The 44543-nt window shown below is 64.4% G+C and carries 37 protein-coding genes (1 of these 37 only partly in view); 22 read left to right on the top strand and 15 right to left on the bottom strand.

Features of this window, described 5'->3' with window-relative positions; genetic code table 11:
- Window positions 1–450, top strand: a 450-nt coding sequence (locus K8I61_20655) for a PDZ domain-containing protein (GenBank protein ID MBZ0274455.1), incomplete at its 5' end; no start/stop codon positions are given.
- On the opposite strand, the gene K8I61_20650 is transcribed toward K8I61_20655, so the two are convergent.
- The gene (locus K8I61_20650; protein MBZ0274454.1) at window positions 447–1994 is read right to left on the bottom strand and encodes a hypothetical protein; all 1548 of its coding nucleotides are present in this window, start codon (window positions 1992–1994) and stop codon (window positions 447–449) included. The genes K8I61_20655 and K8I61_20650 overlap by 4 nt on opposite strands.
- 236 nt (window positions 1995–2230) lie before the next feature.
- On the bottom strand, window positions 2231–2812 hold the full coding sequence (locus K8I61_20645) for a YceI family protein (protein MBZ0274453.1): 582 nt from the start codon (window positions 2810–2812) through the stop codon (window positions 2231–2233).
- A 196-nt stretch (window positions 2813–3008) separates the two neighbouring features.
- Between K8I61_20645 and K8I61_20640 the strand changes: the two genes are divergently transcribed.
- Complete coding sequence (locus K8I61_20640) at window positions 3009–4385, top strand: ATP-grasp domain-containing protein (GenBank protein MBZ0274452.1); 1377 nt, start codon at window positions 3009–3011, stop codon at window positions 4383–4385.
- Window positions 4386–4478: 93 nt separating this feature from the next.
- On the top strand, window positions 4479–5417 hold the full coding sequence (locus tag K8I61_20635; GenBank protein MBZ0274451.1) for a ferredoxin--NADP reductase: 939 nt from the start codon (window positions 4479–4481) through the stop codon (window positions 5415–5417).
- A 102-nt stretch (window positions 5418–5519) separates the two neighbouring features.
- Here the strand turns inward: K8I61_20635 and K8I61_20630 are convergent, their stop codons facing one another.
- Window positions 5520–5918 carry an OsmC family protein gene (locus K8I61_20630; protein MBZ0274450.1) on the bottom strand — a complete coding sequence of 133 codons (399 nt, stop codon included), beginning with the start codon at window positions 5916–5918 and terminating at the stop codon, window positions 5520–5522.
- A gap of 345 nt (window positions 5919–6263) precedes the next feature.
- Here K8I61_20630 and K8I61_20625 point away from each other — a divergent pair, with 345 nt between their 5' ends.
- The 3 genes from K8I61_20625 to K8I61_20615 all read left to right on the top strand — a co-directional run bounded on the left by K8I61_20625 (window position 6264) and on the right by K8I61_20615 (window position 10829).
- Window positions 6264–7727 carry a hypothetical protein gene (locus tag K8I61_20625; protein MBZ0274449.1) on the top strand — a complete coding sequence of 488 codons (1464 nt, stop codon included), beginning with the start codon at window positions 6264–6266 and terminating at the stop codon, window positions 7725–7727.
- A complete protein-coding gene (locus tag K8I61_20620) occupies window positions 7724–9115 on the top strand; it encodes a hypothetical protein (GenBank protein MBZ0274448.1) in 1392 nt (463 codons plus the stop codon). The genes K8I61_20625 and K8I61_20620 overlap by 4 nt, the downstream gene beginning before the upstream one ends.
- Before the next feature lie 217 nt (window positions 9116–9332).
- Window positions 9333–10829 (top strand): C45 family peptidase, encoded by a 1497-nt coding sequence (locus K8I61_20615; protein ID MBZ0274447.1) that lies wholly within the window; start codon window positions 9333–9335, stop codon window positions 10827–10829.
- 185 nt (window positions 10830–11014) lie between these two features.
- On the opposite strand, the gene aroF is transcribed toward K8I61_20615, so the two are convergent.
- The 9 genes from aroF to K8I61_20570 form a co-directional block, all read right to left on the bottom strand.
- Window positions 11015–13069, bottom strand: coding sequence for a 3-deoxy-7-phosphoheptulonate synthase (aroF, locus tag K8I61_20610; protein MBZ0274446.1), 2055 nt, complete (start codon window positions 13067–13069; stop codon window positions 11015–11017).
- A complete protein-coding gene (gene cimA / locus K8I61_20605; protein MBZ0274445.1) occupies window positions 13066–14646 on the bottom strand; it encodes a citramalate synthase in 1581 nt (526 codons plus the stop codon). Before cimA ends, aroF begins: the two co-directional genes overlap by 4 nt.
- Window positions 14643–15701, bottom strand: coding sequence for a 3-isopropylmalate dehydrogenase (locus K8I61_20600; GenBank protein ID MBZ0274444.1), 1059 nt, complete (start codon window positions 15699–15701; stop codon window positions 14643–14645). The genes cimA and K8I61_20600 overlap by 4 nt, the downstream gene beginning before the upstream one ends.
- Before the next feature lie 10 nt (window positions 15702–15711).
- A complete protein-coding gene (locus tag K8I61_20595; GenBank protein MBZ0274443.1) occupies window positions 15712–17280 on the bottom strand; it encodes a 2-isopropylmalate synthase in 1569 nt (522 codons plus the stop codon).
- A 187-nt stretch (window positions 17281–17467) separates the two neighbouring features.
- Entirely contained in the window at window positions 17468–18460 is a 993-nt protein-coding gene (gene ilvC, locus K8I61_20590) for a ketol-acid reductoisomerase (protein MBZ0274442.1), read from the bottom strand.
- Between the two features lie 18 nt (window positions 18461–18478).
- Window positions 18479–18955, bottom strand: a complete 477-nt coding sequence (gene ilvN, locus K8I61_20585) for an acetolactate synthase small subunit (protein ID MBZ0274441.1) — start codon at window positions 18953–18955, stop codon at window positions 18479–18481.
- The gene (gene ilvB / locus K8I61_20580; GenBank protein ID MBZ0274440.1) at window positions 18952–20673 is read right to left on the bottom strand and encodes a biosynthetic-type acetolactate synthase large subunit; all 1722 of its coding nucleotides are present in this window, start codon (window positions 20671–20673) and stop codon (window positions 18952–18954) included. The genes ilvN and ilvB overlap by 4 nt, the downstream gene beginning before the upstream one ends.
- Window positions 20674–21016: 343 nt before the next feature.
- The gene (locus K8I61_20575; protein ID MBZ0274439.1) at window positions 21017–21352 is read right to left on the bottom strand and encodes a type II toxin-antitoxin system PemK/MazF family toxin; all 336 of its coding nucleotides are present in this window, start codon (window positions 21350–21352) and stop codon (window positions 21017–21019) included.
- On the bottom strand, window positions 21337–21573 hold the full coding sequence (locus tag K8I61_20570) for a ribbon-helix-helix domain-containing protein (GenBank protein MBZ0274438.1): 237 nt from the start codon (window positions 21571–21573) through the stop codon (window positions 21337–21339). The genes K8I61_20575 and K8I61_20570 overlap by 16 nt, the downstream gene beginning before the upstream one ends.
- A 557-nt stretch (window positions 21574–22130) precedes the next feature.
- On the opposite strand from K8I61_20570, the gene K8I61_20565 reads away from it, so the two are divergent.
- The 10 genes from K8I61_20565 to K8I61_20520 all read left to right on the top strand — a co-directional run bounded on the left by K8I61_20565 (window position 22131) and on the right by K8I61_20520 (window position 35170).
- On the top strand, window positions 22131–24659 hold the full coding sequence (locus K8I61_20565) for an oligosaccharide flippase family protein (protein ID MBZ0274437.1): 2529 nt from the start codon (window positions 22131–22133) through the stop codon (window positions 24657–24659).
- 140 nt (window positions 24660–24799) lie between these two features.
- Window positions 24800–25387, top strand: a complete 588-nt coding sequence (locus K8I61_20560) for an aminodeoxychorismate/anthranilate synthase component II (protein MBZ0274436.1) — start codon at window positions 24800–24802, stop codon at window positions 25385–25387.
- Window positions 25384–26778, top strand: coding sequence for an aminodeoxychorismate synthase component I (gene pabB / locus K8I61_20555; protein ID MBZ0274435.1), 1395 nt, complete (start codon window positions 25384–25386; stop codon window positions 26776–26778). Before K8I61_20560 ends, pabB begins: the two co-directional genes overlap by 4 nt.
- Before the next feature lie 102 nt (window positions 26779–26880).
- Window positions 26881–27729, top strand: a complete 849-nt coding sequence (locus K8I61_20550; GenBank protein MBZ0274434.1) for an aminotransferase class IV — start codon at window positions 26881–26883, stop codon at window positions 27727–27729.
- Window positions 27730–27772: 43 nt separating this feature from the next.
- Entirely contained in the window at window positions 27773–28012 is a 240-nt protein-coding gene (locus K8I61_20545; protein MBZ0274433.1) for a type II toxin-antitoxin system HicB family antitoxin, read from the top strand.
- Window positions 28009–28239 carry a type II toxin-antitoxin system HicA family toxin gene (locus K8I61_20540; protein MBZ0274432.1) on the top strand — a complete coding sequence of 77 codons (231 nt, stop codon included), beginning with the start codon at window positions 28009–28011 and terminating at the stop codon, window positions 28237–28239. The genes K8I61_20545 and K8I61_20540 overlap by 4 nt, the downstream gene beginning before the upstream one ends.
- A 7-nt stretch (window positions 28240–28246) precedes the next feature.
- Window positions 28247–29137 carry a bifunctional 5,10-methylene-tetrahydrofolate dehydrogenase/5,10-methylene-tetrahydrofolate cyclohydrolase gene (locus tag K8I61_20535; protein MBZ0274431.1) on the top strand — a complete coding sequence of 297 codons (891 nt, stop codon included), beginning with the start codon at window positions 28247–28249 and terminating at the stop codon, window positions 29135–29137.
- Window positions 29138–29251: 114 nt separating this feature from the next.
- On the top strand, window positions 29252–29629 hold the full coding sequence (locus K8I61_20530) for a DUF423 domain-containing protein (protein ID MBZ0274430.1): 378 nt from the start codon (window positions 29252–29254) through the stop codon (window positions 29627–29629).
- Between the two features lie 168 nt (window positions 29630–29797).
- Complete coding sequence (locus K8I61_20525) at window positions 29798–31927, top strand: hypothetical protein (GenBank protein ID MBZ0274429.1); 2130 nt, start codon at window positions 29798–29800, stop codon at window positions 31925–31927.
- A 1863-nt stretch (window positions 31928–33790) separates the two neighbouring features.
- On the top strand, window positions 33791–35170 hold the full coding sequence (locus K8I61_20520) for an NAD(P)-dependent glycerol-3-phosphate dehydrogenase (GenBank protein MBZ0274428.1): 1380 nt from the start codon (window positions 33791–33793) through the stop codon (window positions 35168–35170).
- 4 nt (window positions 35171–35174) lie between these two features.
- Here the strand turns inward: K8I61_20520 and K8I61_20515 are convergent, their stop codons facing one another.
- The gene (locus K8I61_20515; protein MBZ0274427.1) at window positions 35175–37103 is read right to left on the bottom strand and encodes a hypothetical protein; all 1929 of its coding nucleotides are present in this window, start codon (window positions 37101–37103) and stop codon (window positions 35175–35177) included.
- Between the two features lie 286 nt (window positions 37104–37389).
- On the opposite strand from K8I61_20515, the gene K8I61_20510 reads away from it, so the two are divergent.
- Together K8I61_20510 and K8I61_20505 are read left to right on the top strand one after the other, a co-directional pair.
- Window positions 37390–39183 carry a hypothetical protein gene (locus K8I61_20510; protein MBZ0274426.1) on the top strand — a complete coding sequence of 598 codons (1794 nt, stop codon included), beginning with the start codon at window positions 37390–37392 and terminating at the stop codon, window positions 39181–39183.
- On the top strand, window positions 39180–39509 hold the full coding sequence (locus tag K8I61_20505) for a hypothetical protein (protein ID MBZ0274425.1): 330 nt from the start codon (window positions 39180–39182) through the stop codon (window positions 39507–39509). The genes K8I61_20510 and K8I61_20505 overlap by 4 nt, the downstream gene beginning before the upstream one ends.
- A 194-nt stretch (window positions 39510–39703) precedes the next feature.
- Here K8I61_20505 and K8I61_20500 read toward each other — a convergent pair whose 3' ends face one another.
- Window positions 39704–40378, bottom strand: coding sequence for a hypothetical protein (locus tag K8I61_20500; protein ID MBZ0274424.1), 675 nt, complete (start codon window positions 40376–40378; stop codon window positions 39704–39706).
- A 338-nt stretch (window positions 40379–40716) separates the two neighbouring features.
- Here K8I61_20500 and K8I61_20495 point away from each other — a divergent pair, with 338 nt between their 5' ends.
- The 4 genes from K8I61_20495 to K8I61_20480 all read left to right on the top strand — a co-directional run bounded on the left by K8I61_20495 (window position 40717) and on the right by K8I61_20480 (window position 44522).
- Window positions 40717–41046, top strand: a complete 330-nt coding sequence (locus K8I61_20495; GenBank protein ID MBZ0274423.1) for a hypothetical protein — start codon at window positions 40717–40719, stop codon at window positions 41044–41046.
- Between the two features lie 100 nt (window positions 41047–41146).
- Window positions 41147–42067: a hypothetical protein gene (locus tag K8I61_20490; GenBank protein MBZ0274422.1), complete on the top strand. Its 921-nt coding sequence runs from the start codon at window positions 41147–41149 to the stop codon at window positions 42065–42067.
- 338 nt (window positions 42068–42405) lie between these two features.
- On the top strand, window positions 42406–43767 hold the full coding sequence (locus tag K8I61_20485) for a hypothetical protein (protein MBZ0274421.1): 1362 nt from the start codon (window positions 42406–42408) through the stop codon (window positions 43765–43767).
- A complete protein-coding gene (locus tag K8I61_20480) occupies window positions 43767–44522 on the top strand; it encodes an RluA family pseudouridine synthase (GenBank protein MBZ0274420.1) in 756 nt (251 codons plus the stop codon). The genes K8I61_20485 and K8I61_20480 overlap by 1 nt, the downstream gene beginning before the upstream one ends.
- Here K8I61_20480 and K8I61_20475 read toward each other — a convergent pair.
- Window positions 44466–44543, bottom strand: partial view of a PHP domain-containing protein gene (locus K8I61_20475; protein MBZ0274419.1) — the final stretch only. The gene runs 675 nt beyond the window's last position; only the last 78 of its 753 coding nucleotides appear in the window; its start codon lies off the right edge, out of view; it ends in the stop codon at window positions 44466–44468. The genes K8I61_20480 and K8I61_20475 overlap by 57 nt on opposite strands.

Below are 44543 nucleotides of genomic sequence, written 5' to 3'. Positions count from 1 at the left end.
AACCCCGGCAACTCCGGCGGGCCGCTTCTGAATCTCGCCGGCGAGGTGGTCGGCGTGAACACCGCCATCGTCAAGCACGCGCAGGGGATCGGATTCGCGCTGCCGTCGAACATGGCCAAGAGCCTTTTGCCGGGGCTTGCGCGCGAAGGGCGTATCCGCCGCGGCTACGCGGGCATCGGCCTTGCCGACGTGAACCCCGCCATCGCCCGCCGCGTGAAGGCCGATTCCGGCGCGGTCGTCGTGCGCGTGGACGAGCGCGGCCCGGCCGGCGTCGCGGGCCTTCGCGCGGGCGACGTGATCGTCGCGATCGACGGCGAGAAGATCGATTCCGCCATGGACGCCTCGCGCAAGATCGCCGTCGCCAAGCCCGGCGACCGCATCACGCTCGACGTGACGCGCAAGGGCGAGCCGGTGCGCGTGGCGTTCACGCTCGCCAGCCCGCGCGACTAGGTCTCCGGCACGCCGCTCGCGTCGAACCGCCGCGCGTCGATGTCGCCCCGGTCATAGAGGATCGCGAGGCAATCGTTTTTCGCGGCGCGGCAGCGCGCGTTGAGCGTTTCGGGCTCCACGATGTTGTAGTGGTTGATGCGCGTCTCGTAGATCATCTCGAGCGCGTGTTTGCCGCCGAGCACGTTCACGCCTTCCATGTAGAAGATCGAATACAACGGCGCGGGGCCCGGGCGCGCGTTGGCGAGCACGGCGTCGGCGCCGTCGGCGAGCTCGGGCACGTCCTGTTTGATCTGACGCAGGATGTGCCAGGCCATCTCGCCATTCGAGCGCATCAGGAATTCCTTGTGCTTGATCGACAGCACGTGGCATGCAAGCACGAGGGCGACCATCGCCGCGGTCAGCACGGTGAACGCGCGGCGCCCGCGCGCGAGGCCCCAGTCGTGGATGTCGAGCACGCCAAGCCCCAGGAAGATCGCGAAAAACGCGGCCGACTTGTAGGTGTATAGCTCGGAAACGCGCGTCGCGAGCGCGTCGGGGAAAAACGACAGCGCCATCAGCGCGAACAGGATCGCGAGCGACGTGCGATGCCGCGGATCGCGCCGCGCGAAACGCACCACGCCGACGGCGAGCCACGACGCCACGACGGCGATGACGACGGCCGTCGCGATCGCAAACGGCAGGCTCGCCTTGCGAAGGACGATGATCGTCGAACCGACGGGCGACAGCAGCGAAAGCAGCATCAGGCCGATATTTTTCGGCACGTTCGCGCCTAGCCACAGTTCGTAGCGCGAGCGGTAGCCGTAAACCATCGGCACGACGCCCGCCTGGTGCCGCATGAACAGGTAGAGGGCAAGCGCGGCGGCAACGGCGAGGCCGCAGGCGATCGCCGCGCGCCGGTCGATCCGCCACAAGTGCAGCGCCACGAGCGTGAGCGCGAGCATCGCAAATGTGACGCCGGAATCCTTCCAGAAAAGCGCGAGCAGCAAAAAGAAAAACGCCGCGGCGGCATGGCGGTATCCCGCCGCATCGCGCGGAAGCAGAACGCAAAGCGCGAGCAGGCCGAAGGTCGTCGACCACACCTGGCTTGCCGCATCCGCGGACAGGACCGCCATCGCATTGGTTTGATGCAGGCCGAAAAACACGGCGGACGCCGTGCCGGCGACGCGGCCGAAACCCAGGCGCAGGCAGAGCATCAGCACCGCGAGGCTCCCCAGCAGATGCCCGAGGATGGCGGCGGCATGGTAGAAGGCCGGATTCCGCCCGATGAGCTGATAGTTCAGACGGATGAGCAGGAACTCGAACGGGCGGTAGAACTCCGGGTTGTACGTCTCGAGAAACAGCTCCGCGACGGACTCGTGCGCGGTCTGCGCCACCGTGTTCCAGGAGTGGAAATCGTCTGCGTAAAGGCGAAGGTTCAGCGCCGGAGCGAACACCGCGGTGATGCCGACAAGGCACAAAGCGAGGATCGGCATCCACCGCCGGCCGAGCCACGCGGAAAGCTCCGCGAGCCGGCGGTCGTCCGGAAGGTCGGCGGACAGGGGCATCGCGCGCACGTTAAACGAGGATTGAGGATTGAGGATAGAGGATCGAGGATCGAGAGGAACCGCATTTTCACTGCAAAGGCGCAAATTCACGCGCGACGAACGCAAGGATGAATCAAACACGTTGCGTTCTTTGCGGTTTCTTTGCGTCTTCGCGGTAACGCGCGATTCGTCCACGCAAAAACGCCCCGCGCGCTTTCGCGCCGCGGGGCGTTTTGGGCAGGCGGCCGAGGCCGTCGCTACTTTTTGGTCGTCTCGGTATCGATGTCGAATTTGATTTCGTCGCCGACGGCCGCATCGGACATCGCATTGCCCGACTTCACGCCGAAATCCTTGCGGCTGATCGACCCTTCGACGTGAAACGCCGCGCGCGTCATGCCCCACGGATCCTTTTCGACGTAGCCGAGCTTCGTGACATCGAGCGTCACCGGCTTCGTGACACCCCGGATCGTCAGGTTGCCCGTCACCTTGGCCGTATCGTCGCTGACCTTCTGGACTTTCGTGCTCTCGAACGTGATCTTCGGGTACTTGGCCACATCAAAGAAATTCTCGCGCAGATCCTGATCGCGCTTCTCGTTGCGCGTGTTGATGCTGGCGGCGTCGATGGTCAGCGTCACCTTGCCCGCGTCCATCTTGCCATCCCAGTCCAGGGTGCCGGTGAAGTCCTCGAACACGCCGGACACCGACGCCAGCGCCAGGTGCTTCACCTTGAAGCCCAGGGACGTGTGCGTTGCGTCGAACTGCCACTCGGCCGCCACCGCCGCGGACGCGGACAGCGCAAACGCCACCACCGCAAACAAAACCAGAATTCGCCGTTTCATGGAGCCTCCTACGAATGTGTCATCGGGAAATTGGAAGGCGACGCCTGATTGCGTCGCCGACATCCGTAATGAAAGTACGATGCGGCCGATTGGCAAGTCGCGATCTCGCATAAATTGGTAAGATAACTAACAATATCGACCGATTTCGATATGTCCCGCGCGTTGACGCTCGCCCGGCCGAGGCTATCGTGACGCGATGGGCGATAGAAAACGCGTTCTTCTGTTGATGCGGACCTCGACTTACCGGGCGGGGGCATTCGTTTCGGCGACGCGCACGCTCGGACTGGAACTGACGGTCGGGCTGCCGGAGGAAAACTACCTCGCGAAACTCGACCCGGCCGGCAACATCACGGTGCCGTTTGACGACCTGGACGAGGCGGCGCGCGTCGTTTCGGAATACGCGCGGGAGCATCCGATCCACGGGATCGTCTCGCTCGACGCGCACGGCGTCGTGGCCGCGGCCGCCATCGGCAAGGCGCTTGGCCTTCCCGCGAACCCGCCGGACGCCGCCGCCGCGACGCAGGACAAGCTCGAACAGCGCAAACGATTCGCACACGACGCGGCCCTGGGATCGCCGCGGTTCGTGCTCGTGACCGGCCCGGAGGAGGCCGACCGCGCGGCGGACGCGATCGGCTTTCCGTGCGTCGTCAAGCCGCGATTTCTCGCGGCGAGCCAGGGCGTGATCCGCGCCGACGATCGCGCGTCGCTCGAGGCGGCGCTTTCGCGGTCGTCGGCCATCGTCCGCGATCCGTTCCCGCTGCTCGATCCCGGATGCGGCGCGGGCGCGGGCGATCTGGGGCCGTCGGAGAACGCCGTCGTACCGTTGCCCGCGCGGACCGGCGGCAAGAGCGAGGATGGCGGAAAGGGCGGGGAGAGCGACAACGCCCGCGACGATGCGATCGCGTCGCTGCTTGTCGAGGAGTATATCGTGGGCGACGAGTTCGCCGTCGAAGGCGTGCTGTCCGGCGGCGATCTGCGCGTGCTCGCGATTTTCGACAAGCCCGATCCGCTCGTCGGCCCGTTTTTCGAGGAGACGATCTACGTCACCCCCTCGCGGCGCACGCTCGACGAGCAGGCGGCGATTGTTGCGTGCGCCGAACGCGCGGCGCGCGCGCTTGGCCTTGCCGAAGGCCCGGTGCATGCGGAGGTCCGCCTTTCGCCGCGCGGCGCATTCATCGTGGAGATCGCCGCGCGCACCATGGGCGGCTCGTGCTCGAACGTCTTCCGGTTCGCGGGCGGCGCGTCGCTCGAGGAAATCATCCTCACGCACGCGATCGGCCGCGCGATCCCCGAACCGGGCCATGCGCACGCCTCCGGCGTCATGATGTTGCCCATTCCCGCGGACGGCGTGCTGGCCGGCGTGGACGGCCAGGAAGACGCGGCGGCCGTGCCGGGTATCGTCGATGTCTCGATCGCAGTCCCGGCCGGCAAGCACGTTCGCCGCCTGCCGGAGGGCTCGCACTATCTGGGCTTTCTCTTCGCGGCGGGCCAAACGCCGGACGAGGTGGAGGCGGCGCTGCGCGACGCCTTCGCGAGGCTTGCCGTCCGAATCGAAAAGGCGCCGGCGCGATGATTGCGAAGCGGCGGCGGATTTGGCACAACCGACGCGCGGCGGTTACGGTAGCGACCGCACCCCGGATATCGCGAATCCCGCGGGAGGAATTCCTTGCCTGATACGGACCATCTCATCGAAGCGCGCGCGGCGTACAACGCGACAATAACGTCGTTCAAATTTTGCAATCCCGACCTCGCGATCATTCGCGTGCGTCCGGATGACGGCGTCCCGGAATACAAGCCGGGCCAATACACGACGCTCGGTCTTCTGCGCGGCGAGGCGCGTGCGCCCGAATGCCAGGACGATCCGTACGAACCCGGCGAGGCGGGCAAAATGGTCAAGCGCGCGTATTCGATCTGCCATCCGGTGTTTTCGGACGCCGATCCGGCAGCGCTCGCGCCGCATCCGCTCGGCTATCTGGAATTTTTCATCGTACTCATCCGGGAAGCCGCGCCCGACAAGCCGCCGCTTCTCACCCCGCGCCTTTTCGCGCTTTCGGAAGGTTCGCGGATTTTCTGCGCGCCGCGCGTGGTCGGCAAATACACGCTCGACACCTGCGCCGAGGACATGGCGAGGCACGGCGACGACCTGAATCTCGTGTTCGTCTCCACGGGAACGGGCGAGGCGCCGCACCACGTGATGATCTGGGATCTTCTGCGCCGGGGCTTCAAGGGTCGGCTCTTTTCGATCATGTGCTCGCGCTACCGCGCCGACATGGGCTACGCGAACATGCACCGGCGGCTCGCGGAACTTTATCCAAACTACGACTTCGTCGAGATCACCACGCGCGACACGCCGGGCCGGAAGATGTACATCCAGTCCTTTGTCGAGGAGGGGCATCTGTTCGAGCGGCACGCGGGTTTTGCCGATCCCGCACGAACGCACTACTACCTGTGCGGCAATCCCGCGATGATCGGCCTGCCGACACGAAGCGACGGCACAAAGACGTATCCGGCGACCAAGGGCCTCGTCGAAGTGCTCGAAAATCTCGGATTCGCGGCCGACCACAAACGCGAGACCGGCAACATCCACTTCGAGGAATATTGGTAGGAGTCGGATTCGCGACTTCGGCATGATACGTCGTCGCCCGCCAATCGCCGACACTCCTCGCGATGGCCTCTTTCCTCTTTCCTTTTTCCTATATCCTCGTTCCTACTCCGTCGTGACGACGGCCACCTCGATATTCGGCGGATCGGCCAGCGCCTTTTTCACCGAGCACTGCGACACGGCGCGGATCATCGGCTCGCGGTACTTCTCCGGAAACTCGTGCGGCGTTTCCACGCGGATGCGGATGTCGGAAAAGCGCTTGGCGTCCTTGTCCCAAACGTTTTCCTGAACGACGCGAATGCCCTCGACGGAAAGCTCGCGCCCGCGGCAAAACGCCTGCACGTAGTAGCCCGCGCACGCGCCGAGCGACGCGAGAAACAAGGACATCGGGCTTGGCGCGCTCTCCTCGCCGCCGAACGCGACGGGCTGATCGGTGTGCACGACGTAGCCGTCCCACGCCGCGTCGACCTTCGCGCCGCCGGGGAATGTGATCGTCATTTTCATGGAGGACTCCTTGATGCTGCTTCGGCGCGCCGGGGCAAGCGCGCGGTGCGTTGCGTCAAAGGTAAGCACGGGCAACGCCGGCCGCAAGTCGTGTTGCGAGACGCGCGATCAAGCACTGAGCAAATAATCCGGAAGTCTGAAAGTCTGAATGTCTGGAAGTCTGAAAGATCGTCGCAAAGGGGCGCTTGTCCGTGCCCGAATGAGCCCCCGCCTCCACGCCGCTCGCCTCTCGCCTGGGAACGCCGTGCCCCAGTTCGGCACAAACCCGCTCGTGCGGCCGCGCGCGTCTCGCGCTATTTGCCGCCCCGAAACATTTGGCGCTTTTTCGTCTTCCGGGTAAACTACTTGGCTTCGATATCGGAGGGTGCGACGATCTTTCGCGTTCATCACGAGGTAGGCCGCCCGGCGCCAGGCGCGTCGAGTGGCAAGGCGCTCGCTTTCCTTCTGGCGATCGGCGCCGCGTTCATGTTCGCCGGTGTGGTTTCGTGCGGCGACATGCGCGTATCCGAGGGCCGCGAGGCGGTCGATTGGACACCGCCCTCCGGTAGCGACGACGACGCGGCGGACGACGACGCCGTCATCGACGATGACGACACCGCCGGCGTCGATGATGACGACATGGATGACGACGATGACTCCGCCGGCCCGCTGTTCTGGGAAGACGTCGCGCCGATCGTGTACAAGAATTGCCTGTCCTGTCACACGGAAGGCGGCATCGCGCCGATGGAGTTGAAGGACTACGACGACGCCGTGCGTTTCGCGCCGCTCATCGCGAACGAAGTGGAAGAGCGAAACATGCCGCCGTGGAACGTCGACAACAGCGGCGACTGCAATACCTACAAGGACGCGCGCTGGCTGACCGAAGACGAGATCGAAACGATCGTCGCGTGGGCGCGCGGGGACCGGCTCGAGGGCGACGCGGCGATGGCGCCCGCGATTCCCGATCCGCCACCCGGCCTTGACGAGGTGACGGCAAGCGTGAACATGGGCGTCGATTACGAGCCCGACGACGAGGATCTCGACGACAACCGTTGCTTCGTCATGAACCCCGATCTGTCGGCGGACGCGTATCTCGTCGCCTTCGACATCCGCCCCGGCGCAAAAACGATGGTGCATCACGTTGTCGTGTTCGCGCTGCCGGACGCGGCCGCCGAGGCGCAGGTGGCCGCGCTCGACGCCGGGGACGAACGCCCCGGATACACCTGCTACGGCGGCCCGGGCGCGACGGGCGCAAGTTACATCATGGGCTGGGGACCCGGCAGCGGGCCGACGTATTTCCCCGAAGGCACGGGCATCAAGATGCTCGCGGGGCGCAAGCTTGTGATGCAGGTGCATTACAACCTCATCAACGGCGTCACGACGGATAACACGGCGATCGACATGAAACTTCGGCCGGGCGTCGATAACCCCGCGTTTTTCTACCGATTCGTGGACTGGAGCATCTTTTTGCCGGCGGGAGAACCGCTCATCGTCGAAACCTCCGAGTTCGTCATCCCGCCCGAACTGTCCGACGCCACCTTGTGGGGCGTCGCGCCGCACATGCACGAGGCTGGCAAGATCATGCACGTCGAGTTCGATCGCGAGGGCGAGGAAACGCAGTGCGTTCTGGATGTATTCGACTGGGACTTCCACTGGCAGAATTTCAATCTCTACGAAACGCCGCTGCATGTGGTGGGCGGCGACATCTTCCGCGTGAGTTGCGGATACGACACCACGGATCGCGAGGTGGTCACGACATTCGGCGAGGGGACCGCGGACGAGATGTGCAACAACCTTTTCTACATCGCGCCGGGATGGGTTGCGCCATGACGCGCGCAATTTTTCTGATGGCGATTTTCGCCGCGCTCGCGGGCGCGATGCTCGTTGCGGCGTGCGGCGATCTGGGCGACGGCGCCGATCCGGACACAGGCGCGGCGGATGACGACACCGCGGCGGCCGACGACGACCCCGCCGACGGCGGGGACGACGATACGAACGCCGGCGATGACGACGCCCGCGATGACGATGACGACGACGTTTCGGACGACGCGCCGCGTTTTTGGGAAGACGTCGCGCCGATCATTTACAACAATTGCCTGGACTGCCATCAGACCGGCGGCCTTGCGCCGATGGCGCTCGAGACGTACGACGACGCGGTGCGTTTCGCGCCGCTCATCAAATCCCAAACCGCGTCGCGCGCCATGCCGCCGTGGAACCCGGACAACAGCGGCGCGTGCAACACGTACGAAGACGCGCGCTGGCTGACCGACGCCCAGATCAAAACGATCGGCGATTGGGTGGACGGCGGCCGGCCCGAGGGCGATCCCGCCAAGGCACCCGATTTCCCCGATCCGCCCGAGGGGCTCGACACGGTGACGCACGTGATCGACCCCGGCATCGACTTCGTGCCGGACGCGTCGGTGGACGATGACTACCGGTGCTTCATCGTCGATCTCGATCCCGCCCTGACCGAGGACCAGTTCATCACCGCGTTTCAGATCAAGCCCGGCGATTTGCGCATGGTTCACCACGTTATCGTGTACGCGCTCGACACCGCGATGCACGAAGCCAAAGCGCGAGCGCTGGATCGTGAGGATGCGATTCCCGGCTACGCGTGCTTTGGCGATTCGGGCGTCCAGGGCGCGCGCTGGCTGATGTCGTGGGCCGGCGGCGGCGGCGCGAAACCCTACCCCGAGCGCACGGGCCTGCGCCTCGTGGCGGGCCGGCCGGTCGTCATTCAGGTGCACTACGACTTGCGCCGGTACGTCGGGCCGGATCGCACGACGGTGGATGTCACGCTCGCGCCGTCCGTGGAGATCGAAGGGCTGATTCTCCTCGCGTTCAACGATCAGTTTTATTTGCCGCCGGGCGAGGAGCGCGTGACGATCACCAAGGAATTTCCGATCCCGGGCGCGACGGCCGGCGACGACGTCCTGTTCCACGGCGTGTTTCCACACATGCATTTTTTCGCGACCGAACAACGCATCGGAGCGTGGCGAAACGACGAGGAAACGTGCCTGCTCCAGGTGAACAAATGGGATTTTCACTGGCAGGGTTATGCGACGTACAGCGAGGCGATCCCCGCGAAGGTCGGCGACACGATGCGCCTGTCGTGCACGTATGACACGCGCGGCGCGAAAGGGCCGATCTATTGGGGCGAGGGTCTCGACGACGAGATGTGCATCACGCAGTTCTATATCACGCCGTATTTCGAGTGAGGATCGAGGATTGAGGATTGAGGACCGAGTGGCATCGTGTCGTTCGCCGTTTTATGACGAGAAGAACCACCGTGTCCTCCGTGTCTTCTCCGTGCGCTCAGTGTTCCGCCGAATTGCGATTCCTGCGATTCCAAATTTGCAATCTGCCCCTCATAGCCCTTCAGCGCCAAATTCTGTAAAATTCTGACTTTATTTCGCCCGGGAGGCGCTCGTTCCCATGAACCGTCGAGTCATCGTCGCAACGATCCTTCTTGCCGCCCTCGCGGCCATGCCCGCGTTTGCCGCCGAGATGGTCAACGGCGAGCTGTGGGCCGTTGGCAACCAGCGCGTCCTGCACATCTGGGGCACGGACTACGAGATGGGCTATGCGCACGGCTATCTGCTGGCGCAGGACATCCTGGACAACATGGATGTTTACCTCTATCCCGGTGGGCGCTACACCGCGCCGGAATACGAGTTCATCCGCGACACGTCGCTCGCGACGCTCTCGTTTCACCCGGAATTCGCCCAGGAGGTGCAGGGCGTTTACGACGGCATGGTCGCCTCGGGCGTCGATCTCGATGTGCCGTCGATCGGCCGCGACTTGAACCTCGGCGACTTGATCGCGCTGACCGGCACGCGCGAGCTGGCGGGGCTTTGGTGCTCGACGTGGGCGGGCTGGGGCACGGCGACGGAGGCGGATCCGGAAATCGCGGGTGGCCTCGCGATCGGCCACAACACGGACTACAACCTCATCGACGTCTCGCCGTTTCACGCCGGCGAACACGGCGTCATCTTCGCGTACGAACCGGGCGACCCGGCGCGGCAGCGCTACGCGTCGATCGGCTTTCCAGGATTTCTCGGCATGGTTTCGGGCATGAACGAGCACGGCGTCGGAATCGTGATCAACCGCGGTTCGTTTCGCCCCGATCCGGACGACATGATCCTCGATCCCAAGCCCGACATCGGGGTGTTCGAGACGCGGCGCGCGATCAGCCTCGCCGACCACAACGGCGACGGCGAAAACAACATCCTCGACATCCACGATTACTACGCCGACGAGGTGCGGCAATACGCGTCGATCATCGTCCAGGCGTTCGGCCCGGCGGCGAATTTCCAGCCGCCGACGGCCGCGCTCGAGATCAACAACCTCACGCGCGCCTCGCGACTGCCGGGCGATGATCCGAACCTTGCGCCCAATCAGATCCTGACGCTCAACTGGGAAGACAAGCTTTTCCCGACGCGGCCGTTCTTCCACCAGTTCCGCTACAACTACTCGCTGAACGTCATCAACGACTACCAGAAGAAGGTGAACCTCGAATCGATCTGGGGCTTCCTGCTGGCCGGCGCGGGCGCGCGCGATGTTTCCGTCACGTTGCACTCGATGATCTGGCTTCCGGACGCGATGCGCGTCGGCGCCTCGTTCTGGAACGACTTCGACAATTTGCCCGCCGAAAACAACGTCTGGTACGACTTCGAGGATCTCTTTTCGCCGCCTATCCCCGGCGACGACGACGACGATGACGCGGGCGATGACGACACCGCGGACGACGACGCGGACGACGACGATGCGTCCGGTGACGATGATGCGGCCGACGATGACGATGATTTGTCGGACGATGACGATGCGTCAGATGACGACGACGCGGCCGCGGATGACGATGCCGCCGCGGACGGCGCTGCAGCGGAAGAGGACAGCGCGCCGGAAGGCGAAATGGAAGGCTGCGGCTGTTGAGAATGAAGATGGAGGTTTGGAGATTGAAGATTGGGAGTAAGCGCGGCGATCAAGGCAAGCGCGGCGGGAATTTGCACGCCTTGTCGTCGAGCGTCGCCTGGCCACTCAAACCGGAAACGCCCCGATTATTTTGATCGACACCCGAAGCGCCACAACGGCCGTGGGTAATCTTCAATCCGCAATCTTCAATCTTCGATTCCCAGCGCTTTCCCCACGGCGCGCAGTTTCGCCGTCAGGTCCGCGAACAGCTCCGGCGTCAGCGCCTGCGGGCCGTCGCACAACGCCTCGTCCGGGTGCGGATGCACCTCCACGATGATACCGTCGGCGCCCGCGGTCATGGCCGATAGAGCCATGGCGTTGATGATGGTGCGGTCGCCCGCCGCGTGCGACGGATCGACGATCACCGGCAGGTGCGTCAGCTTTTTCAGCACCGGCACCGCCTGAAGATCGAGCGTGTTGCGCGTCGCGGTTTCGAACGTTCGGATGCCGCGCTCGCACAGGACCACCTGCGTGTTGCCGCCGGCCAGGATGTACTCCGCCGCGAGCAGCAATTCCTCGACGGACGCCATCATCCCGCGTTTGAGCAGCACCGGGCGGCGCACGCGCCCGACCTCGGCCAGCAGCGAGAAGTTCTGCATGTTGCGCGCGCCGATTTGCAGCATGTCGGCCTTGGCGGCCACTTTCGCGACATCGTTGGGGTGCAGCACTTCCGTCACCACGGGCAGTCCGACCGTGCGCCCCGCTTCGACGAGGATGTCGAGCCCCTCGTAGCCCATGCCCTGGAATGCGTAGGGGGACGAACGCGGCTTGAACACGCCGCCGCGCAAAAGCTGACCGCCGCGTTCGCGCACGATGCGCGCCGCCTCGCCGATCTGCTCCTTCGATTCCACCGCGCACGGGCCGGCGATGATCGTGAAACCGCCGCCGCCGATGACGGCGTCGCCGATCCTGATCTGCGTGTCCTTCCGGCCCGGCACGCGCGCCGCGAGCTTGTAGGGCGCGGGCTTGGCGGGTTTCGGCTCTTCCTCGGGCGCGGCCTCACCGGTCGGCGCGAACGGTTCCGCCTCGGGCGGCACGCTCACCGCGTCGAAGCCCTTCGCGCGTATGGGATAGCAGCCCAAAATCTTCAGGTGCCGCGCGCGCTGGCGCACCTCGTCAAGCGCGGCGGACATCTTCGGATCGTCCAGGTGTCCCTCCACGTCGATGAAGAACTGATACTCCCACGGCACGTGCAGCATCGGCCGGCTCTCGAGCTTGACGAGGTTCAGGCCGTGATCGTGGAACGGGCGCAGGCACGAAAGCAGCGCGCCCTCGGTGTGATCGGTCATCAACACGAACGACACCTTGCACGGGATGCGCCGATCGTACGCGATCGCCTTTTTCGAGACGACGACGAACTTTGTGTAGTTCTCACGCTGATCGGCAATGTCGCGTTTGACGACCGCGAGGCCGTACAAATCCGCCGCGTCCTCACTTGCGATCGCGGCGTGCGTGATGTCCTGTCGCTCCTTCACGCGGCGCACCGCTTCGGCGGTGTCGGTGAAGCTTTCGATGGTGCAGTTGGTCAGTTGCGAGAGAAACTCGCCGCATTGCAACAGCGCCTGCGGGTGCGAGGCGACGTGGCGGATGTGCCCGAGCGGAACGTTTTCGAGGCCGATCAGGCAATGCACGACCTGCCACACTTCCTCCCCGACGACCGACAGCGAGCTTTCGTCGAGAAGGCGGTAGGTCGCGTTGATCGAACCGGCGATCGTGTTTTCGATCGGCAGCACGGCGAAATCCAGGTCGCCCGCCTCGCACGCGGCCACCACCTCGCGGAACGTGCGAAAACCGACGAACGCGCAGTGGTCGAGCTGCCTCGCGAAATATTTGTTCGCGGCCAGAAAGCTGTAGGCGCCCTCGACGCCCTGATAGCCGACGCGCACGAGCTTCGCGTCGGCCTGCGCGTCCGCTCGCGAGAGCAGGCGCTGCTGCTCGTCCATCGAATATTCAATGATGTCGTTGAAGATGCGCCCGACGTAATACGGATTCAGACCGCGCTCACGCGCCTTTTTTTGCAGCGCCGCGAGCAATTCCTTTTCGCGATTTTTGTCGCGCAGGCTCGTCTGCGGATGCGCAAGTTTCTCCGCGGCCACATGTTCCACCAGCTCCATGCGCCGGCGCAGCGCGGAAAGCAGCTCCTCGTCCGCGCAATCGAGCTCGGCGCGGATCTCGTCCAGCTTCGTCGGTATTTTCGTCATGCGTTTTGCGCCGGACGCAGGCGATGAAGGCCGTATTCGATGGCGTCGTACAGCGCGTCCCAGCTTGCCTTGATGATGTTTTCGTGCACGCCGATCGTGCCCCAGGTTTCGTGGCCGTCGCCGGATTCGATGAGAACGCGCGTCACCGCGGCGGTGCCGTGGCTGCCCTCGATGACGCGCACCTTGTAGTCGAGAAGCTCGATCTGCTTCGTCTCCTCGTAAATCTCCTCGACGCATCGCCTGAGCGCGCCGTCGAGCGCGTTTACCGGGCCGTTGCCCTCCGCGGCGGTGACGAAGCGTTTGTCGCCGACCTTGATCTTGATCGTCGCGTCGACAAGTCCGTCGGTCCGCGAGCGGCGGTGCAGATGGACGTGGTAGCCCTCGACCTCGAAAAAGCGCCGCCGCACACCGGCTTCTTCCATCAACAACAGCGCAAGCGACCCGTCCGCCGCCTCGAAGGTGTAGCCCTGGTACTCCAATTCCTTGATGCGCGCGAGCAGGTGCTTGAGCTGATCGGGCGTGAACGTGATGCCGAGCTTCTCCGCACGGTCCATGATCATCGAGCGCCCTGCGATCTCGGAAACGACGAGCTTGCGCTCGTTGCCGACGAGTGACGGGTCGATGTGTTCGTATGTCGAGGGGTCGCGGCTTACCGCCGAGCCGTGCGCGCCGCCCTTGTGCGCGAACGCGCTCTTGCCGACGTAGGCTTGATACGGATTGTGCTGAAGGTTCGCCGTCTCGGAGACGAAGTGCGACAACTCCACAAGGCGCGCGAGCCGGCCTTGCGGCAGGCATGGGCGATTCATCTTCAACTCGAGCGTCGGGATGATGCTGCACAGATTCGCGTTGCCCGTCCGTTCGCCAAGGCCGTTCATCGTGCCTTGCACCATGACGCACCCCGCCTCGACCGCGACGAGCGAATTGGCCACCGCGCACTCGATGTCGTTGTGCGTGTGGATGCCCAGATTCGCAAAACCCGCGGCGGACAGATCGCGCACGACGCGCTCGATTTCGCCGGGCGTCGTGCCGCCGTTCGTGTCGCACAAGACGAGAAACGCGGCGCCTGCGTCGCGCGCGGCGGCGAGCGTCTGTTTTGCGTAGTCGGCATCCTGTTTGTAGCCGTCGAAAAAGTGCTCGGCATCGTAAATCACCTCACGCCCGGCCTCGCGCAAAAACGCGACGGAATCGCGGATCATCGCGAGATTCTCGGCCGGCGTCGTGGCAAGCGCGACCTTCACCTGAAACTCGCTCGTCTTGCCGAAGATGCACACCGCGGGCGTTTTCGCGTCGAGAAGCGAGCGCAGATTGTCGTCATCGCCGGGAGCGGTGTCCTTGCGCCGCGTGGAGCCAAACGCCGTCAGCCGCGCGCGCGCAAGCGGCGCGGCGGTCATGCGCCGGAAAAATTCCAGCTCCTTCGGGTTCGAGTGCGGGTAGCCGCCCTCGATGTAGTCGATGCCGAAATCATCGAGCGCGTGAGCGATCTTGATCTTGTCGTTGACCGACAGCGTCACGCCCTCGCGCGCCATGCCGTCGCGCAGCGTTGTGTCGTACAGGATGATGCGTCCGTTATCGCTCATGACGCGTCCGCAAGATGCGCGATGACCGCGCCACCAACCTCGGAGGTCGACAGCTTCATCTCGCCGATATTCATGCCGCCCACGAAGGGGATGGTCGCAATCGTCGCGCGCTCGATGTCCGCCGCGGCGCCGTTTTCGCCGAGGTGTTCCAGCATCATCTGCACGGACGCGATCGCGGCCAGCGGATTGACGACGCCCTTTCCGGTGAATTGCGGAGCGGACCCGTGCACCGGCTCGAAGATCGCCGCGCCGCCCGGGTGGATGTTGCCGCTTGGCGCAAGCCCCAGCCCGCCTTGCAGCATCGCGGCGGCGTCCGTGACGATGTCGCCGAACATGTTGTCCGTGACGATCACGTCAAAGCGATCCGGGTTCATGAGCAGGAACATCGAAAGCGCATCCACGTGCTGGTATTCGGTTTTCACACCGTCGTATTCGCGCGCGACCTCATTGAACGTGCGCTCCCACAGATCCCAAGCGTAAGTCAGCACGTTCGTCTTGCCGCAAAGCGTGAGCAACTTGCGCTCGCGCCTTGCCGCGACATCGAAAGCATACCGCACGCACCGCTCCACACCCTTGCGCGTGTTGATGGATTCCTGCGTCGCCACTTCGTCGGCCGTGCCTTTTTTGAGGAATCCGCCCGCGCCCGCGTACAGGCCCTCAGTGTTCTCGCGCACGACAACGAAATCGAGGCCGACGGGCGCCTTGGCAAGCGGGCAGGGCACGCCGGGGAGCAGCTTCACCGGACGCAGGTTGATGTACAGATCGAGATCAAAGCGCATCTTCAAAAGGATGCCCTGTTCGAGCACGCCGGGTTTCACGTCCGGATGGCCGACGGCGCCGAGCAGCACGGAATCAAGTTCCGCGAGCTCGCGCAGGCGTTCGCCGGAGACAAGCTCGCCAGTCTTCATGAAATGTTCGCCGCCGAGCGGATGATGATGAAGGCGCACGGAAAATCCGCGGCGATCCGCGACGGCGCGTAGGACCTTCGTAGCTTCCGCCGTCACCTCCGGGCCGATGCCGTCTCCGCCGATGACGCCGATGTCGTACGTTTTCATAAGCCCGCCGTCACGACGCCGCACGCACGGCCGCCTTGGCGGCGCGCTCGGCGCGGCCAAGCGTTTTGGGCATCGCCTTCTTTTTCGCCAGGCGGTTGATGGCGTTCAGGTACGCGCGCGCGGACGCTTCGACGACATCGGTGGACGATCCGCGCCCCTGCATGACGAGGTCGCCGTCGGATACCGTCACCGTCACCTCGCCCATCGCGTCCTGGCCTTGCGTCGCCGCCTCGACGTGATAGCGAAGCAGGCGGCCCTTGAAGCGCGCGGCCTTGGCGATCGCGCGGTAGAGCGCGTCGATCTGCCCGTCGCCGCTCGCGGTTGCCTCGTGGGCGCGGCCCTTTTTCGAAAGCCGCACGACGGCGTACGGAATCAGGTTGATGCCGCCGAGCGACTGATACGTCTCGATCTGCAACTCGTCGGGCACCACGCCGAGCACGTCGTAGGCGATCGCCTCGAGTTCCTGATACGCCACGTTTTTCTTCGCGTCCGCGGTGTCCTTGAACTTCTTGAACGCGCGTTCAAGGTCGTCGCCCGCCAGGTGGATGCCGAGCTCTTCGAGCTTTTTCGAAAACGCGTGCCGGCCGGAGTGCTTGCCGAGCACGATGTTGTCGGCGCGATGGCCGATCTGCTCCGGCTGCATGATCTCGTAGGTGCTGCGCTCCTTCAGCACGCCGTCCTGGTGGATGCCCGACTCGTGCAAGAACGCGTTCGTTCCGACGACCGCCTTGTTGCGCGGAATCGGATAGCCCGTCAGGCGGCTGACCTTGCGCGACGTGTCGCCGATGTGCGCGACGTCGAGGTTCGTGTCCACCTTCATCAGATCGCGCCGCGTGCGGATCGCCATCGCCACCTCCTCGAGCGCGGCGTTGCCCGCGCGCTCGCCGATGCCGTTGATGGCGACCTCCACCTGGCGCGCGCCCTTGGCGATCGCCGCGAGGGAATTCGCGACCGCAAGGCCGAGATCGTCGTGGCAATGCACGCTCCACACGACCTTGCCCGCGCCTTTCACCTTGCGCCGCAATGTCGCGATGAGATGGGCGTATTCATCCGGCAGCGCGTAGCCCACGGTATCCGGCACGTTGATCGTCGTCGCGCCCGCCTCGATCGCCGCGTTGAACATGCGGATGAGGTAGTCCACGTCCGAGCGCGTCGCGTCCATCGCGGAAAACTCGACATCGCGGCAAAGCGCCTTCGCCTGACGTACGGAACGCACCGCGATCTCCAGCACCTCGGCCTCGGATTTCTTGAGTTGGTGTTTCAGGTGCGAGGGCGAGCTTGAGATGAACGTGTGGATGCGCGGTTTTTCGGCGCCGGCAATCGCGCGGCCCGCGCACGCGATGTCCGCCTCGTTCGCCCGCGCGAGCGCGCAGATGACCGGCCCGCGCACGCGATCGGCGATCGCTTTCACGGCGTTGAAATCGCCCTCGGACGCGATCGGGAAGCCGGCCTCGATGATGTCGACGCGAAGCCGCGCGAGCTGTTCGGCGATCTCAAGTTTTTCGCCCGCGTTCAGGTTGATGCCCGGCGACTGCTCGCCGTCGCGAAGTGTCGTGTCGAAAAAGAGGACCTTGTCCATAACCAACTCCGTATCGTTACCGGCCCCGTGCCCGTGCGAAAATCAGCGCGCGGGCTCGCGACCCCGAATGACGCGTATTTTCCTGTCGCGTTGCAGACCGCGCACTCCGCTGCGCTTCGTTTGCGGCTCTGACATCACAAAATGCCGCTTGCGATGGCATTCCCAATTCCCAATTCCCAATTCCGCACTACTTCTTCAGCCATCCCATCATGGCGCGCAGCTTCTTGCCGGTCTGTTCCACCGGGTGTTCCGCATCCTCGGCCAGGCGCTTCGTGTAAACCGGCAGGCCGGCCTCGTTTTCCGCGATCCACTCCTTTGCGAACTTGCCGGACTGGATGTCCGCGAGAAGGCGCTTCATCGTCGCGCGCGTATCGTCGGTGATGATCTCGCGGCCCTTCATCACGTCGCCGTATTTGGCCGTCTCGGAAATCGACGCGCGCATGCCGGCGATGCCCTGCTCGTAGATCAGATCGACGATGAGCTTCAATTCGTGCAGGCACTCGAAATACGCGACCTCCGGCTGGTAGCCCGCGCCGATCAGCGTGTCGAATCCCGCGCGGATCAGCTCCGACGTGCCGCCGCAAAGAACGGCCTGCTCGCCGAAAAGATCCGTCTCCGTCTCCTCGGCGAACGTCGTCTCGATGAGTCCCGCGCGCGCGGCGCCGATGCCCGCGGCGTACGCCTTCACGATGTCCCACGCCTTGCCCGTCGCGTCCTGGTGCACCGCGATGATCGCCGGCACGCCCTGGCCGTTTTCGTACACGCGGCGGACCATGTGGCCGGGGCCCTTGGGCGCGATCATGCCGACATCGACGTCATCCGGCGGGACGATCTGCCCGAAGTGGATGTTGAATCCGTGCGCGAAAAGCAGCGCGTCGCCCGCATCGAGATTCGGCCGCACCGCCTCCTCGTACAACTTCTTTTGCGCCATGTCCGGCACGAGCATCATCACGACCTGCGCGCTTTTCGCGGCCTCCGAAGGCGGGGCGACCGCCAGCCCCGCCGCCTTGACGGCGCCGGCGGATTTCGATCCCGCGCGCAGCCCGACGACGACGTTGACGCCGCTGTCCTTGAGGTTCAGCGCGTGCGCGTGCCCCTGGCTGCCGTAGCCCATGATCGCGACGGTCTTGCCCGACAGCGCGTCAAGCGGGCAGTCCTTTTCGTAAAACACGTTCGCCATGACCCGATGCTCCTCGTTTTAACGGCCGCGCCCGAGCGCCGCCTTGCCCGTGCGGGCGATTTCAATGATGCCGTATTGCGTCATGATTTCCTGAAACGCGCGCATCTTTTCGCTGTCGCCCGTGACCTCGGCGATGAGCGTGTTGCGCGAAAGATCGACGACCTTGCCGCGGAAGGTATTGATGATGTCGAGCAGCTCCACGCGTTTGGCGGCCGGCGCGTGGACCTTCAAAAGCATCAGCTCGCGGCCGACGGAGCCCGCCGGGTCCATGTGGCTGATCTTAAGGACGTTGACGAGCTTGTGGAGCTGCTTTTCGACCTGCTCCATCGGGTGCTGCGCCTGGTTGACGACGATCGTCATGCGCGAGATGTCCGGGTCCTCCGTCGGACCCACCGCGAGCGAGTCGATGTTGAACCCGCGCCGCGCGAACAGGCCGGAGATGCGCGTCAGCACGCCGGGCTTGTTCTCCACCGTGGCGGAAATCATCATTTTCATACGAGCTCATCCTCCACCTGCTCGCGCACCGAGCCGCCGGGCTTGACCATCGGCGTCACGTTTTCCTCCTCGGTCACGCGAATGTCCAGAAGCACCGGGCCATCGTGCGCGAGCACGTCGCGCAGCATGTCGTCGAGCTTTTCCGCGTCGGTGACGCGCTCGCCGCGGATGCCGTAGGCCTGCGCGAGCTTCACGAAATCCGGGGGCGCGTCGTAGGGCAGGGCGACCGACGAGTAGCGGTGGTCGTACATCTGCTCCTGCCACTGGCGCACCATGCCCAGGTACCCGTTGTTGATGATCATGAGCTTCACGGGCAGCTTCTCGATCGCCATCACGGCCAGCTCCTGGATGCACATCTGGATCGACCCGTCGCCCGACAGGCAAACGACCTGCCGGTCGGGCCGCGCCACCTGCGCGCCGATCGCCGCGGGCAGGCCGTAGCCCATCGTCCCGAGACCCGACGAGGACAGGAAACGGTCGGGCGTCTTGAAGCCGTAATATTGCGCGGCCCACATCTGGTGCTGGCCGACATCCACCGCGACGATCGCCTCCGGGTCCGCGAGCGCCGCAACGCGCTGAATCGCGTATTGCGGCTTCAGTTCGTGCGGCTTGCGCGCGTAGTCGAGCGGATATTTCTTGCGAATCTGGTCGATCGCCTCCCACCACTCGGCGCGCGATTCGTGGATCGGCTCCTCGGCGAGCAGGTCGAGGATCTGCCGGCAGACGGTCTTCGCGTCGCCGACGATCGGCACCTTCACCGGCACGTTTTTTTCGATCTCCGCGGGGTCCACGTCGATATGCACGATCTTCGCCTGGCGCCCGAACGTCGCTTTGTTGCCCGTGACGCGATCGTCAAAACGCACCCCAATCGCGAGGATCGTATCCGCGCGGGTGATCGCCCAGTTCGCGTAGCTCGTTCCGTGCATGCCGAGCATGCCGAGCGACTTGGGGTCGTCCTCCGGGTAGGCGCCAAGACCCATCACCGTGGTGGTGACGGGGCAGTTGATGGCGTTGGCCAAGTCGCGGATTTCGCGCGCCGCGCCGGCTCGCATGACGCCGCCGCCGCAGTAGATGATGGGCTTTTTGCTTTCGCGGATGACGCTCACGGCTGCGCGGATCTGCTTGGGGTGGCCCTCGGTGTTCGGCTTGAATCCGGGGAGCTTCGGCCCTTCCGTGTTCGGCTTCCAGGTGACGAGCGCCTTGCTCACGTCGGAGGGGATATCCACCAGTACCGGCCCGGGCCGGCCCGTGCGCGCGATGTGAAACGCCTGGTGGATGACAAGCGGAATTTCTTCGGCGTCCTTGATGAGCCAGCTATGTTTCACGATCGGCATGGTGATGCCGAAGATGTCCGCCTCCTGAAACGCGTCCGTGCCGATCAGGTAGGTCGGAACCTGGCCGGTGATGGCAACCATCGGGATGGAATCCATGTGCGCGTTGCAGATGCCGGTCACGAGGTTCGTCGCGCCGGGGCCGGAGGTCGCCAGGCACACGCCGACCTTGCCGGACGCGCGCGCGTAACCGTCGGCCATGTGCGAGGCGCCCTGCTCGTGACGCACCAGCACGTGGCGGATCGTCGATTCGATGATCGCATCGTAGATCGGCAGCACCGCGCCGCCGGGATAGCCGAAGATGACCTCGACGTTCTCGTACTCCAGCGAGCGGATCAGCGAGGTCGCGCCGTTGTGCTTGATGAAGCGGGAGTCGTCGAGCGCCATCTTTTGCCGCTCGGTCAATTCGGCCGCGGCGTCGCCCGGCGCATCCTCGATTCCGGTTTCGGCTTCGGCGCGGGCCGTGTCGTCCTCGTGCTTTTGCATCTTGGTCTCCAAAACAAAAAAACCGCCCCCGAATCCGGGGTCGGTCTTCTTCCGCTCTCGCGAGCTTTAGCGACTCGGACCCCGGTTAGCCCGGAACCCCCAGAAGGACGAGAATAAAAAGGCCTTCAAAGCGTCGCATCGGGACGAATATCCACAGTGGGGGCGTGGGTGTCAACCCCGCAAATGGCGGCAATTCGCGACAATCGAACGCCTGCACGCCCGCCCGGTAGGAGGGACGATTTCGCTATGCAATCAATTCCAGAAAACCGCCAACGATTTCATCGAGTTCGTCCCCCGACACGTTCCCGATCCGCCGCCCGAGCCGTTCGATGGAAATCGTGCGGACCTGACTCATTTTGACCCAGGATGCTTTCGGCATGCCCGCGGAATCGATACGATAAGTCAGCGGGAACCCCGCGCGCGGTTCCTGGCTCGTAATCGCAAGTGCGATGATCGTACCGGATCGGTTGTTGAAGATGCCGTGACTGATGATGAGCACGGGACGCTTCCGGGCTTGTTCGTGTCCCTTTACGGGATCAAGATCAGCCCACCAAATGTCGCCCCTCAGTATTCGGGCCATGAATCGCTCCCGAGAAACTCCTCCGCCATCGCCTGCTCCTCCGCCGGATCCAGCTTGGCGCATTCGGCGGCGAGGCGGCGTATTTTTGAATCGCGAAGGATGCTTTTGAGGGCTTCCTGAATGACTTTGCTGCGGTTGGGATAATGGCCGGCGGCGACGAGGCGATCGATTTCGACCGCGTCTTTTTCGTCGATCGTCACGGCGATTTTTGTCATCGGCATGGTGCGCTCCCGTTGGTAGGAGAAATGATAATACCAAAGGCTGGGGAGTCAAGCGGGCGGTATCCCGGCGGTGCATTTTGCTGCGTATCCAAGGGGCGCTTTCAAAAACCGGCGGCATGTTTTCCCGCGAAGGCGCATCCCCGGGACCGCAGGTGTCCTCACCTGCTTCGGAGGAATCCTCGAATCGCAATATAAGCAGGTGAGGACACCTGCGGTCCCAGGGTGTCGCCGCGTGGCGTCAACGGCCGGTGTGGTTTTTCAAGTTCACTGAGAAGCGGACGCAAGGAGCCGTGAAGCGAAGTGGCATTCCCAAGATGCCGTCAGTCGGGACGGACGGGGAGAGCGCTTGCTGACTGACATCGCAGCGTACCCGCTCCCTCACGGTCGCGGTTCCAACGGTAGACCCGATCCCTGACGGTCGCGGTTCCAACGGTAGACCCGCTCCCTGACGGTCGCGGTTCGTATTCATGGGAACCGGTTGCGATGTCCTTCCCGCCTTCCCGTCTTCCCGCCTTCCAGTCTATTCTTCGCTCATGCGGACGGGCACGGGCGCGCTCTTGATATCGAGGATCGTTTTCCTTGTCGCGGGATACGCGCTGTATCTCGCGATGGGGCGGATGCTCTCGACCGAACAATTCGGCCTGTACGGCGTCGTTTTCGCCGTCCTTTCCATCGTGAACATGGTTTTCGTCGTCGGGGCGACGCAGACCGTCAGCCACTTCGTCGCCGGCAAGCCGGGGCAGGAGGGCGGCGTGTGGCGGCTTGCGGCGCTTACGCAGCTTGCGTTCGCGGCGCCGGTCGGCGTGGCGTTCGCGTTCGCCGCGCCGCTTGTCGCCGCGTTTTTCCGCGACGCGGCGATGACGCTGTTTTTTCGCTGGGTTGGCATCATCGCCGTCCTGTACGCGCTTCTCGCCGTCAATCTCGGATATCTCAACGGGCGCGCGCGCTTCGGCAAGCAGGCGGCGATCGATATCGCATTTCAAGTCGTGCGCGTCGGCACGGTGATTTATCTGGTTGCGATCGGCTATGGCGTGCACGGCGCGCTCGCGGGCACGATGCTCGCCGCACTGTTCGTCTTCCTGGCCTCGATGCTCGTCATCGACCTTCGGGGCGTGACCGCGCGCGTGGATCTCGGCGCGCGCCGGCTGGCGTCGTACGGCGTCACGGTCATGACCGTCGCGCTGTTTTTGCACGTGCTGATGACAAACGATCTGCTGCTTTTGAAGCGCCTGTCGCACGAGGCGAACGCGAGCCTTCTGGCCGGCTACTACACCGCCGCGCAATCGATCGCACGGATTCCGTTTTTCCTCATGACCGCGATGGCGCTTGTGATCTTCCCCGCCGTCGCGAAATTGCGCGGCACGACGCCCGAAGCCGCGCGCCTTATGGCCGCGCGCTCCTCGACCGCGATGACGATGACGCTCGCCGCCGTGGCGGGCATGGTGCTGGCCGCGTGGCCGGTGCTCGGCGAGATCGTCACCGGGCTATACCCCGACACCTTTGCGCCCGCCGTTCCCTCGACGAAAATCCTGCTAGTCACGATGGCGATGCTGGCTCTCGTGAACGTGGGGACGAGCATCGCGAGCGGCGTCGGCCGGCCGGGCGTTTCTGCCGGCATATTGCTGACCGCGCTCGCCGTGCAGACCGGATGCGCGACGCTCCTGATTCCGCGCGGCGGCGTCGAGGGCGCGGCCTGGTCGACCGCCGCGGGGTGCGTCGCCGCGCTTGGCGCCATCGCGTATTTCCTTGTCCGCCATCTGGACGCGCGCATTCCCGGACGCGCGCTCGTCGCAATCGGCGCCGGAGGCGTGAGCGCGTACGGCGTGTCGTGGACCGTCGCCGCGCTGTCGCCGCCGGGATTCGTCACCGCGGCGCTCGCGGCGGGCCTCGGCTTTGCGGCGCACGTGGCCATCCTCGCGCTCGGCGGCCTGTCGATGCCCGTTGTCGAACGCGACGAGCCGCGCCGCATCCTGCTTGTGCCGTCGCCGCGCCACACGAACACGCACGACGCGGGCAACCTTCTGGTCGCCTCGCTCGCGCGTCACATCGCGCCGGGGACGCTTGCCGTGGTGCTGCCGCGCGGGCATCGCGGCTACGGCCTGACCGACAACGTGCTGCGCCCGTATCGCATCTACCCCGCCGCGACGCTCGGGCCGCTCGGCGGGCACGCGAACATGGCGCGGCTGTTCGCGTTTTTGTTCGCCAATCGCGGGCGTTTCACGGCGATCCATTTTCTTTTCGAGCCCGGCGCCGTGATGCGCGCGGGGTTGCGCCTTTTGCGCATCGCCACGCCGCGCATGCCGTTCATCCAGACGCTGATGCATCACCCCTCGCCGCCGTCGCACCGGCGCGTGGGGCTGTTCGCCGACGCGGTCACCGCCGCGAGCGAGGAGGACGTGCAGCTCGTCAAGCTCCTTCGCGGCGACGCGGACGTGCATCTGGTGCGCCCGGCGGTGGACGCGAGCATCGTCAAAGCGGACCGGGCGGAGCTTTGCCGGCGTCTCGCCCTTTCGCCGGCGGCCTTTCATATCATGTACGTCGGCGATCTGTGGCGCGACGGCGCGATGCCGCACCTCATCAACATCGCGCCGACGGTACTCGGGCGCTCGGAGCGCATCCACTTCCATCTTTTTGTTGTGTCGCGCGCGGCGGGCACGAACGATCGCGCCGAGCGCTACTACGCGCGGCACCTGTCGGCGTTTTGCGACCGTGCGAGCCTGCACCTGGGACAAAATGCGTTCGACGAATTGCTCGCGCTTCAAAGCGCGCTGCTTCTGCCGTGCGAATCGCCGGACGGGGAGACGGATACGGCGCTCACCGCGCTCGCCGCCATGGGGCGGGGGATTCCCGTGTTCATGCTTGACCGGTCGCCGCAAAACGAGGTCGTTCCGCCGGCGCTGCGCGACAGGCTGATCGCGCACGACGATGGCGGCCTGGCGCGCCGCGTCCTGGAGTTTTTCGAGGCGCCCGCGTCGATTCCACCCCAGGACCTGATTCGCCACGTGCACATGTCGTACGATCCGCGAACGGCCGCGCGCAAGATGGAGCGGATTTACGAAAGCCTCGCCCGGCGCGGGGAGGCGTGAGGCGCATACCGGTCGATAGCGGTTGGTGGTTTCGCGAAACGGCGGAATCGTTCGCCCTTGCGGGCGATTCCGATTCGTTTTAGGCATACCCCTTGTCCGTTTGCGGTCACGGCCGGCCGGCGCGGACCAAGGGTGCCCGGATGCGCGTTCTCGTCATCGACAACTACGACTCGTTCACCTACAACCTCGTCCAGGTGCTCGGCACGCTGGGCGCGGACATCCGGGTGGTGCGCAACGATGCCCAGAGCGCGGCGGATGCCCTGGCGATCGGCCCGGACCGCGTGGTGATTTCGCCCGGTCCCAAGGGGCCGGCTGACGCGGGGATCTCAAACGACGTCATTCGCGGCTGCGCCGACAAGCGGATTCCGCTTCTGGGCGTGTGCCTGGGGCACCAGTGCCTGGCCTTCGCGTATGGCGGCCGCGTCACGCACGGGAGTTCCCCCTTCCACGGCAAGACTTCGCTGGTATCAAACGACGGGCGCGGGGTTTTTACGGGCCTGCCGCGCCGCTTCGCCGTGGCGCGCTACCACTCTCTTGTCGTGGACGAGCACGCGCTGCCGGCGGGCTTTGTTGCCACCGCGCACACGGAAGACGGGGTTTTGATGGGACTTCGCCACGAGGCGCTGCCGCTTGAAGGCGTGCAGTTTCACCCGGAATCGTTCATGACCGCGTACGGCCCGGACCTCATGCGCAACTTCTTCGAAGGCCGTTGCGGGGGCGCGTCGTGAGCGGCCGCGTCGCGTTCCGCGCGCTTTCGATCGACGCGAGCCCGCCGGCGCTCGCCGGCGCGCTCGGCGGGCGGGACCGCCTCGCGTTTCTGGATTCGTCGCAGGTCTCCGCGCAGCTCGGGCGCTATTCCTTTCTATTATGGGAGCCGCGCGCCATCTTCGAGGCGACGCGCGAAGGTGCGCGTTTGCGTGAGGGCGGCACGTGGCGAGCGATCGGCCCGGACGTTTTCGCGGCGCTGCGCGAGGTACTTCGCGAGCGCGCGGTCGAGGTGCCGGCCGGGGCGCCCGCGCCGTTTCTAGCCGGCGCGGTCGGATATTTTTCGTACGACCTCGGCGGGCTGATCGAGCGCCTGCCGCATCGCGCGAACGGCGAGCCCGAGCTGCCGCTCGTCTCGCTTGGGCTCTACGACCGCGCCATCGTTTACGACAACCTCTCGCGTTCCTGGTATGCCTCCGCGTGCGCGTTCGGAGACGCGAGCCCCGAGCCGCTGCTCGATGCGGTCGAGGCCGATGTTGCGGTAGCCGCCCAATCCGCCGTGGACGACGATCCGCCGCCCGCCGCGCCGATCACGCTTTCCTGTTCGTTCACGCGCGAGGAGTATCTGGACCGCGTGCGTCGCGCGCTTGCGTACATCCGCGACGGCGACATCTACCAGGTGAACCTCGCGCGCCGATTTACGGGCTCGCTTGTCGGCGAGCCGTTCGACGTTTACCGCCGCCTGCGCGCCGCGACGCCGTCGCGATACGGCGCGTATCTCGATTGCGGAGATTTTCAGATCGCGTCCGCGTCGCCGGAGCTTTTTTTACGTCGCACGGGCCGGCGCGTGGAGTCGCGCCCCATCAAGGGTACGCGTCCCCGTCGCGCGGACGACGCGGACTTCAATGCGCATGCTGTCGCGGATCTGATTTCGAGTACGAAGGACCGCGCGGAGCTGTCGATGATCGTCGATCTGGTGCGCAACGACCTTGGCCGCGTTTGCGATTACGGCACGGTGCGCGTGGACGATCACGCGTGGGTGGACGAGCTGCCGACGGTGTTCCATACCGTCTCCACCGTGCAGGGGATGCTTTACGAGGGCATGGACGCGATCCATCTGCTGCGCGCGGCGTTTCCGGGCGGCTCGGTCACGGGCGCGCCCAAAATCCGCGCGATGGAGATCATCGACGAACTCGAGTCGGTACGCCGCGGGCCGTACACGGGCGCGCTCGGATACATCGGCTACAACGGCGACCTGTCGCTGAACATGGTGATCCGCACGATCGTCATGACGCGCGGGCAAGTGATGTTCCACGCGGGCGGGGGGATCGTCGCGGACTCGGACCCGGAGGCGGAACTCGACGAAACGGCGGACAAGGCGCGCGCGATGATCGCCGCGGTGGGCGGGCGATGATTTCGTCGGTACACAGGGATCACAGGGAAGACACGGAGGACACGGAGATTTGTTCCATTCCTCCCTTTGCGTCCTTCGCGTCTTCGCGGTGAAAGTCCGTCGTTGAACACCGTCTATCTCAACGGCCGCTTCGTTCCGCTCGCCGACGCGCGCGTATCGGTCGATGATCGCGGGTTTCTCTATGGCGATGGTGTGTTCGAGACGATGCGCAGCCGCGGCGGGCGCGTTGTCGCCCTGGATCGGCACATGCGGCGACTTTTCGCCGCGTGTGAGCGTTTGGCGATCCGCGTTCCCGAGTCGCCGCGCGAAATGGGCGACGCGATCATGCGCACCGTGGCCGAAAACGGCGGCGGCGATCTGTACGTGCGTCTCACGGTGACGCGCGGAGAGCACGACGGCGCGCCCGGGTTCGCGTGCGACGCCGAGCCGACGCGGGTCATCCGCTGCCGCAAACTTATCGTGCCGCCGCCGGAGGTGTACGAGTCCGGCGTGCCCGCGGTGACGATGCGCATCAACCCGCGCCACGGCGCACCGGCGGCGGCGCTGAAGTCGGTGTCGTTTATCGATTACGTCATCGCCAAGGAGTGCGCGCGTCAGGCCGGGGCGTTCGAGACGATCCTCGTCGACGCGGACGGGTTTGTCGTCGAGGGCGCGTCGAGCAATGTGTTCGTCGTGCGCAATGAGCGCGTTTCGACGCCGCCGGACTCGCGCGGGCTGCTGCCGGGCGTGACGCGCTCGCTCGTTCGCGACGCGGCGGCCTCGCTTGATATCCCTTACGTGGAGGAGGACGTGCCCGAGGCGGCGCTCGCGTCCGCGGACGAGGTGTTCCTGACGAACAGCATCGTCGGCCTGATCCACGTGGCCTATCTCATCGACCCGAACGTGCCGAAAAACGCGCCGCCGGACGTGTCGCGAAGATTGCGCGCGGCAATCGGGAAATTCGACGGTTGAGGCGAAGGAATTTCGAGGGCATACTCGCTCCCAGGAGTGCATCATGGCGACGGCGCAGCACCAAAAATTTGTGGCGATCGTTAGGCGCGACGACGAGTCGGGCAAGTTCGTTGCGGAAATTCCCGCGCTTCCCGGTGCGCTGACCGAGGCGAGAACGCTCGAGGAGTTGCGCGAAAATCTGCGTGAGGTCGTCGCGCTTTATCTTGACGACCTCGATAAATTCGAAAATGAAGTGACCTCGAAGTTTGTGGGATTTGAAGAGATAGAAATCGTCCGCGGATGAGCCATTTGCCGCTTCTGACGGCGAAGAAATTCGAGCGCCTTCTTTTCAGGCTCGGCTTTGAGAAAATCCGGCATGTCGGGAGCCACGCACGTTATCGGCATGCCGACGGTCGCAACGTGTCGCTGCCGTTCCATACCGGTACGTTTTCCAAAAGCCTCACGATGGATATCCTCCGAACGATCAAATTGACGCACGAGGAATACGACGAAATGGTGAGGCGTAAATGAGGGCCCCATGACCGCCACGATCATCAGCGGAACCGAAATCCGCGGGCAGATTCTTGCCGAAATCCGCGACGAAACCGCTTCGTTGTTCGAGGAGCACGGCGTCACGCCGGGGCTCGTCACGATCCTTGTCGGCGAGGACCCCGGCTCGCAAAGCTACGTCGCCGCGAAGAACAAGACGGCGAAGGAACTCGGCTTTCACTCCGTGCAGGAGACGCGCCCGGCGACGATCACCGAGGACGAGCTGCTCGCGCTCGTGCAAAAATACAATGACGACCCCGCGACGCACGGCATCCTCGTGCAGCTTCCGCTTCCAAAACACATCGACGAGACGCGCGTGCTCTACGCGATCGATCCGAACAAGGACGTGGACGGCTTTCACCCCGTCAATGTCGGGCGGCTCGTCATCGGTGAGTCGATCTTCCCGCCGTGCACGCCCGCCGGCATCCAGGAGATGATCCTGCGCGCGGGCGGAAAGACGGAGGGCGCGGAGGTCGTCGTGGTGGGGCGCAGCAATATCGTCGGCAAGCCGGTGGCGATCATGCTGATGCAGAAGGCGAACGGCGCGAACGCCACCGTCACCGTGACGCACACGCGCACGCGCGACACCGCCTCGCACACGCGCCGCGCGGATATCCTCATCGTCGCGGCGGGCGTGCCGAGAGCCATCACAGCGGACATGGTGAAGCCCGGCGCGATCGTGATCGACGTGGGCGTCAACCGCGTCGGCGTCGCGGCCTCCGGCAAGGCGAAGCTTGCGGGCGACGTGGATTTCGACGCGGTGAAGGAGGTCGCGGGCGCGATCACGCCGGTGCCTGGCGGCGTCGGCCCGATGACGATCGCCATGCTGATGCGCAACACCCTGCGCGCGGCGAAGTTGGCGGCGAAGATCAAGAATTAACCACGGAGAACGCAGAGGACACAGAGGGGAATGAGGTAAGGTCATGCCGAATCGAATGCGGAGGTTTGCGATGACTCTCTTTGCTCTTTTCTCTTTTCGGTTTTCCGAATCGCGATGACCGCCCGCACCGTCCTCATCCTCGCCGGCGTCATGGGCTTTTTCGCCGTCGCGCTCGGCGCATTCGGCGCGCACGGGCTACGCAAGGTTACGACGCCCGATCTCATCGAGGTGTGGGAGACGGGCGCGCGCTACCACATGTATCACGCGCTTGCGCTTGGGCTTGTGGGGCTGCTTTTGCTGCGTGCGCCGAATGTGTGGATGTCCACCGCCGCGTGGTGCTTCCTCGCCGGAATCGCGCTTTTCTCCGGGTCGCTTTACGCGCTCGCGCTTTCCGGCGTGCGCATCCTTGGCGCCATCACGCCGTTCGGCGGCTTCGCGTTTCTGGCGGGCTGGGTCACGTTTGCGATCGGTGCGTGGAAGCTGAAGGGCTGATCGGCGTATCGTTTGCCGTTTTTCGGAAGGTTTTGTCGCCATGGTGGGGCGGTGTTGACCGCTCGCCGGCGCTCGCGGTACTGACATCGCAACTTGCCCTCCTCCGCTTTGCATTTGCCCGGCGCGGTGGCAGATTCCGCCTAACGTAGATTTCGCCGGGAGTCCGTCATGGGTTTGCGATGGCGTCTCGCGTTCACCTTGCTTGCGTGCGTTGTGTCGATCGTCGGCGCAGCCTCTTGCTCGTGCGGCGACGACGACGATGACGATGATGCGGTGCCGTCCGATGACGACACGGCTTTCGACGACGATGCTGACGACGACACCGGCGACGACGACGCGGATGACGATATGTCCGATGACGATACCGGCGACGACGATGACGCGGACGATGACGACGATACCGACGACGACACGGAGATCGATAATTCCGTCCTCGGCGTGTGGGATGTGACCGGAACGGACGACGCGCTTGGCGCGTACGCAGGGCAGGTCGAGTTCTACAAAAAGGACGGCGAGGTCGTTTTCGCGCGAAGCGTCCACTACGCCGCGGAATCGTTCGTGGCCGACGAGGGTGCTTACGAGGTGTGGTCCGGTTGGGAAGGCACGGCGGAGCTTGCCGGCGAGGGCGCAACGGCCGAGGTCGTGTTGCGTCGCAACGACTTCGTGACGCACGTCGATACCCTGGCGCGCACGGACGACGACAAGGAAAAGGAAGTCGTCACCGGCGCGTTTACACCCGCGAAGGCGAACGCGCTGACCGCAACGTACGCCTCGACGCCCGCGGGCCTCGTGTCCGCGACGGAATCGCTGACGCGCGCCGGCGAAAACGGCCAGCCGCCCGTCTTCGATTTTGACGACACGTTTTATCCTTCGCATCCCGCGCCGCCTGCGTGGCTGCACGATCTTCTCTTCGATCTTCTCGCGAACTATCACGCGCTGCCGTTTTACGACGATTACCGCGACCGCCCGGAGTTTGACGCGGGCATCCATTTTTTTCCGCACTTTCGGACGGACTACGAGTGGTATCGCGAAAACCCGATGAAACTTCGCGTCGCGAACAAGATCGTGGACGACATCAGCCTGACCGAAACGATGCTGCGCGCGCGCGCTTTCGGCCACACGCTCGGCGAGAAGGCCGCGATGATGGACGCCGAAACGCCGGACAAGTATCTCATGGAAGCGGGCATGATCGCGCGATACGTGATCGGCTCCGATCCGCCCGACTGGCTTGATGAATACGACTCCACGCTCTGGACGGGCACGTATCTGGCGAGCCAGGCGTTTCGTTATCAGACGACGGGGGAGGCCGACGCGCTCGACAACATGATCCGCGCGCTGTCAGCGCTATTCATCTGCGTCGACATCACCGATGACCCTGCGATCTTCGCGCGAACCGTGCGCCCGATCGAGGACGGAACTCCGGGCGACCCGGCCTGGATCGCGGGCACCGGCGATCTGGATGGACTAGAGTGGCGCACCGGGCAGAACAACGACATGGCCAAGGGGATCGAATACGGATTCCTGATGGCGCTGCTCACCTTGCCCGACGATCCGGCGTACGACGATCTGCGTGACGGCATTGCCGCGCGCTCGGTGGCGCTTGTCGAAAACGATCCGGAGCTCAAGGACGGCTCGTTCAACGAGCTCATCATGAGCGGTATCGCGTATCTCGCGACGGGCGACGACACGTATCGGCAGCGTTACGACAGCCTGTTCAACCCGGCCTACGAGCTTTGGGTGCGCGCCGGCAACGGCATGTTCTATCTGTGGGGCATCTCCGACTGGAGCGGCCAGCATCTCAACACGGTCGGCATGTTGACCCTGCAACTGCTCGCCGACGCGATGGATGACGCGCCGCGCCGAGCGCTCATCCGCGCCGGCTGGGAGGCCGGAATGCACAACACACCGGCGACGCGATACGTGTTGTTCCCCATCGCCGCATACGCCTTCGGCGATCCCGGACCCGGCTACGACAAAATCTTCGAAGAGGCGATCTGGGGTTTGCGTGAGGTGCCATATCCCAAGGGATGGTTCTACACGGACTATCGCATCGACCCGGGCTGGTGCGCCTCGCCGCTGCCCGCCCTTTTCTGGAAGTTCGATTGGCTGCAGGGCGGCCGGCATCAAGCCTTGTACGCGCGCCCGTATTTTGAACTGAACTCCTCATCATGCCTGTGGACGAACAACCCGCTCGAAGTGGGCGGCGGCGGCGTGGGCAACTGGATCGACGCGAGCGCGGATTACCTGCACGCCTACTGGCTTGCGCGGCGATATGGATTGTTGACGGCGAGCGACTGACGCGCCGCTTTGCATTTGCCGCGCGTGGTGGCAGATTTGCGGGCAACCGCGCCATTTGAGGGAACCATTCCATGCGCCATCGAACGCCGTACCTGCTCGCGATTCTCGCGTGTCTCGTGATTTGCCTTTCCGCCGCTTCGTGCTCGTGCGGCGACGACGACGATGACGATGACGATAATACCGCACCGTCGGACGACGACACCGCGTTCGATGACGACGCTGACGACGACGACGTGGATGACGACACCGGCGACGACGACGCGGATGACGACACCGGCGACGATGACGCGGACGACGACGACGCGGACGATGACGACGATACCGACGACGACACGGAGATCGACAATTCCGTCCTCGGCGTGTGGGACGTCGCCGGCACCGACGACACGCTTGGCGCGTACGAAGGGCAAGTCGAATTCTACGAAAAAGACGGCGAAGTCGTCTTCGCGCGAAGCGTGCGATACACGGCGCTGACGTTCGACCTGTACGAGGACGACTACGAGGTCTGGTCCGGCTGGGAAGGCGCCGCGACGATCGACGGCGAGGGCGCGACCGCCGAAGTGACTCTTCGCCGCAACGATTACATCACGCAGGTCGACACGCTCTCGCGCACGGAGGACGACAAAGAAAAGGAAGTCGTCACCGGCGCGTTCACACCCGCGAAGGCGAACGCGCTGACCGCAACGTACGCATCCACACCCGCCGGGCTCGTGTCCGCGACGGAAACGCTCACGCGCGCCGGCGAGTCCGGCGCAACACCCGTGTTCGATTACGACGACGAATGGTATGCCTCACACCCCGCGCCGCCGGACTGGCTACAGGGCCTCATCTATCCGCTCTTGTCGGGCTATCACGCGCTGCCGTTCTACGACGACTACCGCGACCGCCCCGAGTTCGAAGCGGGCATTCATTTCTTCCCACACTTCCGCACGGACTTTGACTGGTATCGCGAAAATCCGACGAAGCTGCGCGTCGCGAACAAGATTGTCGATGACATCAGCCTCACCGAGACGATGCTGCGCGCACGCGCGTACGGATACACGCTTGGCGAGAAGGCCGCGCTGTTCGACGCCGAGGCGCCCGAAAAGTTCCTCATGGAAGCGGGCATGATCGCGCGGCACATCGTCGGCTCAGACCCGCCGGACTGGGTGGACGAATACGACTCCACGCTCTGGACGGGCACGTATCTGGCGAGCCAGGGATTCCGCTATCAGACGACCGGCGACATGGACGCGCTCGACAACATGATCCGCGCGCTCGAAGGCCTTTTCGTGTGCGTCGATATTACCGACAACCCGGCGATCTTCGCTCGCACGGTGCGCCCGATCGAGGATGGCGCGCCCGGCGACCCGGCGTGGATCGCCGGCACGGGCGACCTGGATTGGCTTGAGTGGCGCACGGGGCAAAACAACGACATGGCCGACGGCCTCGCGTACGGCTTCCTCTCCGCGCTGCTCGCGCTGCCGGACGATCCGGCCTACGACGCCTATCGCGACGGCATCCGCGACCGGGCCGTGTCGCTTCTCGCGAACGACCCGGAGATCGCCGATGGCGAATTCAACGAGATTATCATGAACGGCATCGCGTACCTCGCCGGCGCGGGCGACGCGTACCTTGGCGCGTACCACGCCGGATTCAACCCCGCGTACGAACTGTGGCTACGCGCGGGCAACGGCATGTTCTACGCGTGGGGCGTGTCCGACTGGAGCGGGCAGCACCTGAACACCGTGGGCGTGCTGTCGCTGTTTCGCATCGCGCAGGAGATCGGCGACATGCCGCGCGTGATGGCGATGCTCCAGGGCTTCGAGGCGGGCCTGCGTTTCACGCACAGCGTCCGTTTCGTGCTCTACCCGATCGCGGCGTATGCGTTCGGCGATCCGCCGCCGGGGTACGGCGATATCTTCGAGGAAGCGCTTTGGGGCATGCGCGAGGTGCCATACCCGCGCCAGGCGTTTGCGATGGACTTCCGCATCAATCCCGACTGGTGCGCGTCGCCGTTGCCGTCGCTGTTCTGGAAATTCGACTGGGCCGACGGCGGCCGGCACCAGGGATTGTACGCGCAACCGTATTTCCGCTTCGGCACGTCGTCACATCTGTGGAAGGACGGCCCGCTGCACGTTTCGCGCGGCGTGGAGTCCGTCGTCGATTCGGGCGCGGACTATCTGCACGCCTACTGGATGGCGCGCCGCTACGGCCTTCTCACGAGCGCGGACTAGGGAGGCCAACGTGCGTATCGGCATCGTCGGCGCGGGCGCGTTCGGAACCTGTCTTGGCGCGTATCTGTCGCGCCTGGGGCATGAGGTGCGCGTGTGGGCGTTCGATAAAGGCCTTCCGGAATCGGTCGCTGCGACGCACGAGAACGAAATCTACCTGCCCGGCGTGCCGCTGCCCGACGAGCTGGCATTCACGAATGACATGGGTGAGGCGTTATCCGGCGCGCGACTCGTGATTCTTGCCGTGCCGTCGGCGCACATGCGCAAGGTGGCGCGCGCCGCGCGCGATCACCTGCCGGCGGGTGTTTCGATCGTCTCGACCGCCAAGGGCATCGAGAACGAGACGCTGAAATTCATGCACGAGGTGCTCGAGGACGAACTGCCCGATCACCGCGGACGGCTGACTTTCCTTTCCGGTCCCTCGTTCGCCAAGGAGGTCGCGCGCGGCAAGCCCGCGGACGTGGCGCTCGCCGCGCGGGATATCGGCGTCGCGCGCGAGGTGCAGGCGGTACTGCACTCCGCGCTTTTTCGCGTATACACCTCCGACGATATCGCGGGCGTCGAGCTAGGCGGCTCGCTGAAAAACGTTCTCGCGATCGCGTGCGGCGTGTGCGACGGCCTCGGTATGGGCGCCTCCGCCGTCGCGGCGCTGATGACACGGGGCCTCGCGGAGATGACGCGCATGGGCGTCGCGCTTGGCGCGAATCCGCTGACCTTCCTTGGCCTCGCGGGCGTCGGCGATCTCATCCTTACCTGCACGGGTGAGCTGTCGCGAAACCGCACGCTCGGCAAACGCATCGCGGCGGGCGAGCGCGCGGCGGATATCGTCGCGGGCCAGGCCGCCGTCGCCGAGGGCTACGTGACCGCGCGGCCGGTTTATCAGCTCGCGCAAAAACATGGCGTGGACATGCCGATCAGCGCGGCCGTTTATCGCGTGTTGTACGAAGACGCCGACCTGTTCGAGGAGGCGCGCCTCCTGATGAACCGCGAGCGCAAGGACGAACTGGAAGGAATTTTTCCGCGAATCTGACAGGCTACGATGCCTCCTCAAGCCAGATCGGGCTTGTCCAGACGTGGCAGGTTCCGTTATTTGCCCTGGCGCGAACGTAATACCACGCGTCGCCCTCGTTCCGATCCGTGAATGTCCATCGCGTGCCCGGCATGTATTCGTCGACCGTTACCACGGTTTCGCCATTGCGGACGAGCGCGATCTCCGTTTTCGCGTCGTTCGACACCATCCGGAAGCGCAGAACGCGCGGCATTCGGGCGGCCATCGCGACGACGCTGCCCATCGGCTGTTTGTTCAAAGTGAACTCGAGGTGTACGCGGCAGCCGCTCGTGGCGTAGGTGCGCCGATCGCGCATCGCCTCGTACACGCCGCGCGCGTCGACGGTGTCGACCGCGAAAGCGGTCAGTCCGCCCGGCGATGCGGAAAATTGCGTGTTGCCCGGCCGCCCGTCGTGCGAATCGCCCGCCGCGATGAATGCCACGCGCATTCCGGCGTCGAGCGCGTCATGCACCGAAATCGCGAATGGGGTGGACGCGGGCGCCAGCGGGCATTCCCGGCACATGTTATTGCCGTGCGCGGAGTAAACCTCGATCGCCAACTCCGCCGGCAGGCTGGGCCGCAGCGTCTCGGTTCCCATCCCCGCGGCCAGCGTCGAGTGTGCCGCCGTGACCAGGTTATCCATGCCGTAGAACTCGAGCATTTTTTCGTAACTTACCATCATTTCGCTCGTAGCCATGCCGGCGTAGTCCTCTTCCCACATCGTGTGCGCGCCGCCTTCGCGGCCCACCGGCACGTTTTCGGCGCGTTTCGCGTCGAAAAAGTACGCGATCTCGTGGCCGCGCCAATTGATCTCGACTCCGTCGACCGTCACGAAGCGACCCGGCTCGTGGAACCGCCGCGTCGCCGCGAGTTGTTTCGTCCATTCTCCGGGCTCCAGTTGCCAATCGTGCGTCGTCAGCGACGCAACATCGAGAAAGGACACGTCGCGCGCGTACCGATAGTAGTTTTCCGGGCTGCCGACCCCGTCGTCGAGCGCGCTGTGCCCGTGAATATCGCCCCACACGACGCGGCGCGCGGCGGGATTGTCGGAAACGAACGTCGGATTAGGCCGCGCCTGAAAATCGATGTCGCCAGAGCGCGCGCTGACGAAATGCCGCCACACGCCGGGATCCGGCGCCTTCGCGATCGGAATCCGGATGGTCGCGGTTTCGGTCTTCGGTTTCGCGATCGTCTTGATCGTTCCCGCCGTTTCCGGATGGCTGCGGCTCAGGATGGTCAATTCGTCGATCTTGCCCGCGGGATTGCCCCAAAGGTCTTCGAGCCGGCATCCCACCGCCGGCACGGCGTCGCGCGGGACAAACGTATCCGCGACGCACGCAAGGCGCTCGGGCTCGGCCGCGCGAACACGGACCTTGCTGACGGTACTGATGATGCCGTGGTAATCGTCGGCATCCGTATCGGCCAACACGCGAAAGGAGAAGTCATCCCGAACCACGCGGGGCGCCTCGATATCGTTGATGACAAACCGGATCGAGCGGCCGGCGGGAATGCCCTCCTTCGGCGCGGTGACCACCACCGCGCGGCGCGCAAATTCGGTGGACTCGATAAAAACGGGCAGGGGGGTCTTCCCCAGCGACGCCGTCACATAACCGGGCTCTTCCGGATTCTCGGCCTGGTAAAGCTCGCGCGGGGTCTGGGCGCCGAAGTAGTAGTGGGGAAATCGAACGACCACGCGGCCGTCCTCGAGGAGGGGCTTGTCGAGACGCACGTCGATCGTCCAGGTGACGCGTGAACCGACGCGGACGGTTTTCGGTAAAACCTCGACCGTGCCCCGGACGAATTCCGGTCCCGGCGGGCGGTAATTGCGGATCGCCAGGATCGCCGCAATCGTGACGACGGCCACGACGACCACGCCGGCAAAAAGGGAGAAACGGCTCGAAAAAATTCGCGACAAGTAATCGCCACCACCAAAGAGAACGGGCCGACGATAAGCGAATTCTCCCGCCAATGACAAACGTTTTGTCCCGCGGGACGCGTTTGCGGCGCCGGTTCAAGGCGCCGATCGGCATGCCGAAAAGGCGGCAGACGCGAGAATCCGGCCAGAAAAGCCGACGTTGGCATGCCCTGGGATTATTGTCCGGGACGCGGCCGGGAGCCTGACGGTCGGCGTCTTGGCGCGCTATGATTGGGAATATCCGAATGAACGGAACAATCCGGAAAAACCTGAGGAGCCGGGCGCGGTGACCGCGAGCGCCGGTTCGATCGCGCGGGCGGCCGGCACGTGGCACGTCACCGGCGCGCTTGCCGCCGGGTGCGTCGTCCTGCGTCTTTTGGTGCTCAACCGCGGACTCGTGTGGTTCGACGAAGGCGAGGTCCTCTACTACGTCGAACGCATCTTGCGCGGCGAGATCCCCGCGCGCGATTTCGCCATCAACTCCTACGGCCTGGTCCGTTATTACGCGCTCGCGGCGTTGTTGTCGGTCACGGGCGTATCGTTGACCGCGCTGCACCTGATCTGGATCGGCGTCCAGGCGGCGGCGACGATCGCGCTGCATCGGCTGGCGCTGCGCGCCGTGTCGCCGCTTTTTGCGCTTGCGCCGCCCGTCGCGTTTCTGCTCGCTCCCGGACCCGCGCACAAGGCGTTCTGGGTGCTCGGCATGCTCGCCGCCGCGCTGGCCGGACACGGATTCGTCACGTCGCCCGCGCGGCGCGGCGCCCTCGTGCTTGCCGCCGTGGTCTTCGGCGCGACGCTCTTGCGCCTGGATATCGGCGCGGCGGCCGCCGGGGGCGCGATGCTCGCCTCGTGGCTCGTGCGTCGGCGAGGTGAACACGCACTCGCGAAATACGCCTTCATCGGCGCGCTGGCGTCCCTGGCGCTCGCCTTCGCGCTGCCGATCGCTTTCCACGCGGCGACCGGCACGATATCCCCGGCGCTCGCGCAATTCGCCGACGAGGTGCAAAAGAATCTCGCCATTGAGGAGCCGCGCATGCCCGCGCCGTGGACCGCCGTCACCGGCCCGCGCCGCCTGGATGCGCTGCTGCTGTGGTGGCCGATCGTCGCTCTCGCCGCGATGGCCGCGCACCTGCTTTTCGCTGGGAGCGCAGGCGTCCCGCCCGCTTCGAATGCGACGTTGTCCTCCGGGAGCGCAGGCGTCCGGCCTTCTTCGAAAGAAAAAACCGCCGGGCCAACCAACCCCCAAAAACCACGCGATCTCGCCGGGTCGACGGGCTCCTCCCCGGGACCGCAGGTGTCCTCACCTGCTTCGAAATACACCCGCGCCCGCCTCGCCGGCCACGCCGTCGTCGCGCTTGTGTGCCTCGCCGCGGCGCACCCGATCCGCGTCAAGCCCGACATCTCCCACGCGCTGCAGGCCGCGCCGTTTGCCGTGCTGCTTTCGGCCATCGTCCTTCAGGCGCTGCGCGATCATCTGGCGCCAAATCCCCGCTGGCCGCTTTCGACCAGCCTTGTGGCGGCGCTCGTTTTCGCGTCGGTCCTGCCGTTTGCGGCCGCGGTCACGCACCACCCGGCCGATCCCTACACCGGCGCCGTCTCGAACCGCTTCGCACGCGCGAGGTCGGTGCGCATCGGGCGCGACACGCTGCGCCTGTTCGAGCACGAGGCCATCGAATTGCGCGACCTGCTCACCGAGATCAACGCGCTCGGCGGCGAATGCGATCGCCTGTTCGCGCCGACCAATCAACCGCTGCTCTATTTCCTTTCCGGCCGGCGCGACCCGACGGGCTATCCGTCGCTCGTCTTTTATGCCGACAGCGTCGAGAGCCAGGACCGCGTCATCGAGCGCCTTCGCCAAAATCCGCCGCGCGTCGTGGCCTACATCGACGATTCCATCGAGGGCGACGCCCGGCGCCTCGCGAACGCCGCGCCCATCGTGCGCCGCTTTCTGTACGAAAACTTCAAACAAGCCGCCACGGTGGGCCATTTCTACGTGCTCGAAAACCGAAACATTCCGGACCCGGCGGGAATCTGCGGGCCGAAACCAACTCCGCTGGCAACCGCGGACGATGCACCATGATCGCTTCACGCGCAGACGCCGCCCATTCTGAGGCGGGCGTCGACCTCATCACCGGCCCGGTCGCGGACGTGACAACGATCCACCGGAAAAAGAACACGACGGCGCCCTATACCGGCAACGTAACGATGCGTGGTATAACGTGCACGGGCGAAAACGCCGAGGTGAATGTGCAGCCGGAAGACTGGAACGAGACGAACGACGACGACGCGAACGGCCCGTTCAATCCAACGGACGGCGCGGGCACGTGGAATCCGCGGGAGGCGCACACGAACGACCTGCGTCTCGATCTCGTGATCGAGGATTCGGCGAGCGTGGAGGCGGGATGACCGGCCAGGAACGCCGAAGCGGAGACGCCCTTTTTAAGGTCCGGGAGACACGTTTATGAAGCAAGTCGCAAACGAAAGACAAAGACAACCCGCCACGACGACGTCTCGCCATTCTTTTTGGACAACAATTGCACGATTAAAGAGGGGGAAAATAGGTGACTGTCCCCGTTTTTTTCCGTTTTTTTTGCCTTAAATTATTTGAACTTTAGCATTAAGTTATATCTGCTAATATATCCGAATATATGCGGAGAAATAGTTGGACACGCCAGCGTTATGCCATCTTGCCCTTTCTCGAATTCTTTTTTAATATTAATAGTTCCGCCAAGTTTATAATATTTCGCAAGCGATCCCCGTGTTGCTTTGACGTAGACATTTCTTTGCGCTTGAAATTCAGTGATATTGCGCTGATTCTGTAGGTGCTTTGATAGCGGCATAATTTTTTTGGTATCTTCCATGGATCCATATAGCTTGATTTCTGCAAGCAGCAATTGTTCAAAATTGTGGCAAAAATATTTTAGTGCTTTTTCGGGATTTTCCTCGCTATCGTCTGTCCCTATTCTTTTTCGATATTGCTCCCGTTGTAGTGATTTTAGATCGCGTTCTTTTTGTAGCTTTAATTCGTGGCACGCCGTAAAGTCATATCGAAGATGGTAATTATTGTATATATAAGAATCCATTTCGCATTTATAGGACAAGATGTCAAGCTTATCTCTGTTCTGAGCTTTCATTTGTTCAATGTTATTATCAATTGAATTTATTGCCGACTCAGCTTTCGCGGTCCGGTCTTCTGGCTTGATCTGCGGTGCCGGATGATATAGTTCGCAGCCGCCAGCTACAAGGCAAATTGCTGCCAAAATTAATTTATTCATCGTAAAAAAACCGTGACAGGTGCCTGCTAGATTCCCCATTCCGCGCAAAAAACTGACCTTGGCCTAGTGGTGCTGGGCCTCGCTCCGCTGTTAATTCGCGTACCACGCTCACATTCCCCCTTGCAAATTTGACGCATTCTATCCGCTTACTCGATCGGAGAGAACCCCCCGCGCCCGCGGTGCGAGTCGCCGACCGCGAGCGGGGTCGCCGCGGCCGGCGCGCTGCGCCCTTGCGGCCCCGTGCGTTTCGTTTTAGGCATACCGCGTGTCCGATTCGGACGCCGCGCCGGACGCCTTCGGTTGCTTGGGGCAGGCGGCGCGGAGCGAGGGGCTTTTCGATGCGCGTTCTGGTGATCGACAACTACGACTCGTTTACCTACAACCTCGTGCAGGCGCTCGGGACGCTGGGCGCGGACGTCGTGGTGGTGCGAAACGACGCGAAAAGCGCGGACGAAGCGCTTGCCATCGATCCGGGAAAAAGGGGACAGTCACCTATTCTTTCCGATCGCCGGCCACGATGGAAAATGGGGAAAATGGGGGAAAATGGGGACAGTCACCTATTCGTTCCGATCGCCGGCTCACGGCAAAAACGGGGCGGCCGATCACTCATGTTCGCGGCTCTGTTCGCCGCTCTGATCGCCGCGGCTCATCCGTCCTCCGTCTCGTGACGATCGCCTGACGCAAATCCGTTCGCACGGTGGCTTTTGGGATCGGTTTCCGGCTATGCTGTCACGCTATTGTAGCCTACGGGGCCGGAAGGACAGGAACATGAAACGCCTTTTGATTTTCGGGCTGGCTTTGCTTGCCCTTTGCGCGGGCCTAATCGCCGCGCTGCCGGCAAACGCCGGATTCATCGATTTCGAAAACGGCTGGGACGGCGGCAAGATCTTCAGCACGATCACGGGCTTGCAGTTCACGAACACCGCCGGCTACGACTGGCTCTACGGCGACTGGCGCACCAACGACTACAACGGCAGCTATCCCAACGGCGCGGTCACCGACCTCTATCCCATCCCGACGCAGTTCTTTTCGAACGGCAATTTCTTCGCGTGGCTCGGCACCGATCAGGGCAACGGCGTCATTAGCTTCACGCAGTCCTATGCGACGTATTTCGAGCTTGGCTACTCCGTCAGTTCCGGCATCACGCTGACCGCCTACGACGAGTTGGGGACGGTGCTCGATCAGGAAGTCGGGATTTATGACAACCTCGGCACCGGCCGGCTCGACACGCTGCGCGTGGAAGCGCCGGGCATGGCGTACGTCATGGTTTCCGGCACCGGCAACAACTGGCTGATCGACGACATCTCCACCGACGCCATCCAGGAATGCGTCATCGATGAGCACTGCGACGACCACGACTGGTGCACGGGCGCCGAAACGTGCGTGAACTATCATTGCGTCGAGGGCGAGGCGCCCCTTTGCGAGGACGACGGCCTGTTCTGCAACGGCGAGGAGTCGTGCTCCTTCAAGGACCAGGATTGCGCGCATTCCGGCAACCCCTGCGCGGAAGGCACGATCTGCGACGAGGCGACCAAATCCTGCCTCTCGGAGGAGGACGAAGACGATACCCCCGACCTCACCGATGACGACGACGAGTCGGACCTCGATCCGAACATCGGTACCGAAGAGGAAGAGGAAGGCGCCGGCTGGCCCGAGGGACAGGTCACGGGCGGCTGCTGCGGGAGCTAGGCCAGCGTTCAGCGGTCGGCCATCAGCGATCGGCCAACGGAGATCGGCCATCAGCGATCGGCCGTCAGCGATCGGTCATCGGCGATCGGCTATCAGCGGTCGGCCATTCGTAGGGGGCTGTCATCCTGAGCGAAGCGAAGGATCTCGCCCCGCGCCGGCACGATTGTAGGCCCTTCGCTTCGCTCAGGGTGACAAACCGCGCGGGCGCTGTTGGGTCCGCGGTCCGAATTCCGCGATCGAGAATCCGAAATCCAAAACGCGGCGGCTACCCGGCCGCCGCGTTTGCGTTGTCAGGCGTGCGCGAATTTGCCACCATGGCGCGCATCCGGGAGGGGTCCATGAAATCGTCTCGCTTCGTCTTCGTGTTTCTCGTGGTATTCGCGTTCGCTTTCGCCGCCGGCTGCTCGTGCGGCGATGACGACGACGACGATTCCTCCTCCGGCGATGACGACGCCGATGACGATACGCAAGGCGACGACGACGCGGACGACGATTTCGACATGGACGACGATTTCGACGACGACGCCAACGACGACGACGCGGATGACGATGCGGGCTGCGAGGAACCGGCGCCGTCCACGAACGAGCACACCCTGCTTGGCATCACGTACCTCGAAGCAGGGGCGGCGGGTCTTGCGCACGCCGAGTTCGTTCAGGCGCTCGCGGACGACTCCTCCGACGCGGACGCGGCCTACGGTCTGGTGCTCGCCGGCTTCCTCATGGAAGCCTCCACGATCGACGTGATCGTCACGTACATCAACTCGTTCATGGGCTTCCACGAGCCGCCGACCAAAGCCGCGTCCGACAGTCTGCAATCGGTGATCGACGCGGTTCTGGACGCGGCGTTCGACGGGCTGGTCCTTCAGTTCACCGAGGACGTTTTTCAGCTCGGCCCGCAGCTTCAGGAAGCGGAGTGCCTCTCGTTCGAGCTGGCCGAAATGCCGATCATCTTCGACTTCGAAACGGTCGTCTCGCCCGGCGGCGACGACTGGGATCAATCCGAGATCGCCGCGGTCATGGGCTTCACCGGCGGATTCGGCGGGCTCATCCGCCTTATCACCGTGCTCGATTTCGATCTCGACTTGTCCTACATTTTCGGCCTCGCGGAGATCAACTGGGGCAGCTACGACGTCGGCGAAATCATCTCCATCGTGGTCGATATCCTCTACGAAATCCTCAACGACCCCGCGTTCCCCGACTTCCTGACGCGCGACACGGACGGGCAGGCCGCCTTTGAGTTGTCGCAGATCGAGCTTGGCCTTGGCTTTCGCAACGCGGGCGACACGTTCGACATCGTACGCTCGGAGACCGACGATCAAGCCGGCGACATCATCCGGTACATCGACGTCAACGGAAATTTCGTGTTCGATGCGTTCGACCATTTCGATATCCCGTTCTTCGGCGAACTCGACGAGGCGGGCATGGGATCCGCGCTCGCGTTCGAGGTGATGTTCAAGGGCCTCGCCGATAGCCTCCTCGACCGCACGGGCGACGACACGCAGCCCGGCGTCGATACGCCGTTCCCGCTGGCTTACGTCAACGGCGTGCTGTCGTCGCTCGGAATGCCGGCGATCCTGCCGAACGTCACGATCGATCTGGCGGGCTGGTTTGAGGACTCCACGCCGACGGGATTCCGCGACGACCTGCGCGGCTTCGTGAATCTGTTGCACGCGCTGCTGCCGCCGCCGCCCCCGTATTGATGCGCCCCGGTCGAACGCACGGCGCGTCGTTCGGCGAGCCGCGCGTCGCATACGAAGACAACCACGTTATCGTTTTCGACAAACCGCCCGGCCTGCCGGTGCAGGGCGATCGCACCGGCGACGCGTGCCTCGTTGATTTCGCGCGCGACTACCTGAAACGTACCTACGACAAGCCGGGCAACGTCTACGCGACAGCGGTGCATCGCATCGACAGACCCGCGTCGGGGCTCGTGGTCGTCGCCAAAACGGGCAAAGCCGCCGCGCGCCTGTCGGCCGCGTTTCGCGAGGGGTGGGTCGAGAAGATCTACCTTGCCGTTGTCGCGGGTTCGCCGGGCGAGGGGGCGTTGACGCACTACCTCAAGAAAGATCGCCTCACGAACGTCAGCCGCGTCGTCGGCGCAAACGAGCCCGGCGCGAAGGAAGCGACACTGCGTTACGAAACCATCGCGACGCACGGCGCGCGGACGCTTGTCGCCGTCCGCCTTGGCACCGGACGCAGCCACCAGATTCGCGCGCAGCTCGCGCACATCGGTGCGCCGATTGTCGGCGATACGAAATACGGCGGCCCCGGCGGGCTTGGCGGAGCGATCGCGCTTCATGCGGCGATCGTCGCGTTCGGCCATCCGGTCGGCGGGCGCGAGGTGCGCGTCGCCGCGCCGCCGCCCGATTTCTGGACCGAACGGTTCGGGGATCTGGCCTCAAACGCCCGGCGTCTTGTCGCCGAGCGGGGCGCGCCGATCCCAAAGGCGACGTAGCGGCACGCCGCGCCTGTGCGC

The sequence above is a fragment of the bacterium genome (genome assembly GCA_019912885.1).
Taxonomy (GTDB): Bacteria; Lernaellota; Lernaellaia; order JACKCT01; family JACKCT01; genus JAIOHV01.
Note: the sequence above shows the minus strand (reverse complement) of the source record. Positions and strands in the feature narration are given on the sequence as shown.

Excerpts from the sequence above, each read along its gene's own strand:
- K8I61_20650 (MBZ0274454.1), bottom strand. The coding sequence starts at position 1,994 with ATGCCCCTGTCCGCCGACCTTCCGGACGACCGCCGGCTCGCGGAGCTT.
- K8I61_20645 (MBZ0274453.1), bottom strand. The coding sequence starts at position 2,812 with ATGAAACGGCGAATTCTGGTTTTGTTTGCGGTGGTGGCGTTTGCGCTG.
- K8I61_20640 (MBZ0274452.1), top strand. The coding sequence starts at position 3,009 with ATGGGCGATAGAAAACGCGTTCTTCTGTTGATGCGGACCTCGACTTAC.
- K8I61_20630 (MBZ0274450.1), bottom strand. The coding sequence starts at position 5,918 with ATGAAAATGACGATCACATTCCCCGGCGGCGCGAAGGTCGACGCGGCG.
- K8I61_20620 (MBZ0274448.1), top strand. The coding sequence starts at position 7,724 with ATGACGCGCGCAATTTTTCTGATGGCGATTTTCGCCGCGCTCGCGGGC.
- K8I61_20615 (MBZ0274447.1), top strand. The coding sequence starts at position 9,333 with ATGAACCGTCGAGTCATCGTCGCAACGATCCTTCTTGCCGCCCTCGCG.
- aroF (MBZ0274446.1), bottom strand. The coding sequence starts at position 13,069 with ATGACGAAAATACCGACGAAGCTGGACGAGATCCGCGCCGAGCTCGAT.
- cimA (MBZ0274445.1), bottom strand. The coding sequence starts at position 14,646 with ATGAGCGATAACGGACGCATCATCCTGTACGACACAACGCTGCGCGAC.
- K8I61_20600 (MBZ0274444.1), bottom strand. The coding sequence starts at position 15,701 with ATGAAAACGTACGACATCGGCGTCATCGGCGGAGACGGCATCGGCCCG.
- K8I61_20595 (MBZ0274443.1), bottom strand. The coding sequence starts at position 17,280 with ATGGACAAGGTCCTCTTTTTCGACACGACACTTCGCGACGGCGAGCAG.
- ilvC (MBZ0274442.1), bottom strand. The coding sequence starts at position 18,460 with ATGGCGAACGTGTTTTACGAAAAGGACTGCCCGCTTGACGCGCTGTCG.
- ilvN (MBZ0274441.1), bottom strand. The coding sequence starts at position 18,955 with ATGAAAATGATGATTTCCGCCACGGTGGAGAACAAGCCCGGCGTGCTG.
- ilvB (MBZ0274440.1), bottom strand. The coding sequence starts at position 20,673 with ATGGCGCTCGACGACTCCCGCTTCATCAAGCACAACGGCGCGACCTCG.
- K8I61_20575 (MBZ0274439.1), bottom strand. The coding sequence starts at position 21,352 with ATGGCCCGAATACTGAGGGGCGACATTTGGTGGGCTGATCTTGATCCC.
- K8I61_20570 (MBZ0274438.1), bottom strand. The coding sequence starts at position 21,573 with ATGCCGATGACAAAAATCGCCGTGACGATCGACGAAAAAGACGCGGTC.
- K8I61_20560 (MBZ0274436.1), top strand. The coding sequence starts at position 24,800 with ATGCGCGTTCTCGTCATCGACAACTACGACTCGTTCACCTACAACCTC.
- K8I61_20545 (MBZ0274433.1), top strand. The coding sequence starts at position 27,773 with ATGGCGACGGCGCAGCACCAAAAATTTGTGGCGATCGTTAGGCGCGAC.
- K8I61_20540 (MBZ0274432.1), top strand. The coding sequence starts at position 28,009 with ATGAGCCATTTGCCGCTTCTGACGGCGAAGAAATTCGAGCGCCTTCTT.
- K8I61_20535 (MBZ0274431.1), top strand. The coding sequence starts at position 28,247 with ATGACCGCCACGATCATCAGCGGAACCGAAATCCGCGGGCAGATTCTT.
- K8I61_20530 (MBZ0274430.1), top strand. The coding sequence starts at position 29,252 with ATGACCGCCCGCACCGTCCTCATCCTCGCCGGCGTCATGGGCTTTTTC.
- K8I61_20525 (MBZ0274429.1), top strand. The coding sequence starts at position 29,798 with ATGGGTTTGCGATGGCGTCTCGCGTTCACCTTGCTTGCGTGCGTTGTG.
- K8I61_20520 (MBZ0274428.1), top strand. The coding sequence starts at position 33,791 with ATGCGTTCGGCGATCCGCCGCCGGGGTACGGCGATATCTTCGAGGAAG.
- K8I61_20505 (MBZ0274425.1), top strand. The coding sequence starts at position 39,180 with ATGATCGCTTCACGCGCAGACGCCGCCCATTCTGAGGCGGGCGTCGAC.
- K8I61_20500 (MBZ0274424.1), bottom strand. The coding sequence starts at position 40,378 with ATGAATAAATTAATTTTGGCAGCAATTTGCCTTGTAGCTGGCGGCTGC.
- K8I61_20495 (MBZ0274423.1), top strand. The coding sequence starts at position 40,717 with ATGCGCGTTCTGGTGATCGACAACTACGACTCGTTTACCTACAACCTC.
- K8I61_20490 (MBZ0274422.1), top strand. The coding sequence starts at position 41,147 with ATGAAACGCCTTTTGATTTTCGGGCTGGCTTTGCTTGCCCTTTGCGCG.
- K8I61_20485 (MBZ0274421.1), top strand. The coding sequence starts at position 42,406 with ATGAAATCGTCTCGCTTCGTCTTCGTGTTTCTCGTGGTATTCGCGTTC.
- K8I61_20480 (MBZ0274420.1), top strand. The coding sequence starts at position 43,767 with ATGCGCCCCGGTCGAACGCACGGCGCGTCGTTCGGCGAGCCGCGCGTC.